The organism is Pseudomonas sp. FBCC-B1565 (assembly GCF_059133265.1).
Genome location: NZ_CP101438.1, coordinates 6628818 through 6685422, shown reverse-complemented (window position 1 = coordinate 6685422; position 56605 = coordinate 6628818). Strand labels below are relative to the sequence as shown.

At 60.2% G+C, this 56605-nt stretch carries 54 protein-coding genes (2 of these 54 only partly in view); 25 read left to right on the top strand and 29 right to left on the bottom strand.

Annotated features, from left to right (window positions below; all coding sequences use genetic code 11):
- The 4 genes in view from NL123_RS30770 to mnmG are tightly spaced (at most 18 nt apart) and all read right to left on the bottom strand, a layout consistent with a single transcriptional unit that may run on beyond the window.
- A protein-coding gene (locus NL123_RS30770) for a ParB/RepB/Spo0J family partition protein (protein WP_016970690.1) crosses the window boundary here: on the bottom strand, positions 1-272 show its 5' portion. Its footprint begins 601 nt before the window's first position; only the first 272 of its 873 coding nucleotides appear in the window; the start codon lies at positions 270-272; the stop codon falls past the left edge of the window.
- A gap of 9 nt (positions 273-281) precedes the next feature.
- A complete protein-coding gene (locus tag NL123_RS30765; protein WP_010207696.1) occupies positions 282-1079 on the bottom strand; it encodes a ParA family protein in 798 nt (265 codons plus the stop codon).
- Positions 1080-1097: 18 nt separating this feature from the next.
- A complete protein-coding gene (rsmG, locus tag NL123_RS30760) occupies positions 1098-1742 on the bottom strand; it encodes a 16S rRNA (guanine(527)-N(7))-methyltransferase RsmG (protein WP_310862907.1) in 645 nt (214 codons plus the stop codon).
- The gene (gene mnmG, locus NL123_RS30755; RefSeq protein ID WP_248485475.1) at positions 1739-3631 is read right to left on the bottom strand and encodes a tRNA uridine-5-carboxymethylaminomethyl(34) synthesis enzyme MnmG; all 1893 of its coding nucleotides are present in this window, start codon (positions 3629-3631) and stop codon (positions 1739-1741) included. The genes rsmG and mnmG overlap by 4 nt, the downstream gene beginning before the upstream one ends.
- 564 nt (positions 3632-4195) lie before the next feature.
- Between mnmG and NL123_RS30750 the strand changes: the two genes are divergently transcribed.
- The 3 genes from NL123_RS30750 (at position 4196) to NL123_RS30740 (ending at position 8176) form a co-directional block, all read left to right on the top strand.
- The gene (locus NL123_RS30750) at positions 4196-4702 is read left to right on the top strand and encodes a sigma-70 family RNA polymerase sigma factor (RefSeq protein WP_071494729.1); all 507 of its coding nucleotides are present in this window, start codon (positions 4196-4198) and stop codon (positions 4700-4702) included.
- Positions 4702-5646, top strand: a complete 945-nt coding sequence (locus tag NL123_RS30745) for a FecR domain-containing protein (protein WP_494356982.1) — start codon at positions 4702-4704, stop codon at positions 5644-5646. Before NL123_RS30750 ends, NL123_RS30745 begins: the two co-directional genes overlap by 1 nt.
- 91 nt (positions 5647-5737) lie before the next feature.
- Entirely contained in the window at positions 5738-8176 is a 2439-nt protein-coding gene (locus NL123_RS30740; RefSeq protein ID WP_494356981.1) for a TonB-dependent siderophore receptor, read from the top strand.
- Between the two features lie 19 nt (positions 8177-8195).
- Here NL123_RS30740 and mnmE read toward each other — a convergent pair whose 3' ends face one another.
- The 5 genes from mnmE to rpmH all read right to left on the bottom strand — a co-directional run bounded on the left by mnmE (position 8196) and on the right by rpmH (position 12124).
- On the bottom strand, positions 8196-9566 hold the full coding sequence (gene mnmE, locus NL123_RS30735) for a tRNA uridine-5-carboxymethylaminomethyl(34) synthesis GTPase MnmE (protein WP_248485479.1): 1371 nt from the start codon (positions 9564-9566) through the stop codon (positions 8196-8198).
- A gap of 79 nt (positions 9567-9645) precedes the next feature.
- Positions 9646-11328 carry a membrane protein insertase YidC gene (gene yidC / locus NL123_RS30730; protein ID WP_494356980.1) on the bottom strand — a complete coding sequence of 561 codons (1683 nt, stop codon included), beginning with the start codon at positions 11326-11328 and terminating at the stop codon, positions 9646-9648.
- Positions 11329-11330: 2 nt separating this feature from the next.
- The gene (gene yidD / locus NL123_RS30725; protein WP_003213574.1) at positions 11331-11576 is read right to left on the bottom strand and encodes a membrane protein insertion efficiency factor YidD; all 246 of its coding nucleotides are present in this window, start codon (positions 11574-11576) and stop codon (positions 11331-11333) included.
- The gene (gene rnpA, locus NL123_RS30720; RefSeq protein ID WP_020302575.1) at positions 11569-11976 is read right to left on the bottom strand and encodes a ribonuclease P protein component; all 408 of its coding nucleotides are present in this window, start codon (positions 11974-11976) and stop codon (positions 11569-11571) included. The genes yidD and rnpA overlap by 8 nt, the downstream gene beginning before the upstream one ends.
- Positions 11977-11989: 13 nt before the next feature.
- Complete coding sequence (rpmH, locus tag NL123_RS30715) at positions 11990-12124, bottom strand: 50S ribosomal protein L34 (protein WP_003213577.1); 135 nt, start codon at positions 12122-12124, stop codon at positions 11990-11992.
- 585 nt (positions 12125-12709) lie between these two features.
- Here rpmH and dnaA point away from each other — a divergent pair.
- Genes dnaA through gyrB form a run of 4 tightly spaced genes read left to right on the top strand, consistent with a single transcriptional unit; the run spans position 12710 to position 18915 of the window.
- Positions 12710-14227: a chromosomal replication initiator protein DnaA gene (dnaA, locus tag NL123_RS30710; protein ID WP_248485481.1), complete on the top strand. Its 1518-nt coding sequence runs from the start codon at positions 12710-12712 to the stop codon at positions 14225-14227.
- A 38-nt stretch (positions 14228-14265) separates the two neighbouring features.
- A complete protein-coding gene (dnaN, locus tag NL123_RS30705) occupies positions 14266-15369 on the top strand; it encodes a DNA polymerase III subunit beta (RefSeq protein WP_248485483.1) in 1104 nt (367 codons plus the stop codon).
- Positions 15370-15389: 20 nt separating this feature from the next.
- Positions 15390-16493, top strand: a complete 1104-nt coding sequence (gene recF, locus NL123_RS30700) for a DNA replication/repair protein RecF (protein ID WP_494356979.1) — start codon at positions 15390-15392, stop codon at positions 16491-16493.
- A gap of 4 nt (positions 16494-16497) precedes the next feature.
- Entirely contained in the window at positions 16498-18915 is a 2418-nt protein-coding gene (gyrB, locus tag NL123_RS30695) for a DNA topoisomerase (ATP-hydrolyzing) subunit B (protein WP_025854386.1), read from the top strand.
- 104 nt (positions 18916-19019) lie between these two features.
- Here the strand turns inward: gyrB and NL123_RS30690 are convergent, their stop codons facing one another.
- Positions 19020-19745, bottom strand: a complete 726-nt coding sequence (locus NL123_RS30690; protein ID WP_494356978.1) for a response regulator transcription factor — start codon at positions 19743-19745, stop codon at positions 19020-19022.
- Positions 19746-20031: 286 nt separating this feature from the next.
- On the opposite strand from NL123_RS30690, the gene NL123_RS30685 reads away from it, so the two are divergent.
- Both NL123_RS30685 and NL123_RS30680 read left to right on the top strand, forming a co-directional pair.
- Complete coding sequence (locus tag NL123_RS30685) at positions 20032-20964, top strand: FecR family protein (protein WP_494356977.1); 933 nt, start codon at positions 20032-20034, stop codon at positions 20962-20964.
- A 3-nt stretch (positions 20965-20967) separates the two neighbouring features.
- On the top strand, positions 20968-23247 hold the full coding sequence (locus tag NL123_RS30680; protein ID WP_494356976.1) for a CHASE2 domain-containing protein: 2280 nt from the start codon (positions 20968-20970) through the stop codon (positions 23245-23247).
- Between the two features lie 182 nt (positions 23248-23429).
- Here NL123_RS30680 and NL123_RS30675 read toward each other — a convergent pair whose 3' ends face one another.
- The 4 genes from NL123_RS30675 to glyQ form a co-directional block, all read right to left on the bottom strand.
- Positions 23430-24200: a lysophospholipid acyltransferase family protein gene (locus NL123_RS30675; RefSeq protein WP_058424373.1), complete on the bottom strand. Its 771-nt coding sequence runs from the start codon at positions 24198-24200 to the stop codon at positions 23430-23432.
- Between the two features lie 82 nt (positions 24201-24282).
- Complete coding sequence (gmhB, locus tag NL123_RS30670; RefSeq protein WP_494356975.1) at positions 24283-24819, bottom strand: D-glycero-beta-D-manno-heptose 1,7-bisphosphate 7-phosphatase; 537 nt, start codon at positions 24817-24819, stop codon at positions 24283-24285.
- A gap of 2 nt (positions 24820-24821) precedes the next feature.
- Positions 24822-26876 carry a glycine--tRNA ligase subunit beta gene (gene glyS / locus NL123_RS30665; RefSeq protein WP_494356974.1) on the bottom strand — a complete coding sequence of 685 codons (2055 nt, stop codon included), beginning with the start codon at positions 26874-26876 and terminating at the stop codon, positions 24822-24824.
- On the bottom strand, positions 26873-27826 hold the full coding sequence (gene glyQ, locus NL123_RS30660; protein WP_003187265.1) for a glycine--tRNA ligase subunit alpha: 954 nt from the start codon (positions 27824-27826) through the stop codon (positions 26873-26875). Before glyQ ends, glyS begins: the two co-directional genes overlap by 4 nt.
- Before the next feature lie 81 nt (positions 27827-27907).
- Between glyQ and NL123_RS30655 the strand changes: the two genes are divergently transcribed.
- A complete protein-coding gene (locus NL123_RS30655; RefSeq protein ID WP_248485500.1) occupies positions 27908-28465 on the top strand; it encodes a DNA-3-methyladenine glycosylase I in 558 nt (185 codons plus the stop codon).
- A 40-nt stretch (positions 28466-28505) separates the two neighbouring features.
- The gene (locus tag NL123_RS30650; protein ID WP_071490897.1) at positions 28506-29393 is read left to right on the top strand and encodes a lysophospholipid acyltransferase; all 888 of its coding nucleotides are present in this window, start codon (positions 28506-28508) and stop codon (positions 29391-29393) included.
- A 123-nt stretch (positions 29394-29516) separates the two neighbouring features.
- Here the strand turns inward: NL123_RS30650 and NL123_RS30645 are convergent, their stop codons facing one another.
- From NL123_RS30645 to def, 5 genes are all read right to left on the bottom strand, one after another.
- Positions 29517-29828 carry a tetratricopeptide repeat protein gene (locus NL123_RS30645; RefSeq protein ID WP_248485502.1) on the bottom strand — a complete coding sequence of 104 codons (312 nt, stop codon included), beginning with the start codon at positions 29826-29828 and terminating at the stop codon, positions 29517-29519.
- Between the two features lie 18 nt (positions 29829-29846).
- The gene (gene trkA / locus NL123_RS30640) at positions 29847-31220 is read right to left on the bottom strand and encodes a Trk system potassium transporter TrkA (RefSeq protein ID WP_010565843.1); all 1374 of its coding nucleotides are present in this window, start codon (positions 31218-31220) and stop codon (positions 29847-29849) included.
- A 22-nt stretch (positions 31221-31242) separates the two neighbouring features.
- Entirely contained in the window at positions 31243-32553 is a 1311-nt protein-coding gene (gene rsmB, locus NL123_RS30635) for a 16S rRNA (cytosine(967)-C(5))-methyltransferase RsmB (RefSeq protein ID WP_494356973.1), read from the bottom strand.
- A complete protein-coding gene (gene fmt, locus NL123_RS30630) occupies positions 32550-33500 on the bottom strand; it encodes a methionyl-tRNA formyltransferase (protein WP_494356972.1) in 951 nt (316 codons plus the stop codon). Before fmt ends, rsmB begins: the two co-directional genes overlap by 4 nt.
- Positions 33501-33569: 69 nt before the next feature.
- Positions 33570-34076 (bottom strand): peptide deformylase, encoded by a 507-nt coding sequence (def, locus tag NL123_RS30625; RefSeq protein WP_053127413.1) that lies wholly within the window; start codon positions 34074-34076, stop codon positions 33570-33572.
- Between the two features lie 134 nt (positions 34077-34210).
- On the opposite strand from def, the gene NL123_RS30620 reads away from it, so the two are divergent.
- From NL123_RS30620 to tsaC, 3 genes are all read left to right on the top strand, one after another.
- Entirely contained in the window at positions 34211-34987 is a 777-nt protein-coding gene (locus NL123_RS30620) for a peptidoglycan-binding protein (protein WP_248485510.1), read from the top strand.
- A 63-nt stretch (positions 34988-35050) separates the two neighbouring features.
- Complete coding sequence (gene dprA, locus NL123_RS30615; protein ID WP_248485511.1) at positions 35051-36145, top strand: DNA-processing protein DprA; 1095 nt, start codon at positions 35051-35053, stop codon at positions 36143-36145.
- 54 nt (positions 36146-36199) lie between these two features.
- Complete coding sequence (tsaC, locus tag NL123_RS30610; RefSeq protein ID WP_058424383.1) at positions 36200-36757, top strand: L-threonylcarbamoyladenylate synthase type 1 TsaC; 558 nt, start codon at positions 36200-36202, stop codon at positions 36755-36757.
- 19 nt (positions 36758-36776) lie between these two features.
- Here tsaC and NL123_RS30605 read toward each other — a convergent pair whose 3' ends face one another.
- Complete coding sequence (locus tag NL123_RS30605) at positions 36777-37754, bottom strand: quinone oxidoreductase family protein (protein WP_058424384.1); 978 nt, start codon at positions 37752-37754, stop codon at positions 36777-36779.
- Positions 37755-37914: 160 nt separating this feature from the next.
- Between NL123_RS30605 and hemF the strand changes: the two genes are divergently transcribed.
- Both hemF and aroE read left to right on the top strand, forming a co-directional pair.
- On the top strand, positions 37915-38847 hold the full coding sequence (gene hemF / locus NL123_RS30600; protein ID WP_494356971.1) for an oxygen-dependent coproporphyrinogen oxidase: 933 nt from the start codon (positions 37915-37917) through the stop codon (positions 38845-38847).
- Complete coding sequence (gene aroE, locus NL123_RS30595) at positions 38847-39665, top strand: shikimate dehydrogenase (protein WP_494356970.1); 819 nt, start codon at positions 38847-38849, stop codon at positions 39663-39665. Before hemF ends, aroE begins: the two co-directional genes overlap by 1 nt.
- Positions 39666-39718: 53 nt before the next feature.
- Here the strand turns inward: aroE and NL123_RS30590 are convergent, their stop codons facing one another.
- The 3 genes from NL123_RS30590 to betC form a co-directional block, all read right to left on the bottom strand.
- Entirely contained in the window at positions 39719-41287 is a 1569-nt protein-coding gene (locus tag NL123_RS30590; protein ID WP_494356969.1) for a SulP family inorganic anion transporter, read from the bottom strand.
- Between the two features lie 97 nt (positions 41288-41384).
- Positions 41385-42299, bottom strand: coding sequence for a choline ABC transporter substrate-binding protein (gene choX, locus NL123_RS30585; protein WP_058424387.1), 915 nt, complete (start codon positions 42297-42299; stop codon positions 41385-41387).
- A gap of 16 nt (positions 42300-42315) precedes the next feature.
- Positions 42316-43830, bottom strand: a complete 1515-nt coding sequence (gene betC / locus NL123_RS30580) for a choline-sulfatase (RefSeq protein WP_248485520.1) — start codon at positions 43828-43830, stop codon at positions 42316-42318.
- Positions 43831-43933: 103 nt separating this feature from the next.
- On the opposite strand from betC, the gene NL123_RS30575 reads away from it, so the two are divergent.
- The 6 genes from NL123_RS30575 to NL123_RS30550 all read left to right on the top strand — a co-directional run bounded on the left by NL123_RS30575 (position 43934) and on the right by NL123_RS30550 (position 49491).
- Positions 43934-44884 carry a choline sulfate utilization transcriptional regulator gene (locus tag NL123_RS30575; RefSeq protein ID WP_248485521.1) on the top strand — a complete coding sequence of 317 codons (951 nt, stop codon included), beginning with the start codon at positions 43934-43936 and terminating at the stop codon, positions 44882-44884.
- Between the two features lie 31 nt (positions 44885-44915).
- Positions 44916-45245: a DOPA 4,5-dioxygenase family protein gene (locus tag NL123_RS30570; protein ID WP_071494752.1), complete on the top strand. Its 330-nt coding sequence runs from the start codon at positions 44916-44918 to the stop codon at positions 45243-45245.
- Positions 45246-45341: 96 nt separating this feature from the next.
- Entirely contained in the window at positions 45342-46301 is a 960-nt protein-coding gene (locus NL123_RS30565) for a 2-dehydro-3-deoxygalactonokinase (protein WP_248485524.1), read from the top strand.
- Position 46302: 1 nt separating this feature from the next.
- On the top strand, positions 46303-46923 hold the full coding sequence (locus NL123_RS30560; RefSeq protein ID WP_071494754.1) for a 2-dehydro-3-deoxy-6-phosphogalactonate aldolase: 621 nt from the start codon (positions 46303-46305) through the stop codon (positions 46921-46923).
- 47 nt (positions 46924-46970) lie between these two features.
- The gene (dgoD, locus tag NL123_RS30555; protein ID WP_003170741.1) at positions 46971-48119 is read left to right on the top strand and encodes a galactonate dehydratase; all 1149 of its coding nucleotides are present in this window, start codon (positions 46971-46973) and stop codon (positions 48117-48119) included.
- Positions 48120-48186: 67 nt separating this feature from the next.
- Positions 48187-49491, top strand: a complete 1305-nt coding sequence (locus NL123_RS30550) for an MFS transporter (protein ID WP_248485526.1) — start codon at positions 48187-48189, stop codon at positions 49489-49491.
- Positions 49492-49529: 38 nt separating this feature from the next.
- Here the strand turns inward: NL123_RS30550 and NL123_RS30545 are convergent, their stop codons facing one another.
- From NL123_RS30545 to trpB, 4 genes are all read right to left on the bottom strand, one after another.
- Positions 49530-51188, bottom strand: a complete 1659-nt coding sequence (locus NL123_RS30545) for a BBE domain-containing protein (protein ID WP_248485528.1) — start codon at positions 51186-51188, stop codon at positions 49530-49532.
- Positions 51189-51361: 173 nt separating this feature from the next.
- On the bottom strand, positions 51362-51802 hold the full coding sequence (locus NL123_RS30540; RefSeq protein ID WP_248485530.1) for an anti-virulence regulator CigR family protein: 441 nt from the start codon (positions 51800-51802) through the stop codon (positions 51362-51364).
- 136 nt (positions 51803-51938) lie between these two features.
- Entirely contained in the window at positions 51939-52748 is an 810-nt protein-coding gene (gene trpA, locus NL123_RS30535; RefSeq protein WP_248485537.1) for a tryptophan synthase subunit alpha, read from the bottom strand.
- Positions 52748-53974, bottom strand: coding sequence for a tryptophan synthase subunit beta (gene trpB, locus NL123_RS30530; protein ID WP_058424396.1), 1227 nt, complete (start codon positions 53972-53974; stop codon positions 52748-52750). Before trpB ends, trpA begins: the two co-directional genes overlap by 1 nt.
- Positions 53975-54084: 110 nt before the next feature.
- Between trpB and NL123_RS30525 the strand changes: the two genes are divergently transcribed.
- Positions 54085-54981 carry a LysR family transcriptional regulator gene (locus NL123_RS30525; protein WP_248485539.1) on the top strand — a complete coding sequence of 299 codons (897 nt, stop codon included), beginning with the start codon at positions 54085-54087 and terminating at the stop codon, positions 54979-54981.
- Here NL123_RS30525 and NL123_RS30520 read toward each other — a convergent pair.
- A complete protein-coding gene (locus tag NL123_RS30520) occupies positions 54978-55304 on the bottom strand; it encodes an ElaB/YgaM/YqjD family protein (RefSeq protein ID WP_003170746.1) in 327 nt (108 codons plus the stop codon). The genes NL123_RS30525 and NL123_RS30520 overlap by 4 nt on opposite strands.
- A 156-nt stretch (positions 55305-55460) precedes the next feature.
- On the opposite strand from NL123_RS30520, the gene NL123_RS30515 reads away from it, so the two are divergent.
- Positions 55461-55676 carry a dodecin gene (locus NL123_RS30515; protein ID WP_248485541.1) on the top strand — a complete coding sequence of 72 codons (216 nt, stop codon included), beginning with the start codon at positions 55461-55463 and terminating at the stop codon, positions 55674-55676.
- Positions 55677-55791: 115 nt separating this feature from the next.
- Positions 55792-56016 (top strand): DUF1161 domain-containing protein, encoded by a 225-nt coding sequence (locus NL123_RS30510; protein WP_494356968.1) that lies wholly within the window; start codon positions 55792-55794, stop codon positions 56014-56016.
- Positions 56017-56077: 61 nt separating this feature from the next.
- On the opposite strand, the gene NL123_RS30505 is transcribed toward NL123_RS30510, so the two are convergent.
- A protein-coding gene (locus tag NL123_RS30505) for an LLM class flavin-dependent oxidoreductase (RefSeq protein ID WP_021491416.1) crosses the window boundary here: on the bottom strand, positions 56078-56605 show its 3' portion. The gene runs 474 nt beyond the window's last position; the window shows 528 of its 1002 coding nt (coding positions 475-1002); its start codon lies beyond the right edge, outside the window; the stop codon is at positions 56078-56080.

Sequence of the window (56605 nt, the reverse complement as noted above, 5' to 3'; positions counted from 1 at the left end):
CCGGCGATGATTTCAAAGCGGCCGCCACCGATCGGGCGTACCACGATCGGCTGCATCACGCCCTGGGCCTTGATCGAATTGGCCAGCTCTTCCAGCGCCTGGGGGTCCATGTCCCGGCGTGGCTGGTATTTGCCGCGCTGGATCAGGTCCAGCGGCAGGTGTTGCAGCTCGCGCTCGTCGGCCTGCACCGCTTGTTCTTCAAGCGATGTGACGGTCGGACCACTCAACAGTGCATCCAGTCCACGTCCGAGACCTCGTTTCTTGACGGCCATGGGGATTCCTTAAGTTGGCTGGGCTGCAGCGGTGCGTGAATTGCGGCGTTGGCGACGAACCATCTCGCCGGCCAGCGCCAGGTAGGCAATGGCACCACGGGATTGTTTGTCGTAGGCCAGGGCCGGCATGCCGTAGCTCGGGGCTTCGGCCAAACGGATGTTGCGCGGGATCACCGTGTCGTACAGCTGGTCACCGAAGTGTTCCTTGAGCTGCGCCGATACATCGTTCATCAGGCTCAGGCGCGGGTCGAACATGGTCCGCAGCAAGCCTTCGATCTGCAGGTTCGGGTTGAGCAACTCGGCGATGCGCTTGATGTTATCCACAAGGTCGCTCAACCCTTCCAGCGCGTAGTACTCACACTGCATGGGGATAATCACCCCATCTGCCGCTACCAACGCGTTCAGCGTGAGCATCGACAGCGACGGCGGGCAGTCGATCAGAATGTAGTCGTAATTCTCGCGGATCGGCGCCAGGGCGCTGCGCAGACGGCTTTCTTTCATCTGCATTTCCAGCAGCACCACTTCCGCCGCAGTCAGATCGCGGTTGGCCGGCAGCAGTTGATAACCACCGTGCTCGGAATAGTGCATGGCCTGGGCCAGGTCGCACTCGCCAATCAGCAAGTCGTAGACCGAGTTTTCCAGGCCGTGTTTATCCACACCGCTACCCATGGTGGCGTTGCCCTGTGGATCGAGATCGATCAACAGCACCCGGCGCTTGGTCGCGACCAGGGATGCTGCGAGGTTGATGCAGGTGGTGGTTTTGCCCACGCCACCTTTCTGGTTCGCTATCGCGAATACCTTAGCCATTCTTGCTTGTGTTCCCAATCATGCCGTGCGGCGCAGTATCAGCAGATGGCGTTGGCCTTGGCAACCGGGTACGGCCAAGGCGTGTTCGCTATCGAGGTGGAAGTCTGCCGGCAATGCTAACAGCTCATCGCTTGGATGGACGCCCTTCATTGCCAGCCAGCGGGTGTCGCGGTCGCCCAGGTGGCGGGTCCAGTTGCTGAAGTTCTCCATGCTGCTGAATGCCCGGGAAACAATTCCGTTGAAAGGCTGTTCAGGTGTGAAGGCTTCGACGCGACTGTGGATAACTTGCAGGTTGTTCAGCTTGAGCTCGAGTTTGACCTGGGTCAGGAAGCGGGTTTTCTTGCCGTTGCTGTCCAGGCAGGTCACTTGGGACTCGGGAAACAGGATGGCCAACGGGATGCCCGGCATACCGCCGCCACTGCCAACGTCCAACCAGCGGCCGTTTTCGATGAATGGCATCACGCTCAAGCTGTCGAGCAAGTGACGGGACACCATTTCGTCGGGATCACGCACCGCGGTCAGGTTGTAAGCCTTGTTCCATTTGATCAACAGGGCCAGGTAGCCCAACAGCAATTCGTGCTGGGCCGGGGTCAGGTCGACGCCCAACTGGCGTGCACCTGTGGATAACTCTTCGGCATGTTGCGAGGTGACCAACGAACTCAAGCGCTTTGCTCCAACTGACGGCCCGCGCCGCGTTTTTTCAAATGAATCATCAACAGCGAAATCGCTGCCGGGGTGACGCCGGGGATACGTGAAGCCTGGCCCAGGGTCTCTGGCCGAGTTATCCCCAGCTTGCTTTGGATTTCTTTCGACAGCCCGGAAATCCCGGTGTAGTCGATATCCACAGGCAGTTTGGTGTCTTCACTGGCGCGCAAGCGGGCGATCTCGTCCTGCTGGCGGTCAATGTAACCGGCGTATTTGGTCTTGATTTCGACCTGCTCGGCGACCTGCGGGTCTTCTGCGCCCTGTCCGGTCACTTCGACCAGACCAGCGTAGTCGATTTCCGGACGGGACAGCAGGTTCAGCAAGTTGTATTCGTGGGTCAGTGGCGTGCCGAATTTTTCGGCAATCGCATCGCCCTGCTCGGTGCCCGGGCGGACCCAGGTGCTTTTCAGACGCTGCTCTTCCAGCGCGATGCTTTCGCGTTTTTTGCAGAAGGCTTCCCAGCGTGCGTCATCAACCAAGCCCAGTTCGCGACCTTTTTCGGTCAGGCGCAGGTCGGCGTTGTCTTCGCGCAGGATCAGGCGATATTCCGCCCGGGACGTGAACATCCGGTACGGCTCCTGGGTACCCAGGGTAATCAGGTCATCGACCAATACACCGATGTACGCCTCATCGCGACGCGGACACCAGCTGTCTTTACCTTGTGCACGCAATGCCGCGTTGGTTCCGGCCAGCAAACCTTGGGCACCGGCTTCTTCGTAACCGGTGGTGCCGTTGATTTGCCCGGCAAAGAACAAACCGCCGATCACTTTGGTTTCCAGGCTGTACTTCAGGTCACGCGGGTCGAAGTAGTCGTACTCGATGGCGTAGCCCGGGCGCACGATGTGCGCGTTTTCCATGCCGCGAATCGATTGCACGATCTGGATTTGCACGTCGAACGGCAGGGAAGTTGAAATCCCGTTCGGGTACAGCTCGTGAGTGGTCAAACCTTCGGGCTCGATAAAGACCTGGTGGCTTTCCTTGTCGGCGAAGCGGTGGATCTTGTCTTCGATCGACGGGCAATACCGTGGACCGATGCCTTCGATCACTCCGGAGTACATCGGCGAACGGTCGAGGTTCGCGGCAATGATTTCGTGGGTGCGCGCATTGGTGTGGGTGATCCAGCAGCTCACCTGTTTCGGGTGCTGGTCCTTGGAGCCCATGAACGACATGACCGGGATCGGTGTATCGCCGGCTTGTTCGGTCATCACCGAGAAATCCACGGAACGCCCGTCAATACGCGGCGGGGTCCCGGTTTTCAAGCGGCCGACACGCAGCGGCAGTTCACGCAGACGTTTTGCCAGGGCAATCGACGGCGGATCACCGGCACGGCCACCGGAATAGTTCTGCATGCCGATGTGGATAAGTCCGCCGAGGAACGTACCGGTGGTCAACACCACGGATTCTGCGAAGAAACGCAGGCCCATTTGGGTGACAACACCGCGCACTTGGTCCTGTTCGACGATCAGGTCATCTGCTGCTTGTTGAAATATCCACAGGTTCGGCTGGTTTTCCAGGGTTTCGCGGACCGCGGCCTTGTACAGGATGCGGTCAGCTTGAGCCCGGGTAGCACGTACGGCCGGGCCTTTGCGGCTGTTGAGCACGCGAAATTGGATACCGCCTTTATCAGTAGCCATGGCCATCACGCCGCCAAGGGCATCGATTTCCTTGACCAGATGGCTTTTGCCGATCCCACCAATGGCAGGGTTGCAACTCATGGCACCGAGGGTTTCCACGTTATGCGTCAACAACAGGGTTTTTACGCCCATGCGTGCTGACGCCAGTGCTGCCTCGGTACCGGCATGACCGCCGCCGATGACGATCACTTCAAAACGGGAAGGGAAATCCACCACGCACCTCGTGCCTGCTTATTTAGGTAATCAGGAATTGATTGTTGAAAGAGTTTTAGAGCTTTGGCGGCAAGTATAGGGACTTAGCCCTTCCTAAAGAACCCTTTGCACAAAATTTAACCAGCTGTGGATGAATCACAGACAATAGAAATTAAAAGAGAGAAATTTATTAAATCTTTGTTTTTATGTTTATTTCTACTGAGCTGACTTTCTGTGGATAGATTTACACAGGCCTTTATTTACGGTGTGTACAGCAATTCAAAAGTCTGTGGTCATGTGCCAATGAGGCCCTTGGATAAGTGCTTTAAGCCTGTGGATTAAACAGGTTGTTATCCACAGATGCGTTTTTGCTCAGGTTTCAGGGCCTGTTATCAACTGGGCACAGGGGCGGTTATTCACAGAGCTTAATCCACAGAAATCAGTGAATTTGTCTGTATTCAGCCCACGACAACGCCAACCGAAACCTTCCACTCGGTGGTGAGCACAGCAAAAAGAGATCTGTTGTGAGAAAACGGCGGGGCAGTTAATAATAGCGATTATCATTAACCTACCTTGTCATGCCCTATGTCCTCTTCTTCACACACGGCTGCGGTCCAGCACATCTATGAGCAGCACCACTCCTGGCTGCACGGATGGCTCAAAGGGAAGTTGCATAACGCCTGTGATGCGGCCGATGTGGCGCACGATACGTTCGTACGCATCCTGGGCGGGCGCCATGCGGCACAGATCGTTGAGCCGCGTGACTACCTGGCGACTATCGCCAGGGGCCTGGTGATTGATCGTTACCGTCGACACGCGATCGAACAGGCCTACAAACAAACCCTGGCCGAACGGCCTGAAGCCATAACCATCAGTGAAGAAGACAAAGCCATCATCATCGAGACGTTGGTGGCTGTGGATAAAGCCTTGTCTGCACTCGGCGAGCGAGCGCGGCGGATATTCATGCTGTCCCAGGTCGAAGGGCTGACTTATCAACAGATCGCCGATCAGCTTCAGGTTTCACTGACCACGGTGAAGAAGCACATGATCCGAGCGTTGACTGAATGTGCGCTGATCATGGCCAGCCTGTGATGGCGGTGCCCGATCGCAAGACCTTCGAGGCCGCTGCCAGTTGGTACGTCCAGTTTCAATCCCAGACACCCACCGCCGATGAGCGCCAAGCCTGGCAACGATGGCTCAACGGCGATCCGTCCCATCAGGCTGCGTGGAACCAGATGGAACAGCTGCAGCGCAGTCTCGGCGCGCTGCCTGCGGATTTCACCCGCCGCGCATTGTCGACCACACAGCAACGCCGCCAGGTGCTCAAGTGGATGTTGGTGCTGGGCGGCACCGGGTACCTGGGTTGGAATGTTCAGCAACACACGTCCCTGGGTAGTGTGTGGGCCGATTATCGGACGGTCGTAGGTGAACGCCGGCGCATTGAATTGGCCGACGGCACGCGGATTGATCTGAATACCGGCACGGCGATTGATGTGCTGTTTGATGGGCGCCAGCGTTTGATCCGCCTGCGCGAAGGTGAGGTCCTTATCCACACCGGCAAGCGGGGCGTGCAGACGCCCTTTTATGTCGAAACCCGCCAAGGCCGCATCCAGGCATTGGGCACTCGGTTTACCGTGCGCCAGATGCATGACTCAACCCGCGTTGGCGTTCTGGAGGATCGGGTGAATGTGTCGCCTGGTGACCAGCCCAACCAGGCTCGGCTGCTCAGTGCGGGTGAAAGCGCAGACTTCGATCGCCAAATAGTGCAGCCAAACGCCGTTTACCGCACATCCCAGGCAGCCTGGGTCGATGGCCAACTGATCGTACTGGATGCACGCCTCGGTGATGTTGTCGAAGAGCTCGCCCGCTATCGCCCAGGTGTCCTGCAATGCGACCGGGACTCGGCACATCTGCGTGTTTCCGGGACTTTTCGCCTGGATTCCACCGATGCGGTGCTGGCCAATCTGCAGGCCACCCTGCCGATTCAAGTGAAATACTTCACTCGCTATTGGGTTTCGGTGAAGCGAATCGGCTGATCGAAAAAATATACGCACGCAGGGTTATCTTTTTTTTACCTGACACGGCCCTACAGGTAATCACGATGCCACCTTCAGGGCTTACCCACCTATGCGCGTTCCCACCAAGCTCCGCCAGCGACTTTCCTACCACGGTATGACATGCAGCCTGCTGCTCGGCACGGCCGCCACTGTCGGTGTGTTGTTATCCACAAGCGCCCTGGCCGCCAGCGCGGTGCAGCACTACGTTATTGCGGCCGGCCCCCTGGATAACGCCTTGAGCCAATTTGCCGCCAAGGCGAATGTGATCCTGTCTTTTTCACCTCAGCAAACCACGCGTTTAAACACTGCTGGGCTGGAAGGTGACTACTCCGTGGACCAAGGTTTTGCGCTGCTGCTGCAAAACTCCGGTTTACAGGCGGTAGTCCAGGCGCCTGGCAGTTATGTCCTGCAGGCCGCTTCCACCGGCGAACTCACCCTCGCGCCCACCACGGTCAGCACTTATCAACAGGGCGGTTTCAATCAGGAGATTGCTGGAGATGTGGGCTACAAGGCGCAGAACAGTAGAGTTGGTACCAAGACCAGTACGCCGCTGTCGGAAACACCACGTTCGGTATCGGTCGTCACCGGCCAGCGCATCAAGGACCAGAAGTCGCAAACCCTGACCGAAGTGTTGGGCTACGTGCCCGGTATCTTTGCACCGCCCTTTGCCGCCGGTGATGGGCTGGCGGGCGATCTGTTCTTCATTCGCGGTTTTAATGCCACGGATTACGGCTACGGCCTGCTGCGAGATGGCCTGCGTGTACAAGGTAATCGGTACGACACCACCAGTGAGCCCTATGGCCTGGAACGGGTTGAAATCTTCCGTGGTCCTTCTTCCCTACTCTACGGCGAAAATGCGCCTGGCGGTCTGGTGAACCTAGTGAGCAAACACCCTACTGCGACGCCGCAAGGTGAAGTGCAGTTGGGTTATGGCTCGAATAATCGGCGTCAGTTGGGTGTGGATATCTCCGGGCCGCTCAATGACAGCGGCAATATCCTTGGCCGGGTAGTGATGCTCGGTCGCAAATCCGACACGCAGACCGACCATGTGCCAGACGATCGCCTATACATCGCGCCATCACTGACGCTGAATTTCGACGACTACAACACCCTCACCCTGTTGGCCAATTACCAGAAAGACCACACTAATTTGGAACTCGGCCTCCCGGCTGCCGGCACCTTACTTACAAACCCCAATGGCAAGCTCTCCAAGCACACTATGCTCGGCGACCCGGATTGGAATACGTTTGAACGCGAAGCCTGGAGTACCGGTTACGAATTCAGCCACAGCTTCAACGATGACTGGCAGTTCCGTCAGAACTCGCGCTACATGCAGTCTCGCATCAACCGCCATGAAACCTGGCCCAGCGCGCTGAACAACCGCGGCTTCGGGACTCAGTTGAACATGACCGCTTATGACCGCTACAACAAGTCGATGGTCTTTTCGCTGGATAACCAACTGGAAGGCAAATTCCAGATCGGCGGCCTGGAAAACACGGTGCTGTTCGGTGCCAGCTATGACCGCACTTCGTTCAGTCAGGATTGGGACGCGGGGTTTGCCGGCACCATCAATGTGTATAACCCGGTGTACCTGCGTGACCCGCTGACGCCGGTGGCGGTGCAAAACACCCTGCTCGAACAGCAGATGAAAGGCGTTTATGCACAGATCCAGAGCAAGTACGACCACTGGCTGTTCCTGCTGGGCGGCCGTCAGGACTGGGTCGACAGCGATTTCCGCGACAAGGTCAACAAGGCCAGCAACACCGGATCCGATGACCGCAAGTTCACCTACCAGGGCGGGGTGATGTACCAGTTCGACAACGGCCTGACGCCGTATGTCAGCTACTCCACTGCCTTTGTCCCCGTGCAGCAGATCTCCAACGCCGGCTCGCCCTTGAAACCGATCACCAGCAGCCAGTACGAAGTGGGCGTGAAGTACGAGCCGATCGGCTGGGATACGGCGATGACGGTGTCGGTGTATGACTTGCGCAAGGAAGACGACACTTACCTCGATGCCACCACCAATAGCTATCGCCAAGTGGGCGAAAGCCGGGCCAAGGGCGCTGAGGTAGAGGTCAACAGCAACCTCACGCCTAACCTCAATGTCACCGCAGCCTATACCTACACTGACGCGAGGATTACCAAGGATTCGGCGACATCGTTGGTCGAGGGCCACCAGATGACCGGGGTTCCGCGTAACCAGGCCTCAGTGTGGGGCAAGTACCGCTTCCTCGATGGCCAACTCAAGGGCTTGTCCCTGGGCGGTGGTGTGCGTTATTTCGACAGTACCTTTTCCTACACCGCACCCACGCTTTACGGAAAATTGGATGCAGGAAGCGTCACCTTGGTGGACGCAGCCGTTGGCTATCAGATAGACAAACACTGGTCTGTGGATGTAAATGCCAAGAACCTGTTCGATAAGGAATATGTATCTGGTTGCAACGATGCGGGCCGCTGCTATTGGGGTGACAGCCGTACCCTGCTCGGTACGGTGTCTTACAATTGGTAGGACGCTGTGGATAACTCGGTTATTTACCGATGCAGAAGCTGGAAAAGATCCGCCCCAACAAATCATCGGAGCTGAACGCGCCGGTGATTTCGCCTAACAGCTGCTGTGCCTGACGCAAATCTTCCGCCAGCAGCTCCCCAGCCCCCGCCAAGGTTAATTGCGCCCGACCGTGCTCCAACGCTGCGCTCGCATGGCGCAACGCCTCCAGGTGCCTGCGGCGCGCACTGAAGCTGCTTTCCGAGGTCTGCTCGTAGCCCATGCAGGCCTTGAGGTGCTCTCGCAGCAGTTCCAAGCCTTCACCGGCCGACTTCGCACTCAGGCTGATCGTGACGTGGCCATCCGCGCTGGTTTCCAGCGCAATGGCTTCACCGGTCAAGTCAGCCTTGTTGCGAATCAGGGTGACCTTGGCAGGGTCCGGCCGGTGCTCAAGGAATTCCGGCCACAGGGCGAAAGGATCCACAGCCTCGGGCGCCGTAGCGTCCACTACCAGCAATACCCGATCCGCCTCGCCGATGGCTTTGAGCGCGCGTTCCACACCGATCTTTTCCACCTGGTCGTCGGTGTCGCGCAAACCGGCGGTGTCTACAACGTGCAGCGGCATGCCGTCGATGTGGATATGTTCACGCAGGATATCCCGTGTGGTGCCGGCAATCTCAGTGACGATGGCGGCTTCACGGCCCGCCAGGGCATTGAGCAAGCTGGATTTCCCCGCATTGGGCCGCCCCGCGATCACGACGGTCATGCCATCTCTCAGCAAAGCACCCTGCCCGGCTTCACGCAGCACTGTGGATAACTCATCGCGAACTTTATCCAGCATCGCCAATACGTGGCCATCGGCGAGAAAGTCGATTTCTTCTTCCGGAAAATCAATCGCCGCCTCGACGTAGATACGCAGGCTGATCAGTTGCTCCGTCAAGTTATGCACACGCAGGGAGAACGCACCCTGCAGGGAGCGCAATGCATTACGTGCGGCCTGTGCAGAACTGGCTTCAATCAGGTCGGCAATTGCTTCGGCCTGGGCCAGATCGAGCTTGTCGTTCAAGAACGCCCGCTCGCTGAATTCACCTGGGCGCGCCAAGCGGCAGCCCAATTGCAGGCAGCGCTGCAGCAACATATCCAGCACAACCGGACCGCCGTGTCCCTGCAACTCCAGCACATCTTCCCCGGTGAATGAGTTCGGCCCAGGGAAATAGAGCGCTAATCCTTCGTCCAGCACGCCGCCGTCAGCATCCAGGAACTGGCCGTAATGTGCATAACGCGGCTTCAACTCACGGCCACTGATGGCCTTGGCTGCCACGCCCGCGAGCGGCCCTGAAATTCTAACGATGCCGACACCGCCGCGACCTTGAGCGGTAGCGACAGCAGCGATGGTTTCACGAGGAGCGCTCATCAACAGTTTCCAGACCAAAAGTGACAGAAAGCAAAACGCCCCACTAGGGGGCGTCTTGAGTGGTTATCCACAGAGTAAGTTACGCAGAGGCTTTTGCGGTAGCCGCTTCGATCTTACGTGTGATGTACCACTGTTGAGAGATCGACAACACGTTGTTGACCACCCAGTACAGCACCAGACCAGCTGGGAACCACAGGAAGAAGAAGGTGAAGATGATTGGCATCATTTTCATCACTTTGGCCTGCATCGGATCCGGCGGAGTCGGGTTCAAGCGCTGCTGGATAAACATGGTCGCGCCCATGATGATCGGCAGGATGAAGAACGGGTCTTTGATCGACAGGTCAGTTATCCACAGGATGAACGGCGCCTGGCGCATTTCCACGCTTTCCAGGAGTACCCAGTACAGCGACAGGAACACCGGCATCTGCACCAGAATCGGCAAGCATCCACCCAGCGGGTTGATCTTCTCTTTCTTGTACAGCTCCATCATGGCCTGCGACATTTTCTGCCGGTCATCGCCATGTTGTTCTTTCAGCGCCGCCAGTTTCGGAGCCACGGCACGCATGCGCGCCATCGACTTGTAGCTGGCTGCCGACAGCGGGAAGAAGATCCCCTTGATCAGCATGGTCAGGAAGATGATCGAGAAGCCCCAGTTACCCACAATGCTGTGGATATGTTGCAGCAACCAGAAAATCGGCTGGGCGATGAACCACAGGAAGCCGTAATCCACAGTCAGCTCAAGACCTGGGGACAACTCTTTCAGCACAGCCTGGCTTTTCGGGCCGGCGTACAGGATAGCGCTGGTTTCAGCCTTGGCGCCGGGTGCGACGGTCAACGCCGGGCCGGTAAAGCCAATGATGTAGTTACCTTGGCTGTCCTTGCGGGTTTGAACCAGGTTGGCTTCACCCTTGTTCGGGATCCATGCGGTCACGAAGTAGTGCTGCAGCCAGGCAACCCATCCGCCTTGAACGGTTTCTTTCATCGAGCCCTTGTCGATATCTTTCATCGACACTTTTTTGTACGGCTCGCTACTTGTCCACAGGGCGGCGCCCAGGTAAGTCGCGGTGCCGGTAGCAGTGCTGGAAGAAGGATCGGAGCTGGCATCACGCTTGAGCTGGGCAAACAGGTTGCCGCTCCATGGTTTGTCGCTTTCGTTGTCGATCAGGTAAGTGACCTTCAAGTCGTACAAACCACGGGTGAAGCTGAAGCGCTTGATGTAGTTGACGCCGTCGAGGCTGAATTTCAGGTCGACGTTCAACTGGTTCTGGCCATCAGCCAGTTGATAAGTCTTCTGTTCGGTCGAGTAAATCGGACGACCGGTAGCACGTGCATCCGGACCATTGGTGCCGGTCAGGCCGCTTTGCGCCAGATAAGTACGCTCACCACCGTTATCGAACAGTTGGAACGGGACATCCGGATGGTCTTGGCGACGTGGATACAGCGGCAGTTTCAACTGCGCAATATCACCACCTTGTGGGTCGATAGCCAGGTCGAGCACATCCGTTTTGACGTGGATGAGGTCTTTGTTGGTGACCACTGGCGTTTCTAAAGGGGCGCTTGTCTCGCCATTCGCGCTGGGAACATCGGCACTCGCGGACGCATTGTTACCCAGCGGGGTGTCCGGAATAGCCGGCGCAGCCTGGTTGGTAGCAACATTCTGAGTCGGCAGGGCAGCCTGGCCGTAGTCCTGGTTCCACTGAAGAACCATGACGTAGGACACGATTGCCAGGGCGACGATCAGGATCGTGCGTTTAATATCCATGATTACTCGGCCATCGAAGAAGAACGGGAGGTAGGGATAGGTGGAACCGGGTCATAACCACCGGGATTCCACGGATGACAGCGACCTAAACGACGAAAGGTCAGCCAGCCACCGCGCAGAAGACCATGGTTTTCTATGGCCTCTAACGCGTAGCAGGAACAACTGGGGTAGAAACGACAGTGGTTGGCCATCAGAGGACTAATGGCATAGCGATAAAACTGGATCGGAACGAGGGCCAGTTTACGCATCAAGGCTGTCTACCCCTACAGTTTCGGTGCTGACTGCTGGTGCTGGCTTGTGGGTACGCGCCAAACGTTTCCAGAGCTTGCCGAAATGCTGAATCAATTCGGGGTTTTCTACGTCCCCCAAGCCTTTGCGCGCGACGATAACAATATCCCAACCAACCAGAGTGTCCTGGTGGAGGCGAAACGATTCGCGCATCAGACGCTTGAGGCGATTGCGCTCAACGGAGAGCTTTACGCTCTTCTTGCCGATCACCAACCCGAGTCGGGGATGATCCAGATCGTTGTTACGCGCAAGGAGCAGGAGATTTTTCCCCGGAACCTTGCCGGTGGGGGAGTCAAAGACTGCCTTGAAATGCCGGGGGGTTAGCAGACGCTTTTCCCGACTGAAGTCCTGACTCACCACCAGTACCGGATTATCAAACTGCCAGACGCGCACGACCTTTGGCGCGACGACGCGACAGGACAGCACGGCCGTTCTTGGTAGCCATGCGAGCACGGAAGCCGTGGGTGCGGGCGCGTTTGATGGTGCTTGGTTGGAAAGTACGTTTCATGGCGTTGTTACCTGGTTCGTCCACAACGGGCCGGAATGGCCCCCGTTTTAAGAGACCGGCGATTCTAGTGAAAGCAAGCCTCTAGGTCAATTTCCAACCAGCTTTTCCTTTAATTAGATCTCCACAGGCCATTGGCTCTTTTCTGTCCGTTTGGTTTCCAGTGGTCATGGGATAGATATAAAAATAAAGAAGGAAGTTATTTAAAGCTTTTCTGTAAAGCTTATAAAAGCTAGGTAGGCGTTCATCTGTGGATAACTCACTTGAGGCCAGATTCCACCTGGTGTACAGAGAATGACAACCCGGGGGAGAAACGGTGCTCTGCCTGTGCTGCGCTGTCGGATAAGCTGTGCGTGGAACGGGATGTTATCCACAGGCCAGTTACCCACAGACTTTCTCCCCCACTTGTGCAACGACCTCAGGTAGGCTTATCCACAGAGCTTATGCACAGACCATTGGTCGCCTTTATTACCGTTAAGACGTTGATTTTGGCCGGCCTGTGATCAAGCTACATGTGGATAAGTGGACGGCTCGCCGCTACAATGGCGGCTGTTTTTGCCTCACCGGCTTTCAACTTAGGGGATATCCGTGTCAGTGGAACTTTGGCAGCAGTGCGTGGAGCTTTTGCGCGATGAGCTGCCTGCCCAGCAATTCAACACCTGGATCCGTCCGCTACAGGTCGAAGCCGAAGGCGACGAGTTGCGTGTCTACGCACCCAATCGTTTTGTTCTCGATTGGGTCAACGAGAAGTACCTGAGCCGCGTTCTCGAATTGCTCGATGAACATGGCAACGGCCTCGCGCCCGTGCTCTCCTTATTAATAGGCAGCAAACGCAGCTCTGCACCTCGTGCTGCTCCGAATGCGCCATTGGCCGCTGCGGCGTCGCAAGCCCAGGCAGCCGCCACACCGGCTGCCAGTGCGCCTGCTCCTGCACCGGCGGCGTCCAAATCGTCTGCGCGAAAAAGTGCGCCAGAAAACGAAGAGCCATCCCGCGATAGCTTTGACCCGATGGCAGGCGCCGCGTCCCAGCAAGCCCCGGTCCGCGCCGAACAGCGCACCGTCCAGGTCGAAGGCGCGCTCAAGCACACCAGCTACCTGAACCGTACGTTTACCTTCGAAAACTTTGTCGAGGGTAAATCCAACCAGTTGGCTCGCGCAGCCGCCTGGCAGGTCGCCGATAACCCCAAGCATGGTTACAACCCGCTGTTCCTTTATGGTGGTGTTGGTTTGGGTAAGACCCACTTGATGCACGCTGTGGGTAACCACCTATTAAAGAAGAACCCGAATGCCAAGGTCGTGTACCTGCACTCGGAGCGCTTCGTGGCTGACATGGTCAAGGCCTTGCAGCTCAACGCGATCAACGAGTTCAAGCGGTTCTATCGCTCGGTTGATGCGTTGCTGATCGATGACATTCAATTCTTTGCCCGCAAAGAGCGTTCCCAGGAAGAGTTTTTCCACACCTTCAACGCCCTGCTCGAAGGTGGCCAGCAGGTCATCTTGACTAGCGACCGTTATCCGAAGGAAATCGAAGGCCTGGAAGAACGTCTGAAGTCGCGCTTCGGCTGGGGCCTGACCGTTGCGGTAGAGCCGCCGGAGCTGGAAACCCGCGTCGCGATCCTGATGAAAAAGGCCGATCAGGCCAAGGTCGACCTGCCACACGATGCCGCCTTCTTTATCGCCCAACGCATCCGCTCCAACGTGCGTGAACTCGAAGGTGCACTCAAGCGGGTCATCGCGCACTCACACTTCATGGGCCGCGACATCACCATCGAGCTGATTCGCGAATCCCTCAAAGACTTGTTGGCGCTGCAGGACAAACTGGTGAGTGTGGATAACATCCAGCGCACCGTGGCCGAGTACTACAAGATCAAGATTTCCGACCTGTTGTCCAAGCGCCGTTCGCGCTCGGTGGCACGTCCTCGCCAGGTGGCCATGGCCCTCTCCAAGGAGTTGACCAACCACAGCCTGCCGGAAATCGGTGATGTGTTTGGCGGACGCGACCACACCACGGTCTTGCACGCGTGCCGCAAGATCAATGAACTTAAGGAATCCGACGCGGATATTCGCGAGGACTACAAGAACCTGCTGCGTACACTGACCACTTGATGACACCAGCGCAGCTTATTAAGGCAAGGGACTAGACCATGCATTTCACCATTCAACGCGAAGCCCTGTTGAAACCCCTGCAACTGGTCGCAGGCGTCGTCGAGCGCCGACAGACCTTGCCGGTGCTCTCTAACGTATTGCTGGTCGTCCAAGGCCAGCAATTGTCCCTGACCGGTACCGACCTGGAAGTCGAGCTGGTCGGCCGTGTACAGCTGGAAGAACCCGCCGAACCCGGCGAGATCACCGTGCCGGCGCGCAAGCTGATGGACATCTGCAAAAGCCTGCCGAACGATGCGCTGATCGACATCAAGGTTGATGAGGCGAAGTTGGTCGTCAAGGCCGGCCGCAGCCGCTTCACCCTGTCCACGTTGCCAGCCAATGATTTCCCGACGGTTGAAGAAGGCCCGGGTTCGCTGACCTGCAGCCTGGATCAGAGCAAGCTGCGTCGCTTGATCGAGCGCACCAGCTTTGCCATGGCCCAGCAGGACGTACGCTACTACCTCAACGGCATGCTGCTGGAAGTGTCGGAAGGTATCATCCGCGCCGTCGCTACCGACGGTCACCGTTTGGCAATGTGTTCGATGCGTGCCGATATCGGCCAACCGGATCGTCACCAGGTGATCGTGCCGCGCAAAGGTATCCTTGAGCTGGCGCGTCTGCTCACCGAGCCCGAAGGCAACGTCAGCATCGTGCTGGGCCAGCACCATATCCGCGCCACCACCGGTGAGTTCACATTCACTTCCAAGCTGGTCGACGGCAAGTTCCCGGATTACGAGCGCGTGTTGCCTAAAGGTGGCGACAAGCTGGTGCTGGGCGATCGCCAAGCGCTGCGTGAAGCGTTCAGCCGTACCGCGATCCTGTCCAACGAGAAGTACCGTGGTATCCGGCTGCAACTGGCCAACGGTCAGTTGAAGATCCAGGCGAACAACCCGGAGCAGGAAGAAGCGGAAGAAGAAGTGGGCGTTGACTACAACGGTGGTTCGCTGGAAATCGGCTTCAACGTGAGCTATCTGCTGGACGTGCTGGGTGTGATGACCACCGAACAGGTTCGCCTGATTCTGTCGGACTCCAACAGCAGCGCCCTGGTGCAGGAATCCGACAACGACGACTCGGCTTACGTTGTCATGCCGATGCGCCTGTAACCATGCTCAGCAGAAGCTAGATGTCCCTCAGTCGCGTCTCGGTCACCGCGGTGCGCAATCTGCACCCGGTGACCTTCTCCCCCTCTCCCCGCATTAATATCCTCCACGGCGCCAACGGCAGTGGCAAAACCAGCGTGCTGGAAGCCATACATCTGTTGGGGCTTGCCCGTTCCTTTCGCAGCGCTCGCCTGTTACCCGTCATCCAGTACGAGCAATTGGCCTGCACGGTGTTTGGCCAGGTCGAACTGGCTGAAGGTGGGCACAGCAGCCTGGGCATATCCCGAGATCGCGGTGGAGAGTTCCAGATTCGTATTGACGGGCAAAATGCTCGCAGTGCCGCGCAGCTTGCGGAAATTCTGCCGCTGCAATTGATCAACCCCGACAGCTTTCGTTTGTTGGAAGGTGCACCGAAAATCCGCAGGCAGTTCCTCGATTGGGGAGTGTTCCACGTGGAACCACGTTTCATGGCCACGTGGCAGCGCTTGCAGAAGGCCCTGCGGCAGCGGAACTCATGGCTGCGGCATGGTACACTTGACGCCGCTTCGCAAGCGGCCTGGGACCGGGAACTGTGCCTGGCCAGCGACGAAATAGATGAATACCGCCGCGCCTACATCAAAGCCTTGAAACCAGTCTTTGAGCAGACTTTGAGTGAGTTGTTGGACCTCGAAGGGCTGACGCTGAGCTACTACCGTGGTTGGGACAAAGAGCGTGACCTGAGTGCAGTGCTCGCGACGTCCTTGCAGCGGGATCAGCAAATTGGCCATACCCAGGCCGGACCACAACGGGCTGATTTGCGCCTTAGATTAGGCGCTCACAATGCCGCGGACATCTTGTCCCGTGGTCAGCAGAAGTTGGTGGTGTGCGCGTTGCGTATCGCCCAGGGCCATTTGGTTAGCCAGGCTCGACGCGGTCAGTGTATTTATCTGGTGGATGACTTGCCGTCGGAACTCGACGAGCAGCACCGCCGCGCGTTATGCCGCTTGTTGGAAGAATTACGCTGCCAGGTGTTTATCACTTGTGTAGACCACGAATTATTGAGGGAAGGCTGGCAGACGGAAACGCCAGTCGCTTTGTTCCACGTGGAACAAGGCCGTATCACCCAGACCCACGACCATCGGGAGTGAAGGCATGAGCGAAGAAAACACGTACGACTCGACCAGCATTAAAGTGCTGAAAGGTTTGGATGCCGTACGCAAACGTCCCGGTATGTACATTGGCGACACTGATGACGGTAGCGGTCTGCACCACATGGTGTTCGAGGTGGTCGACAACTCCATCGACGAAGCTCTGGCCGGTCACTGCGACGACATCAGCATCATCATCCACCCGGATGAGTCGATTACCGTGCGCGACAACGGTCGCGGTATTCCGGTAGACGTGCATAAAGAAGAAGGCGTTTCGGCGGCAGAGGTCATCATGACCGTGCTCCACGCCGGCGGTAAGTTCGACGACAACTCCTACAAAGTCTCCGGTGGTTTGCACGGTGTGGGCGTGTCGGTAGTGAACGCACTGTCCGAAGAGCTGATCCTGACTGTGCGCCGTAGCGGCAAGATCTGGGAACAGACCTACGTCCACGGTGTTCCACAGGAGCCGATGAAAATCGTCGGTGACAGTGAAACCACCGGCACCCAGATCCACTTCAAGCCATCGGCTGAAACCTTCAAGAATATCCACTTCAGCTGGGACATCCTGGCCAAGCGTATTCGTGAACTGTCGTTCCTTAACTCCGGCGTGGGTATCGTCCTCAAGGACGAGCGCAGCGGCAAGGAAGAGCTGTTCAAGTACGAAGGCGGCTTGCGTGCGTTCGTTGAATACCTGAACACCAACAAGACTGCGGTCAACCAGGTGTTCCACTTCAATATCCAGCGTGAAGACGGCATCGGCGTGGAAATCGCCCTGCAGTGGAACGACAGTTTCAACGAGAACCTGTTGTGCTTCACCAACAACATTCCTCAGCGTGACGGCGGTACTCACCTGGTGGGTTTCCGTTCCGCACTGACGCGTAACCTGAATACCTATATCGAAGCCGAAGGCCTGGCCAAGAAGCACAAAGTCGCCACCACCGGTGACGATGCGCGTGAAGGCCTCACCGCGATTATCTCGGTGAAAGTGCCGGATCCCAAGTTCAGCTCCCAGACCAAAGACAAGCTGGTGTCTTCCGAAGTGAAGACTGCCGTTGAACAGGAAATGGGCAAGTACTTCTCCGACTTCCTGCTGGAAAACCCGAACGAAGCCAAGCTGGTCGTCGGCAAGATGATCGACGCGGCACGTGCCCGTGAAGCGGCGCGTAAAGCCCGTGAGATGACTCGCCGTAAAGGCGCACTGGATATCGCTGGCCTGCCGGGCAAACTGGCTGACTGCCAGGAGAAGGACCCTGCCCTCTCCGAACTGTACCTGGTGGAAGGTGACTCTGCTGGCGGTTCCGCCAAGCAGGGTCGTAACCGTCGCACCCAGGCTATCCTGCCGTTGAAGGGTAAGATCCTCAACGTCGAGAAGGCACGCTTCGACAAGATGATTTCTTCCCAGGAAGTCGGCACCTTGATCACGGCGTTGGGCTGCGGTATCGGTCGCGACGAGTACAACATCGACAAGCTGCGCTACCACAACATCATCATCATGACCGATGCTGACGTCGACGGTTCGCACATCCGTACCCTGCTGCTGACCTTCTTCTTCCGTCAGTTGCCGGAGCTGATCGAGCGTGGCTACATCTACATCGCCCAGCCGCCGTTGTACAAAGTCAAAAAAGGCAAGCAAGAGCAATACATCAAAGACGACGACGCCATGGAAGAGTACATGACGCAGTCGGCCCTGGAAGATGCCAGCCTGCACTTGAACGACGAGGCTCCGGGTATCTCCGGTGAAGCGTTGGAGCGTCTGGTTAACGACTTCCGCATGGTGATGAAGACCCTCAAGCGTCTGTCGCGCCTTTACCCTCAGGAGTTGACCGAGCACTTTATCTACCTGCCAGCCGTAAGCCTGGAGCAACTGGGCGACCACGCGCACATGCAGGACTGGCTGGCCCAGTACGAAGTGCGTCTGCGCACTGTCGAGAAGTCCGGCCTGGTGTACAAAGCCAGCCTGCGTGAAGACCGTGAACGTAACGTATGGCTGCCAGAGGTCGAGCTGATCTCCCACGGCCTGTCGAACTACGTCACCTTCAACCGCGACTTCTTCGGCAGCAATGACTACAAGACTGTGGTCACCTTGGGCGCACAATTGAGCACCCTGTTGGACGACGGCGCTTATATTCAGCGTGGCGAACGCAAGAAGCAGGTCAAGGAGTTCAAGGAAGCCCTCGACTGGCTGATGGCTGAAAGCACCAAGCGCCATACCATCCAGCGCTACAAAGGTCTGGGCGAAATGAACCCGGATCAACTGTGGGAAACCACCATGGACCCGGCTCAGCGTCGCATGCTGCGCGTGACCATCGAAGACGCCATTGGCGCGGACCAGATCTTCAACACCCTGATGGGTGATGCGGTCGAGCCTCGTCGTGACTTCATCGAAAGCAATGCTTTGGCGGTGTCTAACCTGGACTTCTGATCCTGGTAATCCGCTGAGTAAGAAAGGCCAACGCTATGCGTTGGCCTTTTTTATTGGATGAGTATCAGCTATTCCCACAATGCTCCACGTGGAACATTCGCGTTTTAGCCTTGTTGGGAAGGCGCTGTCACACTCTCCAGTCGGTAACCGTATCCATAGATCGTCAACAGCTGCCACCCCCTATCCGCGGTCAGTCCCAACTTATTACGTAGTCGATAGATGTGCGTATCGAGCGGCCGCGACGACACCATTTCTTCGTGGGTCCAAAACCGCTCATAGAGATACTCTCGGGAAAGCGGTCGGGCCAGGTTGGCAAACAAGCAACTGGCCAGACGGTACTCGCGTTCGGTGAGGTTGATCGGTTTGCCCGCCCGGGTCACGGTCAACTCCGCATCATCAAAGGTCAGGTCGTTGAAGCTCTGCACTTCATGGTTGGCTGATTTCTGCAGGCCGTGGCGACGTAGAACCGCAGTCACCCTAGCCTTCAGTTCATTGGGACGGAAGGGCTTGCTGACGTAATCATCGGCACCACTGTTCAGCGCAGTGACGATATCGCTCTCTGCATCGCGGCTGGTCAGCATGATGACCGCAGGCGGCGACTCCATGTGTTCACGGGTCCAGCGCAACAGAGCAATACCGCTGATATCCGGCAATTGCCAATCGAGTATCAACAGGTCGAAGGTTTCCCGGCGCAGTTGGCGTAGCAGGTCTTCACCGCGTTCGAAACAGTGCAGGGTCCAGGGTTGTTCGGCGGTGCTGGGGATTTGTCGCAGTGTCTGTTCCACCCGTCGCAGTTCCGCGGGTTCGTCATCCAGTATTGCGACACGCATGGGTGGGTCCTTTCTTCTTGAAGAGTACGGCAGCCGTCAGCCGGGTTAGTGATGGCACGCACTGCGCAGATGCCGGTCTCTGAATCTGAAGAATTGTGTTCAGATCCGTCGACCCCTTGGATCTCTCGGTACGCTGGCATCAATGTGCGATTAACCCATTGAAAGTCCTTGATACCGATGTGGGAAAGATACCGGCTCCCGCCCATAAGGAAAAGGATCAGCCGACGCATGCGCTGCCGTACACTCCTGCTTGCTGGTGTCAGATACCTTCTGGAACCCAATCTTGATGAGCACCATGATCCTTTCTTCGAACCGCCTGTGCCGCGCCCTACCCTCATTGTTGATCATGGCTGTCGGTTCTGCAGGGGCGGTTGGCAAGACGCGCGCGCCTTACATTGATGATCACATACTGTGTCACCCCCAGCCCCTGCCGGCGGTGGTTCAGCATCTCACCGGAGAAGCCTGGAAAATCGATACCAAGGGCGAGGCGAGCCTTTTGCTGGAAGGCATGACCATTGACGAACAGGAGGGTGTGAAGACCTCGGCGTCGGCGTTCGTCAGCCTGTTGCTCGGTGACGGATCCCGCGTGGTGTTGCCCGCAAGTTCACAGGTTCGATTGCATCTGGAGCGTAAACTGTCGATTCCCCAGGTTGTACTCGAACAAGGTCAGGCGGAAGCGTATGTGATCAAGCGTGCCAGCGACCATGATCGTTTTCAGATCGTGACCCCCGTGGGGGTGTTGGGCGTACGCGGCACGCATTTCCGGGTGCGTAACGACGCTGAGCAATCGGTGCTCGAAGTGTTGGACGGGCAGGTTGCCGTCAGCCGCGAGGCAAAAAACCAGCCGATGGAACAGGAGGTAAAAATCGGTGCCCGGCAAGGTCTGCTGTTCAGGAAGCAGGGAGACCTGAAACCGGTTGAGCTACTTGCTGCACCGAAGCTCGTGGGTCAGGACGGCCAGAAAGGCGATGCGCCGGTCTGGAGCCTGTACCTTCAGCCTTTGCCCGGAGCCCAGCGATACCGGGCACAGGTCGCTACCGACAAAGCCTTCATGGACATCAAGCATGAAAACTTTTCCAGTGCGCCGAAAATGAGCTTCACTGGGCTCAAAGCCTCGTTCTACCACATGCGCCTTTCGGCCTACGATGAAAACGGGCTGGAGGGAGAGACCGGGGTCTATGACATCTTTTACTACCCACCCACCACCCAGGCACATTGACCTATGAAGCTCTGGGGCAAGACCGAGAAACGCCAGCCCACCCATGCCCAGCGCCTGTTTCATGGCCTGGTGCGCGAGTGGTTGTGGATCGGGTTGCTATTGCTGCCTGTTACCGTCTATCTGTCGTTGAGCCCCGGCCTGGCGTTGAATGATCCGCTGTACGACAGCCTTCGGCGCCTTACCCCGCTGCCTGTAGACCCGCGCATCCTGCTGGTGACCATTGATGACGCCAGCCTGAAAAAGCTCGGCCAATGGCCCTGGCCACGCAGCTTGCACGCCGACCTGATCGACCGCCTCAGCGCTGGGCAACCGGCGGGTATCCTCTTCGATGTGATCTTCAGTGAGCCCGGCGACCCCGCCAATGACAAACGCCTGGCCGAAGCGGTATGCAATGCCGGCAACGTTTTACTGCCGCTGGTACGTGAGGGCACTGCTAGTTATAGCCAGCCCGGTGGGCAGATGCTGGCGCTGCATAGATGCGCCAAGGGCGTGGGCCACATCAATGTCGAAGCGGACAGCGACGGCGTGGTTCGCAGCCTGTATCTGCGCGAAGGACCTCCCGACACGACGGCACCGCAACTGGCCTGGCTGGCCTATGAGATGAGCGGGGAGCTATCGGACATGCCGGGCGAGCCGCAGCAGGCGACTTCACAACACTGGCACCGCGAGCACGCCATCCGTATCCCGTTTATCGCCCCCCATACCCATTTCCCCAGCGTGTCCTACGTCAGCGTATTGCGTGGTGAGGTTCCTCCCGAGCAGCTAAGAGGCCGCTTGATCCTGGTGGGTTCGACGGCTTCCGGGATGGGGGATCGGTTCGTCACCCCCCTCTCCTCCACGGTCGGTACAACGGCAGGGGTGGAAATCCAGGCCAACGTGCTCAACGGCTTCCTCCAAGGCCGCAGCATCGTCGACCTGCCGGGCTGGCTCGCGGCGCTGATGGCGACTTCTCTGGTGGCGTTGTTGCTGGGCCTGCTGCTCTACCGCCCGCGCTATGCGCTGTGGATGACCCTGGGCTGTATGGCTGCTGCGTTACTTGGCGCCTGGGCCTTGTTGCGCCTTGGCCACTGGTGGTCGCCCGCCGCATGCCTGATTGGTTTGCTGCTTAGCTACCTGATCTGGAACTGGCGTCGCCTGAGCGTGATCCTCGCCTACTTCGGCTGGGAACTGGCGCGCCTGGATAACGAACCCAAGGTCCTGCCCGAACGCCGCCGTGCGCCCGCCAGCAAAGGCGACGTGCTGCAGGCGCGGATCTTTGCCCTGGAGCAGGCCGTAAGCCGCACGCGCGATACACGGCGCTTCATGGCAGATGGGTTGGAGTGCCTGCCGGTGGCGACGCTGATCACCGACCCCAAGGGCAACATCCTGCTGGCCAACCGCATTGCCCGCGAAGTGTTCGGCAATGACCTAGTCACCGAAAACCTGCTGGAGCAATTGGCCGACCTGGGCTACCCGCCGCTGCACAATGGCGTGCGCCCCGCCCTTTCGGCGCTGGAACTGGTCGAGTTCCGCGACATCCACCAACGCAGCCTGCGCATGGAATTGGCGCCCTTGCTGCCGGCCGAGGGTGATGTTGCACTGGGCTGGCTGTTGAGCCTCACTGATTTGAGCAAGGAGCGCGAAGCGCAACAACACCGCGAAACCATGTTGCGCTTCCTTTCCCACGACCTGCGTGCGCCGCACTCGGCGATCCTTGCGCTGCTGGATGTGCATAACGACGAGTCCCCGGTATTCGCCCAGATCGAACAGCAGGTTCGCCGTGCCTTGGGCCTCACTGAATCTTTCGTGCAACTGGCGAAAGCCGAAGCTGACGGTTACCAGTTCCAGCCGACGCTGTTTGCCATGTTGGTGATGGATGCATTCGATCAGGTGGCGTTGATTGCCCAGCTCAAGGGGATCCACCTGGTTCACGACCTGGATGAAGCTGACGAGGGCATGGTCTCCGCTGACCAGTCGCTGCTCACTCGGGCGTTGTTCAACGTGCTGGAGAATGCCATCAAGTATTCGCCCTCGGGCACCACTGTCAGGTTGAGACACAGCAGTGCACAAGGTTGGTTGGAATGCCGTATCAGTGACCAGGGGCCGGGGATTGCAGCAGAGGACTTGCCGGAGCTGTTCAGCCAATACCGGCGCTTTGAATCGGCACAGGGCAGTGAAGGATTGGGGTTGGGCCTGACGATGGTCAAGGCTGTGGTAGAGCGCCATGGTGGGCGCATCAGCTGCGAAAGCGTGGTAGGCAAAGGCACCACATTCAGCGTGCAATTACCCCTGCTGGAAGACTGAAAAAACGTACTTTAGTGTTGTGAATAAAAAACCGGTCGCAAGGACCGGTTTTTTTATGCAGAAAAAACTTATGCACCTTTTTCTTGATTTTATGGGCTTGAGAAATATGCAATAAAATCAGCTTGTTATGATTCAAAAAGCGCAATTCGCCAACAAACCGTACACAGGTTATCCACAGATGCTCAGATCACCGGAGTGTCGACCACAACAGGCTCTGGCGGCAGCGAACCCATGGCCCGTTGCTGCGCTTCATTCCACGCCTGGGCGCGGTCATTCAGCGCGGCAATGGCACGTGGGCCTTCACCTTCTGCGTACATCGGTTCGCCAATCACCACGGTGATGGTGCCTTCGCGCTTGGCCCAGCCGGTCTTTGGCCAGAACTTGCCGGCGTTATGGGCAATCGGCAGCACGGGCAGGTTGGCGTTGACCGCCAAAGCCGTACCCCCGCGTGAGAACTTGCCTACGGTGCCGTAGGGCACGCGAGTCCCTTCCGGGAAGATCAGTACCCACACGTTATCCTTGAGCAGTTCATCGCCCTTCTTGGCCACGTGCTTGAGCGCTGCCTTGGGGTTGTCGCGGTCGATGGCGATCGGACGCAACATGGCCATGGCCCAGCCGAAGAACGGCACGTACAGCAGCTCACGCTTGAGCACCTGGCTCAGGGGCGAGAAGTACGCCGAGAGAAAGAACGTCTCCCAGGTGCTCTGGTGGTTCGACAGAATCACGCAAGGCTGGTCCGGGACGTTTTCTGCACCCTTGATCTCGAAACGAATATTCAGAAACACCTTGGTCAGCCACAACGCGCAGCGGCACCAGTAGACGTTGATAAAGCGATAGCGCGCCTTGAATGGCAAAAAGGGCGCAATAAAAAAGCTCAGGGTGCACCAGAGAAACGAACTGGTGCCCAACAGCAGGTAAAAGAAGAAGGTTCTGATGGCCTGCAAAATCGACATGGCGGCATTTACCGTTGCGGGACAATGCCCGCCTGTTAAAAGCGCACTCCCGAACAGTCCTTGGTCAGGAAGTCGAGGGCGGCTAGTTGTTGATAAGTTCTGCGGCAACGGCCGCCAGATCGTCAAAAATCAAGGTGCCTACCGGCAGGTTTTTCGCCTGGGTCTTTTCGCCTTTCCCGGTCTTAACCAAAACTGGCTGAGAGTCGACGGCTTTGGCCGCCTCCAGGTCACCGAGACTGTCCCCGACGAACCATAGCCCAGCCAAGGGCACCTTGTAATGTTCTGCAATGGTTTTCAACATGCCAGGCTTGGGTTTGCGGCAATCGCAGCCCTCATCTGGCCCGTGGGGGCAGTACACCACCAGCCCCACCTCACCGCCCTGCTCGGCCACCAATGCGCGCAGGAGTGCGTGCATGGCGTCCAAGGTGGCGATGTCGTAGTACCCGCGAGCGATGCCGGACTGGTTGGTGGCGATGGCCACCGCCCAGCCGGCTTTGCTCAACTGCGCGATGGCCTCGATGGAGCCGGGCAGTGGAATCCATTCCGCCACCGACTTGATGTAAGCGTCGGAGTCGTAGTTGATCACCCCGTCCCGATCGAGAATCAGCAGTTTCACCATGGTCAGCTCAGCGTCGAAATGTCAGCGATATTGACGAACAAGCCGCGCAGGCGCGCCAGCATGGCGTAGCGGTTTTTCCGCACGCCGGCATCGTCGGCATTGATCATCACGGCTTCGAAAAACGCATCCACCGGCTCACGCAAGGTGGCCAGGCGCGCCAATGCTTCGGCGTAGTTGCGCTCGGCGATCAGCGGCTTCACCGCGTTTTCGGCCTTGGCGATGGCCGAGTTCAGCGAGAACTCCTTGGCATCGGCAAACAGGCCAGGGTCGACATCAGCGTTGCCCAGGCCTTCGGCCTTGCTCAGCAGGTTCGACACACGCTTGTTCACAGCGGCCAGGGCATCGGCTTCCGGCAGCTTGCGGAAGGCCTGCACGGCTTGTACGCGCTGATCGAAGTCCAGCGCCGAACCCGGCTGCAGGGCACGTACCGACAGGTACACCGACACGTCCACGCCTTCGTCTTCGTAACGCGCGCGCAGGCGGTCGAACACAAACTCCAGCACTTGCTCGGCCAGGCCGGCCTGCTTGACCTTGGCACCGAACTGGCCGACGGCAAACACCACGGCCTGGGTCAGGTCGAGGTCCAGCTTTTTGTCGATCAGGATACGCAGCACGCCCAAGGCCGCACGGCGCAGGGCATACGGGTCTTTGCTGCCGGTTGGCAACATGCCGATACCGAAGATACCCACCAGGGTGTCCAGCTTGTCGGCGATCGCCACGGCTGCACCGGTCAGGGTGGTCGGCAGTTCAGCGCCGGCACCGCGTGGCATGTACTGCTCGTTCAGGGCCAGGGCCACGTCGTCTGGCTCGCCGTCGTTGAGGGCGTAGTAGTAACCGGCAACGCCTTGCATCTCCGGGAACTCGCCGACCATTTCGGTGGCCAGGTCGCACTTGGACAGCAGGCCTGCACGTGCAGCCCAGGCGGAATCACCACCAATGCGTGGTGCAATGTAGGCGGCCAGCTTGGAAACCCGCACGGCCTTGTCGTACACGCTGCCGAGTTTTTCCTGGAACACCACGTTCTGCAGGCGCAGGTTGAAGTCTTCCAGCTTCTGCTTCTTGTCTTGCTTGAAGAAGAACTCGGCGTCGGTCAGGCGCGGGCGTACGACTTTCTCGTTACCAGCGATGATCTGCTGGGGGTCCTTGCTCTCGATGTTGGCCACGGTGATGAAGCGCGGCAGCAACTTGCCGTCCACGTCCAGCAGGCAGAAGTACTTCTGGTTGTCCTGCATGGTGGTGATCAGGGCTTCCTGCGGCACGTCGAGGAAACGCTCTTCGAACGAGCACACCAGCGGCACCGGCCATTCAACCAGCGCGGTCACTTCGTCGAGCAGGCTTGGCGGCACGATGGCAGTGCCTTCCTGCAAGCGGGCCAATTCCTCAGTGCGCTTGCTGATCAGCTCGCGACGTTCGTTGGCATCCGCCAGCACATAGGCCGCGCGCAGGTCGTTGAGGTAGTTGGCCGGCGAAGTGATGCGCACGGCTTCTGGATGGTGGAAGCGGTGGCCACGGGAATCACGGCCGGCCTTCTGGGCGAGGATGGTGCAGTCGATGACCTGGTCACCGAGCAGCATCACCAGCCATTGGGTCGGACGTACGAATTCTTCCTTGCGTGCACCCCAGCGCATGCGCTTGGGGATCGGCAGGTCGTTCAGCGAATCTTCAACGATGGTCGGCAGCAGGCTGGCGGTCGGCTTGCCGGTGATGACCTGGCTGAACCGCAGTTTCGGCCCGCTCTGGTCGATCTCACTCAGTTCCACGCCACACTTCTTGGCGAAACCCAGGGCAGCCTGGGTCGGGTTGCCTTCGGCGTCGAACGCGGCCTGGCGCGGTGGGCCGTCAAGGTTGATGCTGCGGTCCGGCTGCTGGGTTTCCAGTGCGGTCAGCAACACGGCCAGGCGGCGTGGCGCAGCGTAGACTTTTTTCGCGGCGAACTTCAGGCCGGCGGTTTGCAGGCCCTTTTCGATACCGGCCATGAACGCATCGGCCAGGGTGTTCAGTGCCTTGGGTGGCAGCTCTTCGGTGCCCAGTTCAACCAGGAAATCTTGAGCACTCATTGTGCAGCCTCCAGCTTAGCCAACACTTCATCACGCAGGTCCGGGGTTGCCATCGGGAAGCCCAGCTTGGCGCGAGCCAGCAGGTAGGCTTGGGCGACGGAACGCGCCAGGGTGCGTACACGCAGGATGTATTGCTGGCGCGCGGTTACCGAGATGGCACGGCGCGCGTCCAGCAGGTTGAAGGTATGGGACGCCTTCAACACCATTTCATAGCTCGGCAACGGCAGCGGCTGGTCGAGTTCGATCAGGCGCTTGGCTTCGCTTTCATAGAAGTCGAACAGTTCGAACAGCTTGTCGACGTTGGCGTGTTCGAAGTTGTAGGTGGACTGCTCCACTTCGTTCTGGTGGAACACATCGCCGTAGGTGACCTTGCCGAACGGGCCGTCAGCCCACACAAGGTCGTAGACCGAGTCCACGCCCTGCAGGTACATGGCCAGGCGCTCTAGACCGTAGGTGATTTCGCCGGTCACCGGGTAGCACTCGATACCACCGGCCTGCTGGAAGTAAGTGAACTGCGTCACTTCCATGCCGTTGAGCCAGACTTCCCAGCCCAGGCCCCAGGCACCCAGGGTCGGCGATTCCCAGTTGTCTTCGACGAAACGGATGTCGTGGACCAATGGGTCCAGGCCCACATGCTTGAGCGAGCCCAGGTAGAGTTCCTGGAAGTTGTCCGGGTTCGGCTTCAATACCACCTGGAACTGGTAGTAGTGCTGCAGACGGTTCGGGTTTTCGCCGTAGCGGCCGTCAGTCGGGCGACGACTGGGCTGCACATAAGCGGCGTTCCAGGTTTCCGGGCCGATGGCCCGCAGGAATGTAGCGGTGTGGAAAGTGCCGGCGCCTACTTCCATATCGTAGGGCTGAAGTACCACACAACCTTGCTCGGCCCAGTATTGCTGGAGGGCGAGGATCAAGTCTTGGAAGGTACGCACGGCTGGCGTAGGCTGGCTCACGAAATTCACCTGTTACTTGGGCTGCGATTTAAAGAGCGGGAGTATACCCGATTCGGCCCCGCCACCACTCCCTGGAGCCTTATGCCACGCTGCTTTTGGTGTTCTGAAGATCCGCTGTACATGGCTTATCACGATCAGGAGTGGGGAACGCCGCTGCGCGATGCGCAGGGTTTGTTCGAGTTGCTTTTGCTCGAAGGGTTCCAGGCGGGCCTGTCCTGGATCACCGTTTTACGCAAACGCGAGCATTATCGGAAGGTCTTGTTCGGGTTTGATGCGCAGCGGTTGGCCCAACTGAGCGACGCCGAGATCGATGCGCTGATGCTCGATCCGGGCATCGTGCGTAATCGCCTGAAACTCAATGCCACCCGACGCAATGCCGCAGCCTGGCTGGCGCTGGAGGACCCGGTGGGTTTGCTCTGGTCCTTCGTCGGCGGCAAACCCAAGGTCAATCACTTCAAGGACCGCAGCGAAGTCCCGGCGATCACGGCCGAGGCCGAAGCCATGAGCAAAGCCTTGAAAAAAGCCGGTTTCACCTTCGTCGGGCCGACCATTTGCTACGCCTTCATGCAGGCCTCGGGCATGGTCATGGACCACACTCAGGACTGCGACCGTTACGCGGACTTGGTCAACGCCGGTTAGAATGCGCGCTTTGCGCACCACACACGATCAGGAGTGACCTGTGGAAAAGTTTAAAGGCGCCTTGCTGGTAGGCGCTCTGCGGTTGTTTGCGCTGCTGCCCTGGCGCGCTGTCCAGGCGGTTGGCACGGCCATCGGCTGGATCATGTGGAAAACCCCCAACCGCTCCCGCGACACGGTGCGGATCAACCTCTCCAAGTGCTTCCCGGACATGGATCCGGCCGCCCGTGAACGGCTGGTCGGCCAGAGCCTGATGGACATCGGCAAGTCCCTGACCGAAAGCGCCTGCGCCTGGATCTGGCCGGCCCAGCGCTCCATCGACCTGGTGCGCGAAGTCGAAGGCCTGGAAGTGCTGCACGAAGCCCTGGCCTCGGGCAAAGGCGTGGTCGGTATCACCAGCCACCTGGGTAACTGGGAAGTGCTCAACCATTTCTATTGCAGCCAGTGCAAGCCGATCATTTTCTACCGCCCACCCAAACTCAAGGCGGTGGATGAACTGCTGCGCAAGCAGCGCGTGCAACTGGGCAACCGCGTGGCGGCTTCGACCAAGGAAGGCATCCTCAGCGTGATCAAGGAAGTGCGCAAAGGTGGCCAGGTCGGAATCCCTGCCGACCCGGAGCCGGCCGAATCCGCCGGGATCTTCGTGCCGTTCTTCGCCACCCAGGCGCTCACCAGCAAGTTCGTGCCGAACATGCTCGCCGGCCACAAGGCGGTGGGCGTGTTCCTGCATGCGCTGCGGCTGCCGGACGGTTCAGGCTACAAGGTGATTTTGGAAGCGGCGCCGGAAGACATGTATAGCACCGATACCGCCACGTCCTGCGCGGCGATGAGCAAGGTGGTGGAACGTTACGTCGGTGCCTACCCGAGCCAGTATATGTGGAGCATGAAGCGCTTCAAGAAACGCCCACCGGGTGAAGAGCGCTGGTACTGATTCAAGATCAACGCAAAACCAATGTGGGAGGGGGCTTGCCCCCGAGAGCGGTTGCTCAGTCAAATAGGTATCGACTGACACACTGCCATCGGGGGCAAGCCCCCTCCCACATTTGAATTGCGCTCAGGCTTGGCGGTCGAGTTTTTTCAGGAACACGGTCATCTCTTTCTCGGCCTGCTTATCGCCGTGAGCAAGCGCCGCTTCGATGCCCTTCTCCCACGCCAGCCGCGCCGCTGCACGATCTTCCAGCCCCAACTGCGCCTTGCCCAACAACTTCCACGCCGCCGAATACTTCGGGTCGAACTCGACGCACTTGCTCAAATGCTCCGCCGCCTTGGCGTTGTCCTTCAGATCCAGATAGCCCTTGCCCAAACCAAAGCGCAGCAGTGAGTTATCCACGCCCTTGGCGAGCATTTTTTCCAGGGATTCGAGCATGTCGGCCACTCCGTTCGATCAGAAAAAACTCAACCCCACGTGGAACAACTTCTCCACATCGCGAATATGTTTCTTGTCCACCAGGAACAGAATCACATGGTCACCCGTGGCGATCACCGTATCGTCATGGGCGATGATCACCTCTTCGTCACGGATGATCGCGCCAATGGTGGTGCCCGGCGGCAAGCCGATATCGCGGATGGCCTTGCCGATCACCTTGCTCGACTTCGAGTCACCGTGGGCAATCGCCTCGATGGCTTCCGCCGCGCCCCGGCGCAGGGAGTGCACGCTGACGATATCGCCACGGCGCACGTGGGCGAGCAAGGTGCCGATGGTCGCCAGTTGCGGGCTGATGGCGATGTCAATATCGCCGCCCTGGATCAGGTCCACGTAGGCCGGGTTGTTGATGATGGTCATCACCTTCTTAGCCCCCAGCCGCTTGGCCAGCAGCGACGACATGATGTTGGCTTCGTCATCGTTGGTCAGCGCCAGGAAGATGTCGGCGTCGGCGATGTTTTCTTCCATCAGCAGGTCGCGGTCCGAGGCGCTGCCTTGCAGTACGACGGTGCTGTCCAGGGTGTCGGACAAATGCCGGCAACGTGCCGGGCTCATCTCGATGATCTTCACCTGGTAGCGGCTTTCGATGGCTTCGGCCAGACGCTCGCCGATCTGCCCGCCGCCGGCGATGACGATGCGCTTGTAGGTCTCATCGAGACGGCGCATTTCGCTCATGACCGCGCGAATATTCGCCTTGGCGGCGATGAAAAACACTTCGTCGTCGGCCTCGATCACCGTATCGCCCTGGGGCAGGATCGGCCGGTCACGCCGGAAAATCGCCGCGACGCGGGTTTCCACATTCGGCATGTGCTCGCGCAGCTGGCGCAGTTGCTGGCCCACCAGCGGGCCGCCGTAATAGGCCTTTACCGCGACCAGTTGCGCCTTGCCGCCGGCGAAGTCGATCACTTGCAGGGCGCCTGGAATCTCGATCAGGCGCTTGATGTAGTGGGTCACCACCTGTTCCGGGCTGATCAGCACGTCGACGGGAATCGCATCGTTGTCGAACAGCCCGGCGCGGGTCAGGTAGGCCGCTTCGCGTACGCGGGCGATCTTGGTCGGGGTGTGGAACAGGGTGTGGGCCACCTGGCAGGCGACCATGTTGGTTTCGTCGCTGTTGGTCACGGCCACCAGCATGTCGGCGTCATCCGCGCCGGCCTGGCGCAGTACGGTCGGGAACGACGCGCGGCCTTGCACGGTACGGATGTCGAGGCGGTCGCCAAGGTTGCGCAGGCGCTCGGCATCGGTGTCGACCACGGTGATGTCGTTGGCTTCGCTGGCCAAATGTTCGGCCAACGTACCGCCAACCTGCCCTGCCCCAAGGATGATGATTTTCATCCGGTCACTCCCTTAAAACCATTCAGCCGCGCGCGGCGGCGATCTTGATCAGTTTGGCGTAGTAGAAGCCATCGTGTCCGCCTTCTTGCGCGAGCAACTGGCGGCCGTGGGGCTGCTTGATGCCGGCCGTGGTGGCGAGGTCCAGCTCCCGTGCACCGCTGGTGCGGGCGAGGAAGGCTTCGATCACCTCGGTGTTTTCCGTCGGCAAGGTGGAGCAGGTGGCATAGAGCAGGATGCCGCCGACTTCGAGGGTCGGCCACATCGCGTCGAGCAGCTCGCCCTGCAGCACGGCCAGGGCGGCGATGTCATCGGTTTGGCGGGTGAGCTTGATGTCCGGATGGCGACGGATCACGCCGGTGGCGGAGCACGGTGCGTCGAGCAGGATGCGCTGGAACGGTTTGCCATCCCACCAGGTGGCGGTGTCACGGCCATCGGCGGCGATCAGCTCGGCGCTGAGGCCCAGGCGCGCCAGGTTTTCGCGCACGCGCACCAGGCGCTTGGCTTCCAGATCGACAGCGACGACACCGGCCAGGTCTTTTTCGACTTCCAGTATGTGACAGGTCTTGCCGCCCGGCGCGCAGCAGGCGTCGAGTACGCGTTGGCCCGGCGCCAGGTCGAGCAGGTCGGCCGCCAGTTGCGCCGCCTCATCCTGCACGCTGATCCAGCCCTCGGCAAAACCTGGCAGGCTGCGCACATCGGTGGCCGCTTCCAGTACGATGCCGTCGATGCTGTACACGCACGGTGTGGCGTTGATGCCGGCGTCGGTGAGCAATTGCAGGTAGGCATCACGGCTGTGGTGGCGGCGGTTGACCCGCAGGATCATCGGCGGGTGCGCATTGTTCGCCGCGCAGATGGCTTCCCACTGTTCGGGCCAGAACGCCTTCAGGGATTTTTGCAGCCAGCGCGGGTGGGCGGTGCGCACCACCGGGTCATGTTCCAGCTCGGCCAGCAGCGCTTCGCTTTCGCGCTGGGCGCGGCGCAGCACAGCGTTGAGCAGGGCCTTGGCCCACGGCTTTTTCAGTTTGTCGGCGCAACCGACTGTCTCGCCTATCGCGGCGTGGGCGGGTACACGGGTGTAGAGCAACTGATAGAGGCCCACCAGCAGCAGCGCTTCCACATCTGCATCGGCGGCCTTGAACGGCTTTTGCAGCAACTTGGCTGCCAGTGCGGACAAGCGTGGCTGCCAGCGGGCGGTGCCAAAGGCCAGGTCCTGGGTGAACCCGCGATCGCGGTCTTCGACCTTGTCCAACTGGGTCGGCAACGAACTGTTCAGCGACGCCTTGCCGTTGAGGACGGCGGCGAGAGCCTTGGCGGCGGCTAGACGTGGGTTCATTGGGCTGTCCCGAGGAGGGTGCCTACAGCAAATTTCTCACGACGGCTGTTGAACAAATCGCTGAAATTAAGCGCCTTGCCACCGGGCAATTGCAGACGGGTCAGGCACAGCGCCTGCTCGCCGCAGGCGACCAGCAGGCCGTCCTTGCTGGCGCCGATGATCTCGCCGGGAGCGCCTTTGCCCTCGACGAGTTTAGCGGCCAACACTTTCACGGCTTCGCCATTGAGGGTGCTGTGGCAGACCGGCCAAGGGTTGAAGGCGCGTACCAGACGTTCCAGCTCCACGGCTGGGCGGCTCCAGTCGACGCGGGCTTCGTCTTTGTTCAGCTTGTGGGCGTAGGTGGCCAGGCTGTCGTCTTGGACTTCGCCTGCCAGGGTGCCGGCGGCCAGGCCGGCGATGGCCTCGATCACGGCGGGCGGGCCCAGCTCGGCGAGGCGGTCGTGCAGGCTGCCGCCGGTGTCTTCGCCGGTGATCGGGGTGGTGACCTTGAGCAGCATCGGGCCGGTGTCCAAGCCCGCCTCCATGAGCATCACGGTCACGCCGCTTTCGCTGTCGCCGGCTTCCACCGCGCGCTGGATCGGCGCCGCACCGCGCCAGCGTGGCAGCAGCGAGGCATGGCTGTTGATGCAGCCCAGGCGCGGGATATCCAGCACCCCTTGCGGCAGGATCAAGCCGTAGGCCACGACCACCAACAGGTCCGGCTTCAGCGCCGCCAGTTCCGCCTGGGCGTCGGCGTTGCGCAGGGTTGGCGGTTGCAGCACGGGGATGTTGTGCTCCAGCGCCAGTTGCTTGACCGGGCTTGGCATCAGTTTTTGCCCGCGACCGGCCGGGCGATCCGGCTGGGTGTACACCGCGACGATGTCATAAGGGCTGGCAAGCAGGGCCTTGAGGTGTTCGGCGGCAAATTCTGGAGTGCCGGCAAAAACAATGCGCAGTGGCTCGGTCATGGGAGGTCTCGGTTAAAAGCAGTCACAAAAGAAAAAGGCTTGCCGCAGCAAGCCTTTGGAAGAAGGGCATCAAGCTTGCTGGCGATGCTTTTTTTCCAGCTTCTTCTTGATCCGGTCGCGCTTGAGCGTGGACAGGTAATCGACAAACAGCTTGCCGTTGAGGTGGTCGCATTCGTGCTGGATGCACACCGCCAGCAGGCCTTCGGCGATCAGCTCGAACGGCTTGCCGTCACGGTCCAGGGCCTTGATCTTCACGCGCAGCGGGCGCTCGACGTTCTCGTAGAACTCGGGCACCGACAGGCAGCCTTCCTGGTACTCACCCATCTCGTCGGTCAGTGGTTCGAACTCTGGGTTGATGTACACCCTCGGTTCGCTGCGATCCTCCGACAGGTCCATGACCACGACGCGCTGATGCACGTTGACCTGGGTCGCGGCGAGGCCGATGCCCGGGGCTTCATACATTGTTTCAAACATGTCATCGACCAACTGACGAACCTTGTCGTCCACTACGGCCACCGGCTTGGCGATCGTGCGCAGGCGCGAGTCGGGAAATTCGAGGATGTTTAAAATAGCCATAAGCGTAATTGCTGCACATGTGAGGTAAAGGCAAATCGGCGTTGGGATGGACCCAGACAGCCGGTGTGAAACGCCCGAAGCCGCGAAGGCCCTGGCATTTCACGCGAACGCACATAATAAAGGAGATTCACCCCATGAGGAAATCGCTACTCGTCTTGCTGCTGTGGGCCCCGTTCGCCATGGCCCTGCTGCCCCAGCCCGTCCAGCGCCTGGATCAATCGACACAACAGGCCATCCAGCGCTTTTTACTGCACAACCGCATTCTTGATTCGCCACAGGACCTGGACAGCGCGCCGTACATTGTTGCCGCTGATGCAGGTCGAGTGCTGGGGGCCAACGGTGAGCGGGTGCATGCCAGGGGCAACCTGGACCCTTCCCAACCCCATTACGGAATATTCCGACGCGGCAAGGCCTACACCGATCCGCAGACCCAAGAACTACTGGGCATCAACGCCGACGATATCGGCACGGCCCGTTTCGTCACGGCTGGCGACCTCACCACCCTGGCCGTGCAGCGAGTGACCCAGGAGGTGCGCCCGGGTGACCGCCTGCTACGCGCGCAATCTCCTGTCGATCCGGCCACCCTTGAGGTCATTTCAGCGGCACCCTTCATCGACGGGCACATCATCGATGTCCCCAAGGGTGTCACCCAAATCGGCGTACTCGATGCTGTCATCCTGAACAAAGGCCGCCGTGACGGCCTGGTCGAAGGTCAACTGCTCAGCGTGATCAAGGCTGGCGCGACCGTGCGCGACAGCCTCACCGGCACGCCGACCCGACTCCCCGATGAACGCGCCGGCACCCTGCTGGTATTTCGCACCTACGAAAAGCTCAGTTACGGCCTGATCCTCAATGCCTCGCGACCCCTGGCAGTGATGGACCGTTTCGAGACTGCGCATCAAACACAATGAATAGGTTGCTAAATAAGTTACCAACAGAGTTATCCACAGCTTGTTCCGGTCAAGGATGATCAAATGAATCCGATAAACAGTCATGAAGTATCCCCGTCAGAACTGGAAGCCCGACTGCGCTTGCACAGGCTGCCGGAACTGGGCCCCAAGCGTTTTCGCTTATTGATCGAAGCGTTCGGCTCTGCGTCAAAGGCCATCAGTGCCCCCGCCAGTGCCTGGCGTTCGCTGGGGTTGCCGGCCATCAGCGCCGATGCCCGGCGCAGCCATGAAATCCGCGAGGGCGCCAGTGCGGCATTGGCCTGGCTGGCTTGCCCGGCCCAGCATTTGCTGATGTGGGACCAGCCGGAGTACCCCGCACTGCTCGCCCAGATTGACGACGCACCGCCGCTGTTATTCGTCGCTGGTGACCCTCTGATCCTGGAAAAACCGCAACTGGCGATGGTGGGCAGCCGACGTGCATCCCGTCCTGGCATGGACACCGCAGCTGCGTTTTCCCGTAGCTTGGCGAGCGCGGGTTTTGTCATCACCAGTGGCCTGGCCTTGGGTATTGACGGCGCCGCCCATCAAGCCGCATTGGACGTGGGCGGCCAGACAATCGGCGTCCTCGGCACCGGGCTCGAAAATTTTTATCCACAGCGCCACCGACGGCTGGCGGCGGCGATGATTGACCAAGGCAGCGCGGTGGTTTCCGAGTTTCCGCTGGACGCTCCACCCCAGGCCGGCAACTTCCCCAGGCGTAACCGCATCATCAGTGGTCTGTCCCTTGGCGTATTGGTGGTGGAAGCCAGCATGGCCAGCGGCTCGCTGATCACCGCAAAACTGGCGGCCGAGCAGGGACGCGAGGTGTACGCGATTCCGGGCTCCATCCATCATCCCGGCGCCAAGGGTTGCCATCAGTTGATCCGCGATGGTGCGGTGTTGGTGGAAACCATCGAGCACATTCTTGAAGGCTTGCGCGGCTGGCAGGCGCTGTCCCGTCCGGCGCCGATGCCGGTGACCCATCCGCTGGTGGCACTGCTGCATGCGGCGCCGCACACCAGTGAAGCGCTGGCGATTGCCAGCGGGCGGCCGTTGTCCCAGGTGTTGGCGACGCTTACGGAGCTGGAGCTTGAGGGCCAGGTTATCTGCGAAAGCGGGCGCTGGCTTGCGCGCTGCTAGGTTTTGTAACGAAGATCGGTAAACTGCGCAGAGCTTTAGTCTGGAGAGTGAATAATGGTCAACCGGTGGCGTGTGCTGGAAACCGCACGAGAAATTCGCGCAGGCGCGGTGATTGCCTACCCAACCGAAGCGGTTTGGGGCCTGGGCTGCGACCCGTGGAACGAAGAAGCAGTAGACCGCTTGCTCGCCATCAAGAATCGCTCGGTGGACAAGGGCCTGATCCTGGTGGCGGACAGCATCCGTCAGTTCGACTTTCTCTTCGAAGACTTCCCACAGGATTGGATCGACCGCATGGCCGCCACCTGGCCCGGGCCGAATACCTGGCTGGTGCCCCATCAGGACTTGCTGCCGGAATGGGTGACGGGTGTGCATGACACGGTGGCGCTGCGGGTGACTGACCATCCACTGGTGCGGGACTTGTGCTCGCTGGTGGGGCCGTTGATTTCCACCTCGGCCAACCCTCAGGGTCGCCCGGCTGCACGTACGCGGATACGCGTGGAGCAATACTTCCGTGGCCAGGTGGACCTGGTGTTGGGCGGCGCCCTGGGTGGGCGCAAAAACCCCAGCCTGATTCGTGACCTGGTGACCGGCGAGGTTGTGCGGCCTTCCTGAAGGAAGGCCACAGGGCTGCTTAAGGCAGCAGAATGGTCGACCCCGTCGTGCGGCGTGCCGATAACTCGGTCTGCGCCTTGGCCGCTTCTGCCAGCGAGTACCGCTGGTTGATATCAATGCGCACCTTGCCGCTCTTGATCATCGAGAACAGGTCATCGGCCATCGCCTGCAGGTTCTGCGGGTTGTTGGCATAGGTCGCCAGGGTCGGCCGGGTGACATACAGCGAGCCCTTGGCTGACAGGATCCCCAGGTTCACCCCATCCACCGCGCCCGACGCATTGCCGAAGCTCACCACCAACCCACGGGGCGCCACGCTGTCCAGCGAGGTCAGCCAGGTGTCCTTGCCAACACCGTCATACACCACCGGCACCTTTTTGCCGTCGGTCAATTCCAGCACACGCTGTGCGACGTTTTCCTTGCTGTAGTCGATGGTTTCCCAGGCGCCGAGGGATTTGGCCAGGGCGGCCTTTTCCGGCGAGCTCACCGTACCGATCAGCTTCACGCCCAAAGCCTTGGCCCACTGGCACGCCAGGGAGCCCACACCACCGGCTGCGGCGTGGAACAGGATGGTTTCACCGCCTTTGAGTTCATAGGTCTGGCGCAGCAGATACTGCACGGTCAGGCCCTTGAGCATGGCGCCGGCGGCCTGTTCGAAGCTGATGTCGTCCGGCAGGTGCACCAGGTTGGCGGCGGGCAACACATGCAGTTGGCTGTAGGCGCCCAGCGGGCCACTGCCGTAGGCCACGCGGTCGCCGACCTTGAATTGGGTGACTTCACTGCCGATGGCATCGACCACACCGGCGCCTTCCGCGCCCAGCCCCGATGGCAAGGCCGGCGGCGCGTACAGGCCGCTGCGGAAATAGGTGTCGATGAAGTTCAGGCCGATCGCCTCGTTGCGCACGCGAACCTGTTGTGGGCCAGGCTCGGCCGGCGTGTAGTCCACATACTCAAGCACTTCGGGGCCGCCATGGGCGCTGAACTGGATACGTTTGGCCATCTGCACTTCTCCTTAAGGTCGAATCGCGTAGCCCCCTATCGGACTCCTAAGCTTGATCTTCGTCAACTGCGACGTACGTGGGTGCGGTGGTATCCTGTGCGCCCATTTGCCGCCGACGCCCAATGGCCTCGCGTAGCTTTGCCCGATTCAAGGTGATGCCATGACTACCCGCACCGAGGCTGTAAAGGCCTACCTGCTTGACCTGCAAGACCGTATTTGCAGCGCCCTGGAAACCTTCGAGACGGACACTCGCTTTATCGAAGACGCCTGGACCCGGCCTGCCGGCGGCGGTGGTCGCACCCGTGTGATTGCAAACGGTTCTGTCATCGAAAAAGGCGGCGTTAACTTTTCCCACGTCTTTGGCAGCGGCCTGCCACCGTCTGCCAGCGCGCATCGGCCTGAGCTGGCCGGTCGCGGTTTCGAGGCCCTGGGTGTGTCGCTGGTGATCCACCCGCATAACCCCCATGTGCCGACTTCCCACGCCAACGTGCGCTTTTTCATCGCAGAGAAAGAAGGCGAAGAGCCGGTGTGGTGGTTCGGCGGTGGCTTCGACCTCACGCCTTACTACGGCAACGAAGAAGACTGCATCCACTGGCACCGCGTGGCCGAGCAGGCCTGCGCGCCGTTCGGTCCTGAGGTGTATTCGCGCTACAAAGCGTGGTGCGACACTTACTTCCACATCAAGCACCGCAATGAACCGCGTGGTATCGGCGGCCTGTTTTTCGATGACCTGAACGAGTGGGACTTCGACACCTGCTTCGCCTTCATCCGTGCCATCGGTGATGCCTACATCGACGCCTACCTGCCGATCGTGCAGCGCCGCAAGGCCATTGCCTACACCGAGCAACAGCGCGAATTCCAGGAATTCCGCCGGGGCCGCTACGTTGAATTCAACCTGGTCTACGACCGTGGCACCTTGTTCGGCCTGCAATCGGGCGGGCGTACCGAGTCGATCCTGATGTCGCTGCCGCCGCAAGTGCGCTGGAGCTACGACTGGAAGGCCGAGGCCGGCAGCGAAGAAGCACGCCTCACCGACTACTTCCTGCAAGACCGTGACTGGCTGGGCCTCGCTGCGCCCAAGGCGGCTGTCTGATGGACCGTTATGTCGTGTTCGGCAACCCCATCGGCCACAGCAAGTCGCCGCTGATCCACCGCATGTTCGCCGAGCAGACCGGCGAGCAACTGGACTACAGCACCTTGCTGGCGCCGTTGGAGGATTTCACCGGCTGTGCCCGTGAGTTCTTTCGGCAGGGCCGTGGCGCCAACGTCACGGTACCGTTCAAAGAGGACGCCTACCGACTGGCCGACACCCTCACCGAACGTGCCCAACGCGCCGGCGCGGTGAACACCTTGAGCAAGCTGGCAGACGGCAGCCTGTTGGGCGACAACACCGATGGCGCCGGCCTGGTTCGCGACCTTATCGTCAACGCCGGGTTGAGCCTGCAAGGCAAACGTATCCTGCTGCTGGGCGCGGGTGGCGCGGTGCGTGGCGCGTTGGAACCGTTGCTGGCTGAGCAACCCGCCTCGCTGATCATCGCCAACCGCACCGTGGAAAGGGCCGAACTGCTCGCCGAGCTGTTCGACGACCTCGGCCCGGTATCCGCCAGCGGTTTCGACTGGCGGCGTGAGCCGGTGGACGTGATCATCAACGCCACGTCCGCCAGCCTGTCAGGCGATGTACCGCCGATTGCGGGCAGCCTGATCGAGCCAGGCAAGACCTTTTGCTACGACATGATGTACGCCAAGGAGCCGACCGCGTTCTGCCGTTGGGCGACTGAGCAAGGTGCATCCGTGGCGATGGATGGCCTGGGCATGCTGGTGGAACAGGCGGCGGAAGCCTTCTTCCTGTGGCGCGGCGTGCGCCCGGATTCGGCGCCTGTATTGGCTGAACTTCGCCGCCAGTTGATCTGACACGGATCCAAATGTGGGAGGGGGCTTGCCCCCTCCCACATTGTTGATCGTTTTCAGTCTTGGAACTGGATGGGGCAATTGTCGGCCCCTTCCAGCTTTCTCAACTCTTCCACCACCTGCGGTCTGGCCCGGCGCAGCGTCAAACTGCGCCCTAACCCACGCAAGCGCCGAGCCTCCTGGTGCAGCATCTCCACCCCTGAATAGTCGATAAAGTTGATCTGCTGCGCCTCGATCACCACGCGCTCGCCCTGCAGACTTTGCAGGCGCACTTGCAGGTAATGGCTGGCCCCGAAAAAGATCGAGCCGCCCACCCGCAGTACATCCTCATCGCCGTCTCGCCACTGTTGTACCCGTGGCTGGGAGGTGCGCTTGAGGTAGAAAAACAGCGACGCCAGCACCCCGGCATAAATCGCCGTTTGCAGTTCCAGCAGCAAGGTGGCCACACAGGTCAGGCTCATCACCACAAACTCGGCGCGACTGACGCGAAACAACGCCCGAATACCGCGACGGTCCACCAGCCCCCAACTGATCAGCAGGATGCTCGCGGCCATGCTCGGGATCGGAATGTGGGCGATCAGCGCTGCGCCAAATAACGCGAACAATGCCACCCACAACGCGGAAAACACCCCGGCCAACGGCGAGCACGCGCCCGCCTCGTAGCTGAGGCCGGAGCGGGTGAACGAACCGGCGGACAAGTAGCCGGAGAAAAATCCGCCCGCGATATTGGATAGACCCTGCGCACGGACTTCCTGGTTGGCGTCGAGCAATTGCTGTGAGCGCGCCGACAACGAGCGGGCAATCGACAGGCTGGTTACCAACCCAAGCATGCCCACCGCCACGGCACTCGGCAGCAGGCGCAGGAGCAGGTCCAGGTCCATCGGCAACGGGCTGAACGGCGGCAGTTTGCCGACAAACGAACTGACCAGCGCTACGTGCCTGAACATCGCCGGCCACAGCCACGCCACCAGGCTGCCCAGTGCCAGCGCAATCAACAGCGTTGGCCAGCGAGGCACCAGGTATTTGAGCAGCGCGCCGACCAGCAACGTGCCAAGCCCTAGCAGGAGGGACGCATGGTCCCATTCGCCGCTGTGATGGATCAGCGCCAACAGGCTATTGATGGCGGTGGCCTGGCTTGGCAGATCCAGCCCCAACAGGTTGGGCAACTGGCCGAGGGCGATCACCACGGCGGCGCCCAGGGTGAAGCCGAGCACCACCGAGTGGGAGACAAAGTTCACCAACGCGCCGAAGCGCAACATGCCCAACAGCCACTGGAAAACTCCGGCGAGGAAGGTCAGTAGCAGGATCAGGGTGATGTAGTCCTGTGACCCTGGCACGGCCAATGGACTGACGCTGGCGTACAGCACAATGGAAATCGCTGCCGTGGGCCCGCAGATCAAGTGCCAGGACGAGCCCCAGAGGCAAGCGATCAGTACCGGGATGATCGCGGCGTACAGGCCGTATTCGGGTGGGAGACCAGCGATCAGCGCGTAGGCAATTGACTGTGGCAGGGCGAGGACTGCGCCGCTGAGGCCGACGATTGCATCCCGACCGACGCTGGCGCGGGTCTGGCGCGGGAGCCAGGCGAGGAAGGGGAACAGTGATTGGCGGTTGGGCCGGGGCATCGCAGACTCGGTTTAGAGGTTTGGCACAGAATATCAGTACACATCGGTTCCTGTGGGAGGGGGCAAGCCCCCTCCCACATTTGAATTGCATCAGGCCTCAGAGTCTGGCTTTAACTGCAGGGAGTGCGTCTTTGCCGTCCAGTGTTTTTACACCCTCCAGCCACTTATCCAATACCGCCGGATTGGCCTTGATCCACGCCTTCGCCGCATCGGCATTGCTGACTTTGTTGTTGGCCACCTCGGCCATGATGCCGTTCTCCATCTCCTGGGTAAAACTCAGGTTGGTCAGCAGTTTTCCTACGTTCGGGCAGGCCTGTGCGTAACCCTTGCGGGTCAAGGTATACACGCTGCCAGTGTCACCAAAGTATTTCTCGCCACCCTTGAGGTAGCGCATTTTCAACTGCACGTTCATCGGGTGTGGGGTCCAGCCGAGGAAGGTGACGAATTTCTGTTTCTTCACCGCTCGCGACACTTCGGCCAGCATCGCCTGTTCGCTGGACTCGACCAGCTTCCACTGGCCCAGGTCGAAGTCGTTCTTCTTGATGATTTCCTGCAACGAGATATTCGCCGGCGCGCCGGAGCCGATGCCGTAGATCTTCTTGTCGAACTTGTCGGCAAACTTGTTCAGGTCGGCAAAATCATGCACCCCGGCGTCCCACACATAGTCCGGCACGGCGAGGGTGAACTCGGTGCCGTCGAGGTTTTTCGCCAACTGCACCACATCGCCATTGGCCACGAACTTGTCGTAGAAGCCCTGCTGCGCCGGCATCCAGTTGCCGAGGAACACATCCACCTGGCCGTCCTTGAGCCCGCCAAAGGTGATCGGCACCGCCAGGGTGTCCACCTTCGGTTTGTAGCCCATGCCGGTCAGCAGGAAACCGGTGATGGCGTTGGTGGCTGCGATATCGCTCCAGCCCGGGTCGGCCATTTTTACCGTTTCACAACTGGCGTCCGCGTACACGTTGGCGCTGGTCAGTACCAACAGGCTCAACATCACAGTCAACTTTTGCATGGCCTTCCCTCTGTATTTATTGGTTTTGGCAGGGTTGTGGAAAACGTGCCTTGCGCTCCAGGTCGTCGAGGTCGATATGGTTGCGCATGTATTGCTGACTGGCGTCCACCAGTGGCTGGTGATCCCAGCTCTTCAGCTTGCCCTGGGTGAGTGCCTCGAATACCAGGCGACGACGGCGTTGGCTGGCGAGCACCTGTTGGTGGATCGCCGGGATGTCCCATTTGGCCCGCGCCTCAGTTAAAAACGCCTCGAACAGTGGCCGGTGTTCCGGTGACTGGCTGAGGTTCTCCCGCTCGTGCGGGTCGTTGTGCACATCGAACAGTAGACAAGGGTCGTCTTCGCTGTAGATGAATTTGTAGGCGCCTCGGCGAATCATCATCAGCGGGCTGATAGTGCCTTCGGCCATGTATTCGCCGAACACTTCGTCGTGCCCGCCCTGCCCTTGCAAGTGCGGTACCAGCGAGCGGCCGTCCAGCGGCAGGCGTGGGTCGAGCTCGCCGCCGGCCAGTTCCACCAGGGTCGGTAGCAGGTCGGCGGTGGACACGGCGTGGGTCACGCGGCCCGCCGCGAATTGCCCCGGCGCGCTGATCAATAGCGGTACGCGGGCGGCCATTTCGAACCAGTGCATTTTGTACCAGAGCCCGCGCTCGCCGAGCATGTCACCGTGGTCGCCAGAGAAAATGATGATGGTGTCATCGGCCAAGCCGGTGTCTTCCAGGGTCTGCAGGAGCTTGCCGACATTGCTGTCGATGTAGCTGCACGCGCCAAAGTAGGCACGGCGCGCATCGCGGATCTTATCCACCGGCAGCGGCTTGTCCCACAGGTCGTAGACCTTGAGCAGGCGCTGGGAGTGGGGGTCGAGATCGCTTTGCGCGGGTGTTGTAGGCAACGGGATATCAGCGTCGTCGTACAGGTCCCAGAACGGCTTGGGAATGGTGTACGGGTCGTGCGGGTGGGTCATCGACACCGTCAGGCAGAACGGTTGTTCGCCGTCTTCGCGGATATGGTCGAACAGGTATTGCTGGGCCTTGAAGACCACCTCTTCGTCGAAATCCAGCTGGTTTGTGCGCACGCACGGGCCGGCTTGCAGCACCGACGACATATTGTGGTACCAGCTGGGGCGTACGTCCGGCTCGTCCCAGTTCACCGCCCAGCCATAGTCGGCGGGGTAGATATCGCTGGTCAGGCGTTCTTCGTAACCGTGCAGTTGGTCGGGGCCGCAGAAGTGCATCTTGCCCGACAGCGCGGTGCGGTAGCCGAGGCGGCGCAGGTAGTGGGCGTAGGTCGGTACATCGGCGGGGAAATCGGCGGCGTTGTCGTAGGCGCCGATCTTGCTCGGCAACTGGCCGCTGACCAGGGTGAAGCGCGACGGTGCGCACAGCGGGCTGTTGCAGTACGCGGCATCGAACACCACGCCCTGTTCGGCGAGGCGGCTCAGGTTGGGCAATTTGATCGGGGAAGGTCCGTAGAACGGCAGCATCGGCGCGGCCATTTGATCGGCCATGATGAAAAGAATGTTCTTGCGCTTCATGATCTATCGGCATTCCATAGGCAGTGTTTATGCGAATGAGCATGCAGCCCATGAAAAGTGGGGTAAAGCCCATGAAAAGCAATGTCTAGGATAAGCACCGCTTATGTATGAAGCCCTTGGCGACCTGTCCCTCGATCTGCTGCGCGCGTTCGAAGCGGCGGCACGCCACCGCAGTTTTACCGCCGCTGCAATGGAACTGGGCACCACCCAGCCCGCGATCAGCCAGCAGATCAAGCGCCTGGAAGAGCAACTGGCGATCCGCCTGTTTGATCGCATCTACCGTGGCATTGAGTTGACCGATGCCGGCGCCCTGTTGTTCGAGCATGTGCAGGGCGGTTTGCAGGGCATCAACCAGGGACTGAGCCTGATCAGCCAGCAGGATCAGCATGAAGTGCTGCAAGTAGCCACCGACTTCGCCTTCGCCGCCTATTGGCTGATGCCGCGTTTGCACCGCTTCCACCAGGCCAACCCCCAGGTGGACGTCAGCCTGGTGACCAGCGAGCGCAACCACGCGACCTTACGCAGCGATATCGACGTGGCGGTGCTGTTTGGCGACGGCCGTTTCAAGCAGGGCGACAGCCTGTGGCTGTTCAACGAGGAAGTGTTCCCGGTGTGCAGCCCGCAATGGCTGAAGGCGCAGGCCACGCCGCTGACTGTACAAAATCTGCACGATTTCCCGCTGCTGCACCTGCGCCAGGAAAACAACAGCCAGTGGTTCGACTGGAGCGGCGTGTTTCGCGAACTGGGCATCACCACCGCGCCCACCCCCGGCCAGTTGCGCTTCGATAACTACACCCTGTTGATCCAGGCTGCGATTGCCGGCCAGGGCGTGGCCATCGGCTGGCGCCATCTGGTGGACAACCTGCTGGAACAGAACTGGCTGTGCCGGCCGGTGAGCGACACGGTGATCTCACGTTTCGGCTATTACGTGGTGCAACCCCAGCGCAAACGCCGAGGGCAGTTGGTGGAGCGTTTCGTCGACTGGCTGGTGGCCGAGCAGGCCAGCAGCGCACAGTCGCTGACCGGGCTGGCCCTGCCGTCGATTGCGGTCTAGCATCTGGCGCATATTGGATCCGGAGCTCGTCATGCAACGTATCAAGGGCTATCACGCCCATATCTACTTCGACGCGAACACTATCGAACAGGCGCGCACCTTGTGCGAAGACGCCGCCAAACTGTTCCCGCTGCGCATGGGCCGTGTGCACCAACGGCCGGTAGGGCCGCACCCGGACTGGAGCTGCCAGTTGGCGTTCGACCCGGAATACATCGGTGTGGTGCTGCCGTGGCTGGTGATCCATCGCAATGGCCTGGTGGTGTTCCTGCACCCCGATACCGGCGATGACCTGAAGGACCACACGGACTATGCCGTCTGGATGGGGGCGATGCGGGAGCTGAACTTGTCAGCCTTTTCTTAAAATTAATCCCTAAATATGGGATAGTCATTTATATATTGAGACTTTCTGCTTCGTAGGTTTATATTCGCTGCATCCGCTCAGAACTCAGGTGAAGCGATGCAGGCGCAATTGATCGCGCTCGATTGGGGAACCAGCTCCCTTCGTGCTTATAAACTCGGCCCCGCTGGCGCAGTGCTGGAACAGCGCTCGCTGGCGTGGGGCATCATGCATTTGCCCAATGAACCCCGGGACATTGCTGGCGTGCGTTGCAGCGATGGCTTCGAGTTGGCGTTCGATGCGGCGTGTGGTGACTGGCTCGACGCCGAGCCCGGTTTGCCGGTGATTGCCTGCGGCATGGTTGGCAGCGCGCAGGGCTGGAGCGAAGCCGCTTATCGCAATACCCCTGTCGATGTCGCCAGCCTCGGCCAGGCGCTGCATAAGGTGCGCAGCCTGCGTGGCGTGGACGTGCATATCGTGCCGGGCGTGATCGAGCAGGTCGGCTTGCCCAACGTGATGCGCGGCGAAGAAACCCAGGTGCTGGGCGTGTTGCAGGGGCTGGGCACCGACGCATTGATCGGCCTGCCCGGCAGCCATTCCAAGTGGGTGGAGGTGGTCGATGGCTGCATCACCCACTTCGACACCTTCATGACCGGCGAGCTGTTTGCGGTGTTGAGCAAGCACAGCATCCTCGGACGTACCCAGCAACAATCCGCACAATTCCAGGCCGACGCCTTTGACCGAGGCGTGCAGGTGGCGCTGTCCAAAGACGGCCAGCGCGGCGTGCTGTCGACGCTGTTCAGTGCGCGCACCCTGGGCCTCACCGCCGAACTCAGCCCCGAACAGCAGCCCGATTACCTCTCCGGCTTGCTCATCGGCCACGAACTCGCCGGCCTGCCCGGCAGTGCCCGACACAAGCCGATCATCCTGGTCGGCGCCGCGCCCCTCTGCGCCCGCTATCAACGCGCCCTCGCCCTCTGCGGTTTCGCCCACGTCAGCCTGGCGCAAGAAGCCACCGAGCGCGGGCTGTGGCAATTGGCGATGGCGTCCGGGCTCACTCAACCTGTATTGGAGGCCTGACATGCTCAAGCACGCACTCGCGCAAAACGGTTTGATCGCCATCCTGCGTGGCATTCGCCCGGACGAAGCCGAGGCCGTCGGCCAAGTGCTGTACGAGGCAGGGTTTCGGGTGATCGAAGTCCCGCTGAACTCGCCCGACCCTTACACCAGCATCCGCACCCTGCGCGACAGCCTGCCCGCCGATTGCCTGATCGGCGCCGGCACGGTGTTGCTGCCTGAGCAGGTCGAGCAGGTGAAGGCGGCCGGTGGCCAGGTGATCGTGATGCCCCACAGCGATGCCAAGGTGCTGCGAGCGGCGAAAGCCGCAGGCCTGTTCCTGTCGCCAGGTGTGGCGACACCGACCGAAGCCTTCGCCGCACTGGCCGAGGGGGCTGATGTGTTGAAACTGTTCCCCGCCGAGCAAATGGGCCCGGCGGTGATCAAAGCGTGGCTGGCAGTCTTGCCGGCTGGCACCTTGCTGCTGCCGGTCGGTGGCATTACCCCGGACAACATGCAGGTGTTTATCGATGCCGGTGCCAAAGGGTTCGGGCTGGGTTCCGGGTTGTTCAAACCGGGTATGACAGTGGATCAGGTAGCGAGCCGTGCCCAGGCTTATGTCGCCGCCTGGAAAGCCCTGAGCTGACATCAAGTTCCGCGCCCTTGGCGCCGCATCTATAAGAGAGACAAGAGATGAAAATTACCAAACTGACGACCTTTATCGTCCCGCCGCGCTGGTGCTTCCTCAAGGTCGAGACCGACCAGGGCGTGACCGGCTGGGGTGAGCCCGTGGTCGAAGGCCGCGCCCATACCGTGGCGGCTGCCGTCGAAGAGCTGTCCGATTACCTGATCGGCAAAGACCCGCGCAATATCGAAGACATCTGGACCGTGCTCTATCGCGGCGGCTTCTATCGCGGCGGTGCGGTGCACATGAGCGCCCTCGCCGGTATCGACCAGGCGCTGTGGGACATCAAGGGCAAGGCCCTCGGTGTGTCTGTCAGTGATCTGCTGGGTGGCCAAGTGCGCGACAAGATCCGCGTGTACTCGTGGATCGGTGGCGATCGCCCGGCCGACACCGCCCGCGCCGCCAAAGAGGCCGTGGCCCGAGGCTTTACCGCAGTGAAGATGAATGGCACCGAAGAACTGCAGTTCGTCGACAGCTTCGAGAAAGTTGACCTGGCCCTGGCCAACGTCGCCGCCGTGCGCGATGCGGTCGGCCCGAACGTCGGCATCGGCGTCGACTTCCATGGTCGGGTGCACAAGCCGATGGCCAAGGTGCTGATGAAAGAGCTGGACCCGTACAAACTGATGTTCATCGAAGAGCCGGTGCTCAGCGAAAACTACGAGGCGCTCAAAGAGCTCGCGCCGCTGACCAGCACGCCGATTGCCCTGGGCGAGCGCCTGTTCTCGCGCTGGGACTTCAAGCGTGTGCTCAGCGAAGGCTACGTGGACATCATCCAGCCCGATGCTTCCCACGCGGGCGGCATCACCGAAACCCGCAAGATCGCCAACATGGCCGAGGCCTACGACGTGGCCCTGGCCCTGCACTGCCCGCTGGGCCCGATTGCCCTGGCGGCATGCCTGCAACTGGATGCGGTCTGCTACAACGCGTTTATCCAGGAGCAGAGCCTGGGCATTCACTACAACGAGAGCAACGACCTGCTCGACTATGTGCGCGACCCCGGCGTGTTCGACTATGACCAGGGCTTCGTGAAGATCCCCAACGGGCCGGGCCTGGGCATCGAGATCAACGAAGAATACGTGATCGAGCGCGCGGCCATCGGCCACCGCTGGCGCAACCCGATCTGGCGGCATGCCGACGGCAGCTTCGCCGAGTGGTAAGCACCCTGTAGGAGCCGGGATGCCGGCTCCTGCAAGCCCTCAATAAACATAAGAAGAGGCAACCCCCATGCACCCTGAATCCTTCACCGGGCAGGCTTCTTTAGTCACGCCTACCAAAAAGCGTTTTTTCATCATGGTGCTGTTGTTCATCACCGTGGTGATCAATTACCTCGACCGCAGCAACCTGTCGATTGCCGCCCCGGCGCTGACCAGCGAACTGGGCATCGACCCGGTTCAGGTCGGGCTGATCTTCTCCGCGTTCGGCTGGACCTACGCAGCCATGCAGATCCCTGGCGGCTGGCTGGTGGACCGCGTGCCGCCGCGCATTCTCTATACGGCTGCGCTGATCCTGTGGTCCATCGCCACCGTGATGCTAGGTTTCGCTGCCAGCTTTATCGCGTTGTTCGTGCTACGCATGGCGGTGGGTGCCCTGGAAGCCCCGGCGTATCCGATCAACAGCCGCGTGGTGACCACCTGGTTTCCCGAGCGCGAACGCGCCACGGCGATTGGCTTCTATACCTCCGGGCAGTTTGTCGGGCTGGCGTTCCTCACGCCGGTACTCGCCTGGCTGCAACATGCTTTCGGCTGGCACATGGTGTTTGTCGTTACCGGTGGCGTTGGCATCCTGTGGGGGATCATCTGGTACGCGGTGTACCGCGAGCCCAAGGACTTCAAAGGCGCCAACGCTGCTGAAATCGAGCTGATCCGCGAAGGCGGTGGCCTGGTGGACATGCAGGAAAAAGCCGCCAAGGCGCCGTTCAGTTGGGTCGACCTGGGGATCGTGCTGAGCAAGCGCAAACTCTGGGGCATCTACCTGGGGCAGTTCTGCCTGAACTCCACGCTGTGGTTCTTCCTGACGTGGTTTCCCACCTACCTGGTGAAATATCGCGGCATGGACTTCATCAAATCCGGCCTGCTGGCATCGTTGCCGTTCCTCGCGGCGTTTGTCGGCGTGCTGTGTTCCGGGATCTTTTCCGATTGGCTGATTCGTCGCGGCGCATCGGTGGGGTTTGCGCGCAAGTTGCCGATCATTGGCGGGTTGCTGATCTCCACGGCGATCATCGGTGCCAACTATGTGGACTCGACGGCCTGGGTGATTGCGTTCCTGGCGGTGGCGTTCTTTGGCAATGGCCTGGCGTCGATTACCTGGTCGCTGGTGTCGACCCTGGCACCGGCCCGCCTGTTGGGGCTGACCGGTGGGGTGTTCAACTTCATCGGCAACCTGTCGGCGATTGCCACGCCGATTGTGATCGGCTTTTTGGCCAGTGGCGATTCGTTTGCGCCAGCGATTACCTACATCGCGGTGCTGGCCTTGCTCGGAGCGCTCTCTTACGTGTTGCTGGTGGGTAAGGTCGAGCGGATCGAGTTGTAAAAAAGGGCGACCTTGCGGTCGCCCTTTTTCCTTTCGGCTCAGGGCACCGACATCTCGTTACGGAACACATTCAGCGGGTCCCAGCGCTGCTTGGTGCGGCGCAGGCGGCTTTCAATCATGAGGTCAGGGAAGAACACCTTGTACCACTGCGGGTTGGGCCCCTTGTTGGGGTCGCCGTCGATAAACAGCATGTCGCGGTCGGGGTAATTGATGTAGCACCCTTCGAACTGGGCATTGACCGGAACGCCGTTGTCGTTGGCAAATGCCGCGAAAAACAGTCCCTGGATCCATTGCGCGTGGGCTTGATCCGAAGCGCTGCTTTCGTCACGCCAGTAGCATTGTGGTTGCCACTTCAAGTAGGACGAACGCTGTGCAACCGATGATTCCCGTCGCACGGCGGCGCTGGCCTGATTGATTTGCCCACCGAATGACTGGATCTGGATCAGGCTTTGAGTCAGCCGCTTATCGGGGTCGTCCCACGTCAGCGTGTCCCAGATCGCCTGCAGCACAGTGGGGGTGAAAATACCCTTCTGGTAGGCCGACTTGTACCGACCACGCTGGTTTGGCCCTGAGCCATTGAGCGTCTGCTGGCAATGCAGCCAATCCATTCGACGCGTCGCGGCCAGGGCAGACGCCAGTGAATTGATCGTCGGCCCTGGCGGGTTGCTGCGTGGCAGGTGGGTCGTTGGGGAAGGACTCAGGCATTCGGTAGCGGAAATGCCGATGGCATTGAGCATCGAGCTGACAAAGTCCTCAAAGGGGGCTTGATCATTCAACTCGCCCTGCTTGTCCACGTAATGAACATCCATCGTGACGTTGCCAGTGTTCTGATGGCGCATCTCCAGTTTGGTTGCCAGGCCCCAGGTGTCCGGGTTTGCCTGGTTGCGGGCAAACCAGTCCTGATAGGCCACCAGCAATCTGTCGAGGGCTGGCTTGGTCAGCAGCGACCAGTCCCACTCCAGCACCAGCCACAGCACTTCCTTGGGGGCTTGGGGCAAACGTTCGAAGTAGTAGCTGGTAATAATCCCGAACTGCCCGCCGCCTGCGCCGCAGCAGGCGGCGAACAGATCCAGTTCGTCCTGTTGGGCGCTGTTGCGGGCGACATGTACAGGGACTAGGCCGTTGCCTTGGGCGTTCGGCACCAGCATGTCGACGCCACTCAACCAATCGCACACCAGGCCATCCTTGCGCGACAGCAGCCCGTAGCCACCGCCGCAAATATGCCCACCCAGCCCGACCGAATAGCACGAGCCGCCGGGCAAGCTCGTGTTGGCCAGCTTGTACAGCGCCACATAGGCATCCCAGTTCTGGCCGCCCGCCTCCAGGCGATAGCTGTAGCGATGAGGCGAGGTGGGCACCAACTCCGAGGCAATCTGCCCCGTGGCGTCGTAGACCACTTGGTTGAGTTGGCTGATATCCAGGATCGAGAGCACTTCGTCGGGACTGTCGGGCATCTTGTTCGCGACAAAGCCTTCATAGCAGTGACCGCCGCTACGCACCGTGATCCGGCCATTGGGGATCGCCAGCGCCTGGGCGGCGGCGTCGATGATGTCCTGGGGGCTATAGCAGAGGTAAATCAAGTTGGCGCCACTTGACGAAGATTCACCCTGCACATTGCCCAATGGCCAGCGCAGGTTGAAACCTTTTTGCAGTGTTGAATGACGACGGTCCGCAGCGGTAATGAGATCAAATGCCATGATGTACTCCAAAGAGCCAAGAATGACTTCTGATGCGGCTAACTTAACGACCGGGAGGGCAAGGAATGCGGGGCTTGCGCAGGCGGTTAGACGGCAATAGGCATGAAGTGCGTTGAGGGAGGACGCAATGTCCACCCTCAAGCCTAGCGGAAAAAGGTGAAGGCGCCGGGGGGTTAGTTGAGTACGCCGTCGAGGATCTCGTAGACGATGCCCGTGCCCACCGCGATCAGCACCACATCCGGCCCCGAACGGCGCCACTCATAACCCGGGTACACCGGCAGGCGCGCGAGGGCGCGGTTGTCTAGGCGTTCGCCGTAGTAACCACGGGGCAACGGCTGGCCACGTACCAGGCGTACATTGGGCGGCGGCGGTGCGCCACGGGAGAACTGGCCGTGGTTGTCATGGATGATCTGGCGTACCGGGCCGAAGTCCTGGGGCGGGCCGCCGCGACGGTTGTCCTGCGGGCCGCGATGGTCGTCGCCATGTTGCTCGTGCTGGCCTTGCGGGCCGCCACGGTCGGGGCCGCCTTGGTCATAAGGCGCGGCTTGCACCAGCGCGCTGGCGCCAAGCACCAGTACGCCAAGGCCTGCAATCACGGATTTGGGCATTTTCATCGGGTATTCCTCAGGGCACGCAAACAAAAAAGGGACTTCGAACGAGGTTCGAAATCCCTTGGTCTTGCTGTTTAGGCCGTGCCCGCGCGGGTTGATTCCTCTGTATCAGGAACTTTACCTACTGCTTACGGGGCCCTTACTTACGGGCGTTACGCACGCCTTCCGACAATGCCGCACACAGGCTCAACACGCCGTCGATGGCTTGCTGGTCATTCTTGGCATTGGCAATGTGATCGATCAGCGCCGAACCCACCACCACACCGTCGGCCAGGCGGGCGATGGCCGCCGCTTGTTCCGGTGTACGGATACCAAAACCGATGCTGATCGGCAGGTCGGTGTGGCGACGCAGGCGGGTCACGGCTTCTTCGACGTGTTCCAGGGTCGCCGCGCCGGCACCGGTCACGCCGGCGACCGACACGTAGTACACGAAGCCGGAGCTGCCGTTGAGCACAGTGGGCAGGCGCACATCGTCGGTGGTCGGGGTGGTCAGGCGGATAAAGTCGATGCCTGCGGCCTGGGCCGGGTCGCACAGCTCGCCGTTATGCTCGGGCGGCATGTCGACCACGATCAGGCCGTCCACCCCGGCTTCCTTGGCGTCGGCGATGAACTGCGGCACGCCGTATTTGTGGATCGGGTTGAAGTAGCCCATCAACACCAGCGGCGTGTCGTTGTTGTCCTTACGGAACTCGCGGACCATCTGCAGGGTTTTCACCAGGTTCTGCTTGGCATTCAACGCACGGATGTTGGCCAGCTGAATGGCCGGGCCGTCCGCCATCGGATCGGTGAAGGGCATGCCCAACTCGATCACATCGGCACCGGCGGCTGGCAGGCCCTTGAGGATCTCCAGGGAGGTGTCATAGCCAGGGTCGCCAGCGGTGACGAAGGTCACCAGGGCGGCGCGGTTTTGTTCTTTCAACTGAGCGAAGCGGGTGTGCAGGCGGCTCATCAGTGTTTCTCCTGCTGGGACTGTTCCATATGGTGCATGACGGTCTGCATGTCTTTGTCGCCACGGCCCGACAGATTCACCACCATCAGATGATCCTTCGGCAGGGTCGGGGCGCGCTTGAACACTTCGGCCAGGGCGTGGGCGCTTTCCAGGGCTGGAATGATCCCTTCCAGGCGGCAGCATTTGTGGAAGGCGTCGAGGGCTTCGTCATCGGTCACCGAGGTGTACTGGACGCGGCCGATGTCATGCAACCAGGCGTGTTCCGGGCCGATGCCGGGGTAATCCAGGCCGGCAGAAATCGAGTGGGCGTCGATGATCTGGCCATCGTCGTCCTGCAGCAGGAAAGTGCGGTTGCCGTGCAGTACGCCCGGTACGCCACCGTTGAGGCTGGCAGCGTGCTTGCCGGTCTCGATGCCGTGGCCGGCCGCTTCAACGCCGATGATCTCCACGCTGGTGTCATCCAGGAACGGGTGGAACAGGCCCATGGCGTTGGAGCCACCGCCGATGCATGCCACCAGGCTGTCCGGCAGGCGGCCTTCCTGGGCTTGCAGTTGGTCGCGGGTTTCCTTGCCGATCACGGCCTGGAAGTCGCGCACCATGGCTGGGTACGGGTGCGGGCCGGCCACGGTGCCGATCAGGTAGAAGGTGCTGTCGACGTTGGTCACCCAGTCACGCAGGGCTTCGTTCATCGCGTCCTTGAGGGTGCCGGTGCCGGCGACCACCGGGATCACTTCGGCGCCCAGCAGCTTCATGCGGAACACATTGGCCTGTTGGCGCTCGATGTCGGTGGTGCCCATGTAGATCACGCATTGCAGGCCGAAGCGCGCGGCCACGGTGGCGGTCGCCACGCCGTGCATGCCGGCGCCGGTTTCGGCGATGATGCGTTTTTTGCCCATGCGCCGCGCCAACAGGATCTGGCCGATGCAGTTGTTGATCTTGTGTGCGCCGGTGTGGTTCAGCTCTTCGCGCTTGAGGTAGATCTTGGCGCCGCCACAGAACTCGGTCAGGCGCTCGGCGAAATACAGCGGGCTCGGACGACCGACGTAATCGCGCTGGAAGTAGGCCAATTCCTCGTTGAACGCCGGATCGATCTTGGCCGCTTCATATTCGCGGGCCAGGTCGAGGATCAACGGCATCAGGGTTTCAGCGACGTAACGGCCGCCGAACGCGCCGAACAGGCCGTTGGCGTCTGGGCCGTTGCGTAGATCGGTCTGGGACTGAGTCATGGGACACTCCAGGAGAGAATGGGTGTGGGAAGCAATGACGGCCACTCTACCCCTGACGTCCTGCGCTGAAAACCGATAAGATCGCCGCAACCTGTCAGGAAAACTCACAGATGAGCCGAGACCTCCCACCCCTCAATGCCCTGCGTGCCTTTGAAGCCACCGCCCGCCTCAACAGCGTCAGCCAGGCCGCCGAGCAATTGCATGTGACCCATGGCGCGGTCAGCCGGCAGTTGAAGGTACTGGAAGAGCACTTGGGCGTGAGTTTGTTCGTCAAGGAGGGGCGCGGCCTTAAACTCACAGATGCCGGTGCCCGTTTGCGCGACGCCAGCGTCGAGGCGTTCGAACGGTTGCGGGATGTGTGCGCCGAACTCACCCAGAGCAGTGCCGATGCGCCGTTCGTGCTGGGTTGCTCGGGCAGCTTGCTGGCGCGCTGGCTGATCCCGCGCCTGGGCCGCTTGAACGCGGACCTGCCGGACCTGCGCCTGCACCTGTCGGCGGGTGACGGTGACCTTGATCCCCGGCGCCCCGGCCTGGATGCCCTGTTGTTGTTCGCCGAGCCACCCTGGCCTGCGGATATGCAGGTGTATGAACTGGCCAGCGAACGCATCGGCCCGGTGATGAGCCCGCGTTTCGCTGGCTACGAGCGGCTGCGCCAGGCGCCCGCGTCGGCGTTGTGTGGCGAAGCGCTGTTGCACACCACCTCACGTCCGCAAGCCTGGCCCAGTTGGGCGCGGCAACACGGCATCGAACCCGGCGCGTTGAAACACGGCCAGGGGTTTGAGCATTTGTATTATTTGCTGGAGGCGGCAGTGGCCGGGCTGGGTATTGCTATCGCGCCGGAACCGCTGGTGGTCGAAGACGTGCGTGCGGGTCGCCTGGTGGCGCCATGGGGTTTCAGCGAAACCCCGGCGCACCTGGCGTTGTGGCTACCCAAGCGCGCCGCGGACGGACGCGCCGGGCAACTGGCGCAGTGGCTCAAGGCTGAGCTGTTGCGCCAGCCGGTTTAGTCACCGCGCTTGCACAGCAGGTAGGCGGCCAGCAGGCCCAGTGCGCCTACGGCAACACCGGCTGTAGTCCATGGGTGCTCTTGGGCGTAGTCCCGGGTTGCAACACCGGTTTCGCGGATTTTAACTTTGCTTTCTTCGTAGGCATCGCTGATCAGGTGGCGGGAATGCTTGAGGGCATTCTCGGCATTGCTTTTCAGGGCCTTCAAGGTTTTGCGCGATTCGTCAGACGCATCGTCCTTGAGGCTTTCCAGAGACTTGAGCAGGCTCGAAATCTCGGCTTCCATGCTTTCCAGCGACGCTTTGCGTAAAGAAGTGTTGGCCATGTGGACTCTCCTGAAGTGATTGAGTGGCGTGTGTAGATACCGACTGCGGCCGTTTCAGAAAGTGCAGTTAATCTGAACTTTCAGGTAGGAATGGTCGCCAGAAGCAGTACGAACATTGACTGCTACGCTTGCTTAACGACCCTTAGGAGAACTGCCATGAGTGATCATCACACCTACAAGAAAGTCGAATTGGTCGGCTCGTCGACCACCAGCATTGAAGATGCGATCAACAATGCTATCGCTGAAGCCAACAAGAGCATCAAGCATCTCGAGTGGTTTGAAGTGACTGAAACACGCGGCCATATCGAGGATGGCAAGGTCGCGCACTATCAGGTCACCCTCAAGGTAGGGTTCCGAATTGCCAGTAGTTGATCGCAACGGTTGAACTTGCTGACTGGCCGATTGCCATAACCTGCGCTACAACCAATGGGTGCCGATGCCGCAAGCGTCGGCACGCTCTTTTTGATCAGCGCAAGGAAAGTAACGGATGAAGAAGTTCCTGTTAGCGGTAGGTTTGTTGAGCATTGCGGGCGCAGCCCTGGCGGCGGGCAAGCCTTGTGAAGAGCTGAAAAGCGAGATTGCGGCGAAAATCGACGCCAAGGGCGCTTCGGGCTATTCGTTGGAAGTGGTGAATAAAGGCGCTTCTACCGACGCTAAAGTGGTCGGCAGCTGCGAAGGCGGCACCAAGGAAATCGTCTACAAGCGCGGTTAATCCCGTGTTCCAGACATAAAAAACCGACGCGAGTGCGTCGGTTTTTTTTCGCCTGAGGGTTTCAGCCCTTCATCAACTGCGCCAGCAACTCGTAGGAATGAATCCGGTCGGCGTGCTCGTACAGGTCGCAGGTAAAGATCAGCTCGTCAGCGCCGGTCTGTTCGATCAGCACCTCCAGCTTGGCGCGGATCTTCGCCGGGCTGCCGACCATGGCCAGGCCGAGGAAGCTGCCGACCGCGTCTTTTTCATGGGGCAGCCACAGGCCATCCATGGTTTTCACCGGTGGGCGCTGCACCAGGCTTTGCCCGCGCATCAGGGCGAGGATGCGTTGGTAGACCGAGGTGGCGAGGTAGTCGGCTTGTTCATCCGTGTCTGCGGCGACCAGCGGAATACCGAGCATCACGTAGGGTTTGTCCAGCACGGCCGAAGGCTTGAAGTGATTGCGGTATACGCGAATCGCCTCATGCATCAGGCGCGGTGCGAAATGCGAGGCGAAAGCGTAGGGCAAACCGCGCTCACCTGCCAGCTGGGCGCTGAACAGGCTGGAACCCAGCAGCCAGACCGGTACGTTGGTGCCGGTGCCGGGGAC

Excerpts from the sequence above, each read along its gene's own strand:
- NL123_RS30765 (WP_010207696.1), bottom strand. The coding sequence starts at position 1,079 with ATGGCTAAGGTATTCGCGATAGCGAACCAGAAAGGTGGCGTGGGCAAA.
- NL123_RS30750 (WP_071494729.1), top strand. The coding sequence starts at position 4,196 with ATGTCCTCTTCTTCACACACGGCTGCGGTCCAGCACATCTATGAGCAG.
- NL123_RS30745 (WP_494356982.1), top strand. The coding sequence starts at position 4,702 with ATGGCGGTGCCCGATCGCAAGACCTTCGAGGCCGCTGCCAGTTGGTAC.
- NL123_RS30740 (WP_494356981.1), top strand. The coding sequence starts at position 5,738 with ATGCGCGTTCCCACCAAGCTCCGCCAGCGACTTTCCTACCACGGTATG.
- mnmE (WP_248485479.1), bottom strand. The coding sequence starts at position 9,566 with ATGAGCGCTCCTCGTGAAACCATCGCTGCTGTCGCTACCGCTCAAGGT.
- yidC (WP_494356980.1), bottom strand. The coding sequence starts at position 11,328 with ATGGATATTAAACGCACGATCCTGATCGTCGCCCTGGCAATCGTGTCC.
- yidD (WP_003213574.1), bottom strand. The coding sequence starts at position 11,576 with ATGCGTAAACTGGCCCTCGTTCCGATCCAGTTTTATCGCTATGCCATT.
- rpmH (WP_003213577.1), bottom strand. The coding sequence starts at position 12,124 with ATGAAACGTACTTTCCAACCAAGCACCATCAAACGCGCCCGCACCCAC.
- dnaN (WP_248485483.1), top strand. The coding sequence starts at position 14,266 with ATGCATTTCACCATTCAACGCGAAGCCCTGTTGAAACCCCTGCAACTG.
- recF (WP_494356979.1), top strand. The coding sequence starts at position 15,390 with ATGTCCCTCAGTCGCGTCTCGGTCACCGCGGTGCGCAATCTGCACCCG.
- gyrB (WP_025854386.1), top strand. The coding sequence starts at position 16,498 with ATGAGCGAAGAAAACACGTACGACTCGACCAGCATTAAAGTGCTGAAA.
- NL123_RS30690 (WP_494356978.1), bottom strand. The coding sequence starts at position 19,745 with ATGCGTGTCGCAATACTGGATGACGAACCCGCGGAACTGCGACGGGTG.
- NL123_RS30685 (WP_494356977.1), top strand. The coding sequence starts at position 20,032 with ATGAGCACCATGATCCTTTCTTCGAACCGCCTGTGCCGCGCCCTACCC.
- NL123_RS30680 (WP_494356976.1), top strand. The coding sequence starts at position 20,968 with ATGAAGCTCTGGGGCAAGACCGAGAAACGCCAGCCCACCCATGCCCAG.
- NL123_RS30675 (WP_058424373.1), bottom strand. The coding sequence starts at position 24,200 with ATGTCGATTTTGCAGGCCATCAGAACCTTCTTCTTTTACCTGCTGTTG.
- gmhB (WP_494356975.1), bottom strand. The coding sequence starts at position 24,819 with ATGGTGAAACTGCTGATTCTCGATCGGGACGGGGTGATCAACTACGAC.
- glyS (WP_494356974.1), bottom strand. The coding sequence starts at position 26,876 with ATGAGTGCTCAAGATTTCCTGGTTGAACTGGGCACCGAAGAGCTGCCA.
- NL123_RS30655 (WP_248485500.1), top strand. The coding sequence starts at position 27,908 with ATGCCACGCTGCTTTTGGTGTTCTGAAGATCCGCTGTACATGGCTTAT.
- NL123_RS30645 (WP_248485502.1), bottom strand. The coding sequence starts at position 29,828 with ATGCTCGAATCCCTGGAAAAAATGCTCGCCAAGGGCGTGGATAACTCA.
- trkA (WP_010565843.1), bottom strand. The coding sequence starts at position 31,220 with ATGAAAATCATCATCCTTGGGGCAGGGCAGGTTGGCGGTACGTTGGCC.
- rsmB (WP_494356973.1), bottom strand. The coding sequence starts at position 32,553 with ATGAACCCACGTCTAGCCGCCGCCAAGGCTCTCGCCGCCGTCCTCAAC.
- fmt (WP_494356972.1), bottom strand. The coding sequence starts at position 33,500 with ATGACCGAGCCACTGCGCATTGTTTTTGCCGGCACTCCAGAATTTGCC.
- def (WP_053127413.1), bottom strand. The coding sequence starts at position 34,076 with ATGGCTATTTTAAACATCCTCGAATTTCCCGACTCGCGCCTGCGCACG.
- NL123_RS30620 (WP_248485510.1), top strand. The coding sequence starts at position 34,211 with ATGAGGAAATCGCTACTCGTCTTGCTGCTGTGGGCCCCGTTCGCCATG.
- dprA (WP_248485511.1), top strand. The coding sequence starts at position 35,051 with ATGAATCCGATAAACAGTCATGAAGTATCCCCGTCAGAACTGGAAGCC.
- tsaC (WP_058424383.1), top strand. The coding sequence starts at position 36,200 with ATGGTCAACCGGTGGCGTGTGCTGGAAACCGCACGAGAAATTCGCGCA.
- NL123_RS30605 (WP_058424384.1), bottom strand. The coding sequence starts at position 37,754 with ATGGCCAAACGTATCCAGTTCAGCGCCCATGGCGGCCCCGAAGTGCTT.
- hemF (WP_494356971.1), top strand. The coding sequence starts at position 37,915 with ATGACTACCCGCACCGAGGCTGTAAAGGCCTACCTGCTTGACCTGCAA.
- aroE (WP_494356970.1), top strand. The coding sequence starts at position 38,847 with ATGGACCGTTATGTCGTGTTCGGCAACCCCATCGGCCACAGCAAGTCG.
- NL123_RS30590 (WP_494356969.1), bottom strand. The coding sequence starts at position 41,287 with ATGCCCCGGCCCAACCGCCAATCACTGTTCCCCTTCCTCGCCTGGCTC.
- choX (WP_058424387.1), bottom strand. The coding sequence starts at position 42,299 with ATGCAAAAGTTGACTGTGATGTTGAGCCTGTTGGTACTGACCAGCGCC.
- betC (WP_248485520.1), bottom strand. The coding sequence starts at position 43,830 with ATGAAGCGCAAGAACATTCTTTTCATCATGGCCGATCAAATGGCCGCG.
- NL123_RS30575 (WP_248485521.1), top strand. The coding sequence starts at position 43,934 with ATGTATGAAGCCCTTGGCGACCTGTCCCTCGATCTGCTGCGCGCGTTC.
- NL123_RS30570 (WP_071494752.1), top strand. The coding sequence starts at position 44,916 with ATGCAACGTATCAAGGGCTATCACGCCCATATCTACTTCGACGCGAAC.
- NL123_RS30565 (WP_248485524.1), top strand. The coding sequence starts at position 45,342 with ATGCAGGCGCAATTGATCGCGCTCGATTGGGGAACCAGCTCCCTTCGT.
- NL123_RS30560 (WP_071494754.1), top strand. The coding sequence starts at position 46,303 with ATGCTCAAGCACGCACTCGCGCAAAACGGTTTGATCGCCATCCTGCGT.
- dgoD (WP_003170741.1), top strand. The coding sequence starts at position 46,971 with ATGAAAATTACCAAACTGACGACCTTTATCGTCCCGCCGCGCTGGTGC.
- NL123_RS30550 (WP_248485526.1), top strand. The coding sequence starts at position 48,187 with ATGCACCCTGAATCCTTCACCGGGCAGGCTTCTTTAGTCACGCCTACC.
- NL123_RS30545 (WP_248485528.1), bottom strand. The coding sequence starts at position 51,188 with ATGGCATTTGATCTCATTACCGCTGCGGACCGTCGTCATTCAACACTG.
- NL123_RS30540 (WP_248485530.1), bottom strand. The coding sequence starts at position 51,802 with ATGAAAATGCCCAAATCCGTGATTGCAGGCCTTGGCGTACTGGTGCTT.
- trpA (WP_248485537.1), bottom strand. The coding sequence starts at position 52,748 with ATGAGCCGCCTGCACACCCGCTTCGCTCAGTTGAAAGAACAAAACCGC.
- trpB (WP_058424396.1), bottom strand. The coding sequence starts at position 53,974 with ATGACTCAGTCCCAGACCGATCTACGCAACGGCCCAGACGCCAACGGC.
- NL123_RS30525 (WP_248485539.1), top strand. The coding sequence starts at position 54,085 with ATGAGCCGAGACCTCCCACCCCTCAATGCCCTGCGTGCCTTTGAAGCC.
- NL123_RS30520 (WP_003170746.1), bottom strand. The coding sequence starts at position 55,304 with ATGGCCAACACTTCTTTACGCAAAGCGTCGCTGGAAAGCATGGAAGCC.
- NL123_RS30515 (WP_248485541.1), top strand. The coding sequence starts at position 55,461 with ATGAGTGATCATCACACCTACAAGAAAGTCGAATTGGTCGGCTCGTCG.
- NL123_RS30510 (WP_494356968.1), top strand. The coding sequence starts at position 55,792 with ATGAAGAAGTTCCTGTTAGCGGTAGGTTTGTTGAGCATTGCGGGCGCA.